Annotated in this window: 47 protein-coding genes and 3 tRNA genes; 19 read left to right on the top strand and 31 right to left on the bottom strand. The window is 44.9% G+C overall.

Translation table 11 applies throughout. The features are described 5' to 3' along the window. Positions 1–507: 507 nt before the first annotated feature. The 14 genes from R8269_RS19495 to R8269_RS19560 form a co-directional block, all read right to left on the bottom strand. Positions 508–1,662: a flagellin gene (locus R8269_RS19495; protein WP_005382038.1), complete on the bottom strand. Its 1,155-nt coding sequence runs from the start codon at positions 1,660–1,662 to the stop codon at positions 508–510. Between the two features lie 427 nt (positions 1,663–2,089). Next, positions 2,090–3,283: a flagellar hook-associated protein FlgL gene (flgL, locus tag R8269_RS19500; RefSeq protein WP_005382037.1), complete on the bottom strand. Its 1,194-nt coding sequence runs from the start codon at positions 3,281–3,283 to the stop codon at positions 2,090–2,092. A 13-nt stretch (positions 3,284–3,296) separates the two neighbouring features. Then, positions 3,297–5,237 (bottom strand): flagellar hook-associated protein FlgK, encoded by a 1,941-nt coding sequence (gene flgK, locus R8269_RS19505; protein ID WP_054576688.1) that lies wholly within the window; start codon positions 5,235–5,237, stop codon positions 3,297–3,299. A 160-nt stretch (positions 5,238–5,397) separates the two neighbouring features. Next, positions 5,398–6,324, bottom strand: coding sequence for a flagellar assembly peptidoglycan hydrolase FlgJ (flgJ, locus tag R8269_RS19510; protein ID WP_318222634.1), 927 nt, complete (start codon positions 6,322–6,324; stop codon positions 5,398–5,400). A 16-nt stretch (positions 6,325–6,340) separates the two neighbouring features. Then, positions 6,341–7,432 carry a flagellar basal body P-ring protein FlgI gene (locus R8269_RS19515; protein WP_005393118.1) on the bottom strand — a complete coding sequence of 364 codons (1,092 nt, stop codon included), beginning with the start codon at positions 7,430–7,432 and terminating at the stop codon, positions 6,341–6,343. A gap of 43 nt (positions 7,433–7,475) precedes the next feature. After that, positions 7,476–8,255, bottom strand: coding sequence for a flagellar basal body L-ring protein FlgH (gene flgH, locus R8269_RS19520; RefSeq protein ID WP_017634834.1), 780 nt, complete (start codon positions 8,253–8,255; stop codon positions 7,476–7,478). Between the two features lie 30 nt (positions 8,256–8,285). Further along, positions 8,286–9,074 (bottom strand): flagellar basal-body rod protein FlgG, encoded by a 789-nt coding sequence (gene flgG, locus R8269_RS19525; protein WP_005382032.1) that lies wholly within the window; start codon positions 9,072–9,074, stop codon positions 8,286–8,288. An 18-nt stretch (positions 9,075–9,092) separates the two neighbouring features. Then, a complete protein-coding gene (gene flgF, locus R8269_RS19530) occupies positions 9,093–9,842 on the bottom strand; it encodes a flagellar basal-body rod protein FlgF (RefSeq protein WP_005382031.1) in 750 nt (249 codons plus the stop codon). Between the two features lie 330 nt (positions 9,843–10,172). Beyond that, positions 10,173–11,486, bottom strand: a complete 1,314-nt coding sequence (flgE, locus tag R8269_RS19535; RefSeq protein ID WP_005382030.1) for a flagellar hook protein FlgE — start codon at positions 11,484–11,486, stop codon at positions 10,173–10,175. A 30-nt stretch (positions 11,487–11,516) separates the two neighbouring features. After that, positions 11,517–12,227, bottom strand: coding sequence for a flagellar hook assembly protein FlgD (gene flgD / locus R8269_RS19540; RefSeq protein WP_005382029.1), 711 nt, complete (start codon positions 12,225–12,227; stop codon positions 11,517–11,519). A gap of 17 nt (positions 12,228–12,244) precedes the next feature. Then, complete coding sequence (flgC, locus tag R8269_RS19545; protein WP_005393132.1) at positions 12,245–12,658, bottom strand: flagellar basal body rod protein FlgC; 414 nt, start codon at positions 12,656–12,658, stop codon at positions 12,245–12,247. Positions 12,659–12,663: 5 nt separating this feature from the next. Further along, positions 12,664–13,059, bottom strand: a complete 396-nt coding sequence (gene flgB / locus R8269_RS19550) for a flagellar basal body rod protein FlgB (RefSeq protein WP_005382026.1) — start codon at positions 13,057–13,059, stop codon at positions 12,664–12,666. 302 nt (positions 13,060–13,361) lie between these two features. Then, complete coding sequence (locus tag R8269_RS19555; RefSeq protein WP_005382024.1) at positions 13,362–14,189, bottom strand: CheR family methyltransferase; 828 nt, start codon at positions 14,187–14,189, stop codon at positions 13,362–13,364. An 11-nt stretch (positions 14,190–14,200) separates the two neighbouring features. Beyond that, positions 14,201–15,127: a chemotaxis protein CheV gene (locus R8269_RS19560; RefSeq protein ID WP_005382022.1), complete on the bottom strand. Its 927-nt coding sequence runs from the start codon at positions 15,125–15,127 to the stop codon at positions 14,201–14,203. Positions 15,128–15,203: 76 nt separating this feature from the next. On the opposite strand from R8269_RS19560, the gene flgA reads away from it, so the two are divergent. From flgA to R8269_RS19575, 3 genes are all read left to right on the top strand, one after another. Next, on the top strand, positions 15,204–15,950 hold the full coding sequence (gene flgA, locus R8269_RS19565) for a flagellar basal body P-ring formation chaperone FlgA (protein WP_005382020.1): 747 nt from the start codon (positions 15,204–15,206) through the stop codon (positions 15,948–15,950). Positions 15,951–16,066: 116 nt separating this feature from the next. After that, on the top strand, positions 16,067–16,381 hold the full coding sequence (gene flgM, locus R8269_RS19570) for a flagellar biosynthesis anti-sigma factor FlgM (RefSeq protein WP_005382018.1): 315 nt from the start codon (positions 16,067–16,069) through the stop codon (positions 16,379–16,381). A 27-nt stretch (positions 16,382–16,408) separates the two neighbouring features. After that, complete coding sequence (locus R8269_RS19575; RefSeq protein WP_005382015.1) at positions 16,409–16,834, top strand: flagella synthesis protein FlgN; 426 nt, start codon at positions 16,409–16,411, stop codon at positions 16,832–16,834. A gap of 102 nt (positions 16,835–16,936) precedes the next feature. Here R8269_RS19575 and flgP read toward each other — a convergent pair whose 3' ends face one another. Both flgP and R8269_RS19585 read right to left on the bottom strand, forming a co-directional pair. Next, entirely contained in the window at positions 16,937–17,368 is a 432-nt protein-coding gene (flgP, locus tag R8269_RS19580) for a flagellar assembly lipoprotein FlgP (RefSeq protein WP_005382014.1), read from the bottom strand. Between the two features lie 9 nt (positions 17,369–17,377). Next, entirely contained in the window at positions 17,378–18,016 is a 639-nt protein-coding gene (locus tag R8269_RS19585; RefSeq protein WP_005382013.1) for a FlgO family outer membrane protein, read from the bottom strand. Between the two features lie 169 nt (positions 18,017–18,185). Here R8269_RS19585 and R8269_RS19590 point away from each other — a divergent pair, with 169 nt between their 5' ends. The 3 genes from R8269_RS19590 (at position 18,186) to R8269_RS19600 (ending at position 20,358) form a co-directional block, all read left to right on the top strand. After that, a complete protein-coding gene (locus R8269_RS19590; RefSeq protein WP_005382012.1) occupies positions 18,186–19,319 on the top strand; it encodes a flagellar assembly protein FlgT in 1,134 nt (377 codons plus the stop codon). Positions 19,320–19,495: 176 nt separating this feature from the next. Then, positions 19,496–19,572: transfer RNA gene (locus R8269_RS19595), tRNA-Arg, on the top strand. Positions 19,573–19,851: 279 nt separating this feature from the next. After that, positions 19,852–20,358, top strand: a complete 507-nt coding sequence (locus R8269_RS19600; RefSeq protein ID WP_005382011.1) for a hypothetical protein — start codon at positions 19,852–19,854, stop codon at positions 20,356–20,358. 114 nt (positions 20,359–20,472) lie between these two features. Here R8269_RS19600 and R8269_RS19605 read toward each other — a convergent pair whose 3' ends face one another. The 4 genes from R8269_RS19605 to chiP form a co-directional block, all read right to left on the bottom strand. Further along, positions 20,473–21,435, bottom strand: a complete 963-nt coding sequence (locus R8269_RS19605) for an OmpA family protein (RefSeq protein WP_005382010.1) — start codon at positions 21,433–21,435, stop codon at positions 20,473–20,475. 640 nt (positions 21,436–22,075) lie between these two features. Continuing rightward, complete coding sequence (gene gltX, locus R8269_RS19610; protein ID WP_238972138.1) at positions 22,076–23,503, bottom strand: glutamate--tRNA ligase; 1,428 nt, start codon at positions 23,501–23,503, stop codon at positions 22,076–22,078. 177 nt (positions 23,504–23,680) lie between these two features. Next, positions 23,681–24,277 carry a DUF2057 domain-containing protein gene (locus tag R8269_RS19615; protein ID WP_005382008.1) on the bottom strand — a complete coding sequence of 199 codons (597 nt, stop codon included), beginning with the start codon at positions 24,275–24,277 and terminating at the stop codon, positions 23,681–23,683. Between the two features lie 123 nt (positions 24,278–24,400). Continuing rightward, entirely contained in the window at positions 24,401–25,522 is a 1,122-nt protein-coding gene (gene chiP, locus R8269_RS19620) for a chitoporin (RefSeq protein WP_005382007.1), read from the bottom strand. Between the two features lie 478 nt (positions 25,523–26,000). Here chiP and R8269_RS19625 point away from each other — a divergent pair, with 478 nt between their 5' ends. After that, positions 26,001–28,697, top strand: a complete 2,697-nt coding sequence (locus tag R8269_RS19625; RefSeq protein WP_258476590.1) for a heavy metal translocating P-type ATPase — start codon at positions 26,001–26,003, stop codon at positions 28,695–28,697. 21 nt (positions 28,698–28,718) lie between these two features. Then, complete coding sequence (locus R8269_RS19630) at positions 28,719–29,168, top strand: DUF411 domain-containing protein (RefSeq protein WP_213872113.1); 450 nt, start codon at positions 28,719–28,721, stop codon at positions 29,166–29,168. A gap of 65 nt (positions 29,169–29,233) precedes the next feature. Here R8269_RS19630 and R8269_RS19635 read toward each other — a convergent pair whose 3' ends face one another. Further along, positions 29,234–29,926, bottom strand: a complete 693-nt coding sequence (locus tag R8269_RS19635; protein WP_017819981.1) for an oligogalacturonate-specific porin KdgM family protein — start codon at positions 29,924–29,926, stop codon at positions 29,234–29,236. Positions 29,927–30,365: 439 nt separating this feature from the next. Beyond that, complete coding sequence (locus R8269_RS19640; RefSeq protein WP_318222630.1) at positions 30,366–33,017, bottom strand: beta-N-acetylhexosaminidase; 2,652 nt, start codon at positions 33,015–33,017, stop codon at positions 30,366–30,368. A 494-nt stretch (positions 33,018–33,511) separates the two neighbouring features. Here R8269_RS19640 and R8269_RS19645 point away from each other — a divergent pair, with 494 nt between their 5' ends. Together R8269_RS19645 and R8269_RS19650 are read left to right on the top strand one after the other, a co-directional pair. Next, positions 33,512–34,384, top strand: coding sequence for a TraB/GumN family protein (locus tag R8269_RS19645; RefSeq protein ID WP_005382001.1), 873 nt, complete (start codon positions 33,512–33,514; stop codon positions 34,382–34,384). Between the two features lie 151 nt (positions 34,385–34,535). Beyond that, positions 34,536–34,919 carry a hypothetical protein gene (locus tag R8269_RS19650; protein WP_005384085.1) on the top strand — a complete coding sequence of 128 codons (384 nt, stop codon included), beginning with the start codon at positions 34,536–34,538 and terminating at the stop codon, positions 34,917–34,919. Positions 34,920–35,104: 185 nt separating this feature from the next. Here the strand turns inward: R8269_RS19650 and R8269_RS19655 are convergent. Further along, positions 35,105–35,181 (bottom strand) — tRNA-Pro (locus R8269_RS19655). Positions 35,182–35,440: 259 nt separating this feature from the next. On the opposite strand from R8269_RS19655, the gene R8269_RS19660 reads away from it, so the two are divergent. The 3 genes from R8269_RS19660 to rluF all read left to right on the top strand — a co-directional run bounded on the left by R8269_RS19660 (position 35,441) and on the right by rluF (position 37,547). Then, positions 35,441–35,581, top strand: coding sequence for a DUF3149 domain-containing protein (locus R8269_RS19660; RefSeq protein WP_005382236.1), 141 nt, complete (start codon positions 35,441–35,443; stop codon positions 35,579–35,581). A 132-nt stretch (positions 35,582–35,713) separates the two neighbouring features. Continuing rightward, positions 35,714–36,295 (top strand): DNA endonuclease SmrA, encoded by a 582-nt coding sequence (smrA, locus tag R8269_RS19665; RefSeq protein ID WP_213894378.1) that lies wholly within the window; start codon positions 35,714–35,716, stop codon positions 36,293–36,295. 94 nt (positions 36,296–36,389) lie between these two features. After that, positions 36,390–37,547: a 23S rRNA pseudouridine(2604) synthase RluF gene (gene rluF / locus R8269_RS19670; protein WP_318222631.1), complete on the top strand. Its 1,158-nt coding sequence runs from the start codon at positions 36,390–36,392 to the stop codon at positions 37,545–37,547. Between the two features lie 64 nt (positions 37,548–37,611). Here rluF and ybaK read toward each other — a convergent pair whose 3' ends face one another. The 8 genes from ybaK to hemA form a co-directional block, all read right to left on the bottom strand. Beyond that, positions 37,612–38,085, bottom strand: a complete 474-nt coding sequence (gene ybaK, locus R8269_RS19675; protein WP_005382231.1) for a Cys-tRNA(Pro) deacylase — start codon at positions 38,083–38,085, stop codon at positions 37,612–37,614. A gap of 102 nt (positions 38,086–38,187) precedes the next feature. Continuing rightward, the gene (ushA, locus tag R8269_RS19680; protein WP_213916786.1) at positions 38,188–39,870 is read right to left on the bottom strand and encodes a bifunctional UDP-sugar hydrolase/5'-nucleotidase UshA; all 1,683 of its coding nucleotides are present in this window, start codon (positions 39,868–39,870) and stop codon (positions 38,188–38,190) included. A gap of 220 nt (positions 39,871–40,090) precedes the next feature. After that, positions 40,091–40,942: a 3-deoxy-8-phosphooctulonate synthase gene (kdsA, locus tag R8269_RS19685; RefSeq protein WP_005384095.1), complete on the bottom strand. Its 852-nt coding sequence runs from the start codon at positions 40,940–40,942 to the stop codon at positions 40,091–40,093. Between the two features lie 53 nt (positions 40,943–40,995). Next, positions 40,996–41,805, bottom strand: coding sequence for a SirB1 family protein (locus R8269_RS19690; protein ID WP_005384098.1), 810 nt, complete (start codon positions 41,803–41,805; stop codon positions 40,996–40,998). A 6-nt stretch (positions 41,806–41,811) separates the two neighbouring features. Continuing rightward, complete coding sequence (locus R8269_RS19695) at positions 41,812–42,195, bottom strand: SirB2 family protein (protein ID WP_318222632.1); 384 nt, start codon at positions 42,193–42,195, stop codon at positions 41,812–41,814. A gap of 40 nt (positions 42,196–42,235) precedes the next feature. After that, complete coding sequence (prmC, locus tag R8269_RS19700) at positions 42,236–43,090, bottom strand: peptide chain release factor N(5)-glutamine methyltransferase (RefSeq protein ID WP_318222633.1); 855 nt, start codon at positions 43,088–43,090, stop codon at positions 42,236–42,238. Between the two features lie 3 nt (positions 43,091–43,093). After that, positions 43,094–44,182 (bottom strand): peptide chain release factor 1, encoded by a 1,089-nt coding sequence (gene prfA, locus R8269_RS19705; RefSeq protein WP_005382222.1) that lies wholly within the window; start codon positions 44,180–44,182, stop codon positions 43,094–43,096. Between the two features lie 29 nt (positions 44,183–44,211). Further along, positions 44,212–45,468, bottom strand: a complete 1,257-nt coding sequence (hemA, locus tag R8269_RS19710; RefSeq protein WP_005384104.1) for a glutamyl-tRNA reductase — start codon at positions 45,466–45,468, stop codon at positions 44,212–44,214. A 134-nt stretch (positions 45,469–45,602) separates the two neighbouring features. Here hemA and lolB point away from each other — a divergent pair, with 134 nt between their 5' ends. From lolB to R8269_RS19740, 6 genes are all read left to right on the top strand, one after another. Next, entirely contained in the window at positions 45,603–46,241 is a 639-nt protein-coding gene (gene lolB, locus R8269_RS19715; RefSeq protein WP_086046566.1) for a lipoprotein insertase outer membrane protein LolB, read from the top strand. Beyond that, the gene (gene ispE / locus R8269_RS19720; protein WP_064369040.1) at positions 46,238–47,110 is read left to right on the top strand and encodes a 4-(cytidine 5'-diphospho)-2-C-methyl-D-erythritol kinase; all 873 of its coding nucleotides are present in this window, start codon (positions 46,238–46,240) and stop codon (positions 47,108–47,110) included. Before lolB ends, ispE begins: the two co-directional genes overlap by 4 nt. 27 nt (positions 47,111–47,137) lie before the next feature. Continuing rightward, positions 47,138–48,082, top strand: a complete 945-nt coding sequence (locus tag R8269_RS19725; RefSeq protein ID WP_005393176.1) for a ribose-phosphate pyrophosphokinase — start codon at positions 47,138–47,140, stop codon at positions 48,080–48,082. Between the two features lie 151 nt (positions 48,083–48,233). Continuing rightward, complete coding sequence (gene pth / locus R8269_RS19730; protein ID WP_005384112.1) at positions 48,234–48,824, top strand: aminoacyl-tRNA hydrolase; 591 nt, start codon at positions 48,234–48,236, stop codon at positions 48,822–48,824. Positions 48,825–48,834: 10 nt separating this feature from the next. Then, entirely contained in the window at positions 48,835–49,926 is a 1,092-nt protein-coding gene (gene ychF, locus R8269_RS19735; protein ID WP_005393178.1) for a redox-regulated ATPase YchF, read from the top strand. A gap of 284 nt (positions 49,927–50,210) precedes the next feature. Beyond that, a tRNA-Met gene (locus R8269_RS19740) sits at positions 50,211–50,287 on the top strand. The last annotated feature ends 116 nt before the right edge of the window (positions 50,288–50,403 follow it).

Consider the following 50,403-nt stretch of genomic DNA (forward strand, 5'->3'; position numbering starts at 1 on the left):
TGGTGATTTCTCCAATTGATTTTCCGGTGTAGCGGTTTCCGACGTCTCGGAAAACCAAGTAGTTCTCTCAAAGTTACCTCTATTAACGACACCAAATTCAGAAGCTTTAGAAAAAAGTTTAAAAAAATAACATTGCGAGATTTAGCTAATAAAATTGAAGAAAAGTAAGAAAAAGTGCTCAAGTTTCCACAAATCGAGCCGAGAGGGCTAAATTGTATAGAAAATCAGCAAAAGGAAACAATTAAAGGTAAGTTCGCAGACGATAGACGTGAAGATTAGAAAAGAAAAAGCCCCTTTTCCTTTGAGAGAACTGGGGCTAGGTTGGTCGCCAGAGCCTATGTGGAGATCAAGAGAAATGAACACATTTCCGGCATACCGAGTGCAACTTTACATTGAAAATGATTGGCAGGTGAGAGATGAGAGAGCCGCTCATTCTATTGTAAAGCTGCTTGCCAAAAGCCTGCATTCCCATCCACGTCTGAATGTATTGAGTACAGGCTAAGTAAACTACTGCAATAGTGACATTGCAGAGTTTGGCAACTGTTTCGCTTGAGCAAGAATCGATGTACCTGCTTGTTGCAAAATTTGTGCTTTGGTCATTTGCGTGGTTTCTTTCGCAAAATCTGTATCTTTAATTCGGCTGTTCGATGCGTCAACGTTTTCTTGGATATTCGCCAAGTTGTTGATGCTGTGACTCAAACGGTTTTGCTTCGCACCTAAGTCTGCACGTTGCGAGTCTACGTATTTCAGTGCCGAATCCAGCACAGAAATCGCGTTTTGAGAACCTTGTACCGTGGTCATATCAATATCTTGTACTGACGTTCTGATAGGTTCATCACTCAGGCCAAGCTCAGATGCTAATCCACCAGAAATAGAAATCTCACCCTGAACGTTTGGATGCGCGACAAAAACTTGCAACTTGCCATCTTCACTTACAGACGCATTAATCATATCAGACTGACCATTAATGTAAGTGGCAAGCTCTTCGATGTCGTCGCCCGCTTTGGCATTAATGTTGATTTCTAGATCATCAACATTGCCGTCTTCGTCTTCACCCATACCTGGTAGCGTGATCTTCAAGTCAGATTTAGCTGGGTCAACGCTCCAGTTTTTATCTTTACCGTTCTCAGATAAGAAGGTCACACCGCCCATGCGAGTATCGTCCGCACGAATGCTGGTGAGTCCCATGATCATGGCTTCACCTGAGCTCGCACCAATCTGGAATGCCGCTTCACCGAATGAGCCGTTCAATAGACGACGACCACCAAATGAAGTGGTTTCCGCAATACGGTTTAGCTCGTCAATCAATGCCATTGACTCTTCGTTGATCGCCTGACGCTCAGCTGGAGAGTTAGTACCGTTCGATGATTGAATCGCAAGGTCACGCATTCGTTGCATGACAGAGGTTGCCTCATTCATCGCACCTTCAGCGGTTTGTGCAATCGAGATACCATCGTTCGCGTTACGCATTGCGACATCTAGGCCACGAGACTGTGCAGTTAAGCGGTTAGAGATCTGTAGACCTGCCGCATCATCTTTTGCACTGTTAATCTTATGTCCTGAAGATAAGCGCTCCATCGACGTGTTTAATTCATCAGTCGCTTTGTTTAGGTAACGCTGCGCGGTCATCGCGGAGACGTTAGTACTAACTGTTACAGCCATTTTGCTCTCCTGTTGAGTTCGCAAGCTTTTGCGAAGCGGCCAGCTTTACTCTCATTTGGATAAGCACTGACCGTAAAAGTTACTTGCTAAATCTGCCTTAAACGCAGGGTTTAGAATCTCTAAATCTGTTCTGATATTTTCAATACAATTTGTGTGCCAACTTGCGTAAATTATTTAACTACTTTTAAAAGAATCAAATAAACAATAAGTTAGCTTTATCATTAAGCTATTTCCGGTTTGTCAGCCTCATCTTAGCCCAAGGGTATTGAACGCTGCCCTGTTGCCGCCCGACTTGCCTCCCGCATCATTGCCGCTTTGGGTAAAATCGTGCCGCATGACATCTCAGACTCTCAGGTTACGTCGACTTATCGCGCTTAAGGCTTTGCACATAAGGCATCAAAATCAGACAATGTGTATGAGTGTCATACTAGATGTAGTTAAACAACGTTAGATCTTTGGTCTTACCGAATGCTTGTTGCGATGCCTGTAACGCTCGCGAGTTTTCACTGAACTCGATCACGGCTTTGGAGTAATCCAAGTCCTCAAAGTTGCTCTTCGCTTTTGCCAGAGACAAATTAAAGTCTTCATGATTTTGCTCTTGGATATCCAGCGTACTCAATCGAGCACCGGCATCTGTACGCGCTTTATTCAAATGGATAAAAGCAGCGTGGAATTCTTCTGTCATTTGGTGCAATTTAGCAGTCGCCGACGTATCCGAAACCGATTTGTCTGACCATGCCATTGCATCCTTGAAGGTATCGAAAATGCTGAACTCTGCCCGCTTTTCGATCTCAATGCTGTCACCAGGCGTAATTTGGCCTTTTACGTGCACTTTCAGGCCTTTGTATTCAATCCCTTTCTCTGGTGAAAACTCATCGGCATCCACTACTTTGCCGTTACGCTCTAATTGGTAACCAAATTTGCCGTTATTCATATCGACAAATGTCACGCGATACGCCGCATCATCCTTAGCGTCAACGTTAGTAGCTTTGTTTAGCAACAGCTCAGAGCCGTTTTGTAGATCGTAATTTGGCTGATAGTCGCCAAATGGGTTTGGTATCTCCATAAACAGCTTGCTGCCGGGATCGTTCATTGGCATCTCAAGCATGCTGGAGACTTTCATTTTGCGCTGATAATCGTCCCCAGCGTATTGCACGCTACCATCTTTATCGCGATAAAATGGTTGGCTTTTTGGCTTAGTGCCAGCAAACACGTAGTTACCAGATTCATCTTGCGAGTTCACCAAGTTAAGGAAGTTGTTCGCAATCTCTTCTAGCTCACGCTTCTTTGCTTGTCGGTCTTCAGCAGAAAAGGCACCGTTAATCATCTCCATCGTTAAGCGCTTCGACTCGTCGGCAAAATTCTCCGCATTGGCGATATTAACTTCGTGGTTTTCTAGACGATTACGCACCAACACTATCGAGCTAAGATATTGTTGTAGCTGTTCTTGTTGCTGACTAATGTTTTGGATGTAATGCGCAGCGAGGGGGTCGTCACTAGGTTTCAGTAACTTTTTCCCTGAAGCAAGCTGCTCTTGGTTGTGGTGAACCTTATTCTCTTGACGACGCAGATCATTTTGTACGGACTGATAGTTATGGAAACTAGAAATTCGGGTTAGCACTTATCTCTTCTCCTTACCTCAGTTGTAAAATGGTATTGAAGGTATCGTTCGCCGCTTGCATCACACGTGATGAAGCCATGTACGCTTGTTGAAACTTCATCATGTTGGCCGCTTCTTCATCGAGGTTAACGCCAGAAATAGAAGCAACGCGCTCTTGCGCCGCTTCATGCTCTAAACGAGCGACGGAGGCTAAACGGTTTGCTGTAGAAGACTTCAGTCCAACTTCGGTATTGAGGTTATGATAAACATCGATCAAGGTACTGGATTTTCCATCCATCATCTTGTCTGTTTGGATCTTCTGCATTTTTCTCAAGTTGCCGTTACCACCTTCAGAAGGCACCAAGTTTGCGGTGAATTTATCATTCATCAGTGCGCCTTCGCTCAACTCAAACACGGTTGCATCGCCGTTTTTATACAGCGGATGGCTTTTCGGCACTGATATTTCAATCTTCGGGTTATCTTTATCTAACGGGTATGAGTATTTGTCCGATAGTAAATTACCCTTGTTATCCGTGATCTTTAACCACGGCTTATCATGCTTCTCGTCGGTTGGTTGTACGGTAACCTCAAACTCTTTAACATCCCCCGCCTCACGAATTTTAAACTTGGCGTTACCTTGGGCAAAAGTGGTTGAGGCTTCATAACTTTGTGCGGCAATAGCTTTTGCGTCATTGGTTTCCATCTTTATGATGGCTGCACCACTTCTCGTTGGGCGGAGCAATACGCGCTCACCGGCGGCAAGGCCTTCACCAATTTGCACTTTCATACCATCCAGAACAAATGACGAATCCGAACGGTCGATGTTCAACGACATTTGCTCACCTTTCGGTGTTGTCACGCTGTATTGATCGCCATCATAACGCAGCGAATATTCACCACCTTTGATCGCGGAAATGTCCTCGATGTAAACCGCAACATCAGCTTGGGAGTCAGGCGCAGCAAAAACTCGAGATTTTGCCACCAGCTCAGAGTTCACGTCGGTAAATACGTCTTTACCTATCTTACCGTTGAGATCCAGACCTTGAGATTGCAGCTGATTAATTTTGTAGGAAAAGCCCGTCGCTAAACGGCCCATTTCATCTTGCAGTTGTGGGATGTGTTTGTCGCGCATTTCAAGTAAAGCGCCGATTTTGCCATCCATATCATCAGACTTGATCGCTTTAATGCCATTCCCTTCCACCATTGCTAATCGTCTTTGATGAACATCCGGATAGCCATCGATCATTTTGAGCTGGCTTGCTTCCGTGCCAGAAACAAGAGTGTGTCCATTGCCGATATGAACATTAAACCCTTCCGCATTTTTGCGTGGGGTTACGGTAACTTTGGTGTACTCTGACAGCTCAGTAACCAGCTTTTCATGCTGATCCATCAGGTCATTATGTGGACCGGGAGTACGCATCATCAGTCGATGAATATCGCGAATTTCCAACGCAAGTTGATTAACGCGCTCAATGCCCATATCCAATTTTTTATTGGTGACATCAGATTGCAGTCGCACGGTTTCGTGGAAATCATTTAATGTATCAGAGAAGATTTTCGCCTTTTCCAATACCACTTTTCGTGCCCCTAAATCGTTCGGGGTATCTGCCATGGTTTTTACCGCATCGAACCACTCATTCAGGTTCTCGGGAATTTTCTTCGATGCCACAGAGCTCAACATGCTAGAAAGCATATCAAGATTATCTTGGGTATCCGTTTTGTTGGCATTGTTGGTCGACGACAGGTTCAGTTCATTCACGGCAAACTGATCCCACGAGCGGCGAACATTTTCCACATGCACACCCATGCCGTAGGTAGAACCACCAAACATGCGCGGATCATTCGTGCCTTGGATAACAGACTGACGGCTATAACCCTCTGTATTAACATTAGAAATGTTATGACCAGTGGTGTTTAATTGTCTCTGAGCAGTAAGCACACTTTGAGTACCTACATTCAGAAGATCTGACGCCATACATGCCCCCAAAAACGAAATATAAATCGGCAAAACCGATCACCTAGACACGTTAAAAGCAAAAGATGTGCCAAGTGATAGAAAGGCGTAGATATTCAGATAAAGTGAAGGCTTGCACTATGGCAAGCCTTCGAGAACGTCATAAATTGGCGCAGAGACATTACATACTTTCGATTTTATCCTTCACCTGCAGGACTTTATCTGCGTAGTTCGGATCGGTCGCGTAACCCGCACTGTGGATACCGCGAATAAACGACTCTGAATTCCCGCGTTGCTGCAATGCTGTCTCGTAACGTGGGTTGTCATTCAAAAATCGTACAAAGTCATTAAAGCTGTCTTCGTAACTTGAGTATGAGCGAAACGCTGCCGTCTCTTTCACTGGCGTGTTATCGTGGAACTCTAAAGTTTGAGTCGTCACTTTGTCACCCTGCCAGCTTCGATCTGCTTTGATATTAAATAAGTTGTTGCTGCTGCCACGCGCGTTCTTCACGACCTTTTGCCCCCACCCCGTTTCCAAAGCGGCTTGCGCAAGTAGCAGAGATGGCTCGACTCCTAGGGCTTTCGCAGCTTTCTCCGCGTATGGCTTCATCGAGTTAACAAAGGATTCTGGTGAATCGAATCGAGTGGATTCATTGCTTGGTCGAGATAGTTGACCAGATTCAATCAAGCGCTGTTCAATCTCGCGCGCTTTTTTCGGGTCAACACGACGATATTCCGCAGCATTGTTTGCCGCATCACGCATAGCCGTTTCTTTTTTGTCGTTCCCTTGCCCAGCCGTTAATTGCTTAACAATCATATCGGCCAGTCCCATTGAACCAGACGAACTCAATTCACTCGCCATCTGTTCATCCAACATTTGTCGGTAGAACTTCTCGTTTTGGCTGTTCATCATGTTGGACTCAAAGCCCTCATTGGCTTCACGCATGGATTTCAACATCATGGAGGTGAAGATCGATTCGAACTGACGAGCAGCCGCATGCAATGCTTCTTGCTCGCCATCTTTTCCCTCTTTCACTGCTTTTTGACGCAGAGTATCCAGAGAACTGATGTCATGGATAAAACCAATGTCGTTAGGATTGTTCATTATACCTACCTCCTAACCATTAAATGATGATCAACTGGCCTTCAATGGCACCAGCTTGCTTCAATGCTTGTAAAATTGCCATCAAGTCCGAAGGCGCAGCCCCGACTTGGTTCACGGCACGGACCAAATCATCCAACGTTAAGCCTGGTTCGAACTTAAACATTTTGCCTTGCTCTTCGCTGACTTCGATATCCGAGTCTGGTACGACTACGGTTTGCCCACCAGAAAAGCCGTTAGGTTGGCTAACATTCAGGTTTTCTTTGATCGCAACCGTCATGCCGCCGTGCGTTACTGCTGCTGGTTTAAGACGCACATGCTTACCAACTACGATGGTGCCCGTGCGAGAGTTAACGATGATTTTGGCTGCACCATCTGCTGGGTCAAACTCTAGGTTTTCAATTGCCGATAAGAACGCAACACGCTGGCTGACGTCACGAGGAGCACGCACGCGCACTGATGTCGCGTCAACAGCGCTCGCCATTTGTGGGCCAAGGAAGTTGTTTACAGCATCCGCCATACGTTGAGCCGTTGTGAAGTCTGACTCAAGCAAGTTGAACGTGATGTAATCACCACGACCAAATGGGTTTGGAATTTCTCGCTCTACTGTCGCACCACTAGAGATAAGACCAACGGTTGGATTGTTACCTACGATTTTAGAACCGTCAGCGCCTTCAGCACTGAAGCCGCTCACCACTAAGTTACCTTGAGCAACCGCGTAAACTTGACCGTCGAGACCTTTGAGGAACGTTTGCAGCAAGGTGCCACCACGCAAACTTTTAGCACTTCCGATGGAAGAGACAGTCACGTCCACTTGCTGACCCGGTTTAGAGAAAGGCGGCAATTCTGCCGTAACCATGACTGCGGCAACGTTTTTAATTTTTGGCTTTGTGCCCGGCGGCATCTGAATGCCGAAGTTTTGCAGCATGGCGGCGAAACTTTGCTCTGTAAACGGGTTCGCTTCACCCGTACCAGGTAAGCCTGAAACCAAACCATAACCCACGAGTTGGTTGCTTCGTACACCTGCCACTTGCGCGACGTCTTTGATACGTGCGGCTTGGGCTACGGTAGAAAACAGAGCAACGCTCATCAGTACTAAAAGGAGTTTTTTCATGCTTACTTATCTCTTGCAGTCAAATTGCCGTCAGCACGGCGTGTTATAGCGCTACATTAAAGAATCGTGCCAAGAAGCCTGGCTCTTGCATATCTTGTTGCAAACCAGTGCCAGAGTACTGAATTCTTGCGTTAGAAACGCGATTTGATGCAATGGTGTTGTCGAAATTAATATCATCCGGACGAATAGTGCCACTTAAACGTATGTACTCATCACCCGTATTTAGCGTCATCCACTTCTCACCGCGGATCACGAGGTTGCCGTTTGCCAGTACTTCGATCACCTCAACAGTGATGTAACCACTGATGCTGTTGCTCTGCTTTGCAGAAGAGTCACCTGCAAATGAGTTGGAGTTGTTTAAGTCATAAGAGAAATTATATTTTCCGCCAATTTTCAGCTCTTCTCCGCCCACTTGAAGCGGGTCCATTTGCGCTTCATTGGTTTTCGATAAATCGGCATTTGCGCTTTTCGTCGCACTGGTTGTCTCATCAAGTGTTACGGTAATAATGTCGCCAATACCACGTGGTTTAGAATCGTCGTAGAGATCGGTAATGTGCTCGGCGCTAAACAACGAACCTGTTGCAGCAGCGTAATGCTCAGGTTTGTTTTTCGGATGAATTGGAGCCCAAGCAGGGTCGCCAGCAACCGGATCGCTCCTACCACGTAAAGTATCTACAATACCGCTGCTCTCTTCTTTCGATTTATCACCTTCTACTGCGTCGACCACAGTGGTTGCTTGTGTCACTTCATCCGTTTCAATCGGTTCCAACATGGCACAGCCCGACATCGTAGCAATCAAAGCGAGTAGGCAAATACGTTTCATCGTGAGCTCCTCAAATCTTGCTCTTAATCGTTACAATTGCTGGTTAACGAAGCTCATCATCTTATCGACTGACGAGATCACTTTTGAGTTCATTTCGTAAACGCGCTGGGCTTCGATCATATTGACCAACTCTTCTGTTACATTCACGTTGGACGCTTCCAGCATGGATTGACGAATTTCCCCCAAACCGTCCAAACCAGGAACACCCTCTTGTGGATCGCCACTGGCCCCCGTTGGTAAGTAAAGGTTCTGACCAATTGGCTCTAGGCCACCCGGGTTAACAAAATCTGTAATGGTTAACTGACCAACGACTTGGTTGTCTTGCTGCCCTCGGACGCGAACCGACACTTCACCATCCGTACCGACAGTAATAGAAATCGCATCTTCTGGAATCACAATTTCAGGCTCTACAGGGTAGCCAGAACCCGACGTGACTAACGTGCCTTCACCATTTAGCGTGAACTGACCGTTACGGGTATAACCGATGTTGCCGTCCGGCAATGTCACTTGAAAAAAGCCGTCGCCTTCCACCATCATGTCCAGTGCGTTGGTCGTTGTCTGTGCATTGCCGTGCGTGTGCACTTTTTGCGTCGCAACCACTTTAGAACCCGCACCTAGCATCAAGCCACTTGGCAGTTCCGTGTTCTGAGATGACTGGCCGCCAGGCTGGTTGATGTTCTGATAGAACAGATCTTCGAATACTGCACGGCTCTTTTTGTAGCCGACAGTAGAGGCGTTCGCCAAGTTGTTCGAAATCGTGGCAATGTTGGTTTGTTGGGCGTCTAGACCTGTTTTACTTACCCATAGTGCTGGATGCATAGTGAACCTCTAACTCTGTTAACTCATACGAAGCAGTGAATCTGAAGATTTATCCATTTCTTCAGCTGTGCTCATCATCTTGACTTGCATTTCAAACTGACGTTGTAAGTCAATCAATGCGGTCATTTCACCTACGGCATTCACGTTACTGCCTTCTATCGCTCCCGTCTGGAGGCTAACAGTCGCGTCTGCTTCGTAAGGTTGGTTTGGAGTTTTATGGCGAAATAAGCCATTGGTGTCTTTAAACAAGCTTTGATCATTAGGCTTAACAAGCTTAATGCGATCAACCGCTTGGAATTCTTCTGCCGGGGCACCTTGAGGAAGTACAGAGATGGTGCCATCCCGACCGATTTCAATTTTGGAGAGAGGAATAGGCAAAGTAATCGGCGCGTCGTTTTCACCCAGCACCAAATGACCACTTGCGTTGGTAAGCATGCCATTTTGATCGACTTTTAGGTTGCCGTTACGGGTCAACCCTTCTTTCCCTGTGTGATCGAGTACCGATATCCAACCGCTGCCTTCAATCGTCACATCCAGATCACGCCCTGTTGTAATCACGCTACCTTGAGCAAAGTTATGCCCTGGACGCTCTGTCATGCTGAACACACGTGAAGGATGGCCTTCACCATAAGCCTGCATTGAGCGAGCCTGTGCTAAATCAGCCCGAAATCCGGTCGTGCTTACGTTAGCCAAGTTATTAGCGCGCAATTGTAGTGCCTGCATATTTTGCTTGGCGCCACTCATTGCGAGAAACAGTGCGCGATCCATAAATTACTCCAAAAAATCTCTCTGTACACGGAGTAAAAGCAATAGTTATGCCAAAACAAAAATAGGCTTATCAATCAATACTTTGAATTAACAATCAACAATTAAAAGAGGTCAATAGGGGCAGAAAACTGTAACGAGAGGCAAGGTTTTGATCCATACGGCGGCAACAGCGGCAAATCGTAGATCAAAGCATGCTTAGCCTGAGTGAGGTGTATTCAGGCTAAGCATCAGATGAATGTCATGATGAAAGTGAACAAAGCGGTAATTACTAAGAAGCAATCACACGCCATTGCTTACTCAAGCAGAGTATCGAATGACCCAGCTAGTGCTCTAGCGGATCTGTAAGATATTCTGTTGTAGTTGGTTGTGTACTTCGAGCGAACGTGAGTTTGCTTGGAAGTTACGCTGAGCAGAGATCAGGTCCACCAACTCCTGCGTCATATCAATGTTTGACTGTTCCAGCATACCGTTATTGATGGTGCCGAAAGAGCCTTTATTTGATTCACCCCAGATCTTGTCACCAGAGAACTGCGTTGAATCCCATTGAGTGCCGCCTTTCTTATCCAGACCTTGCTCGTTTGGAACACGTACGAGAGCAACACGACCCAATGTAACGTTTTCACCGTTTGAGTAAGTTCCCAATACGCTGCCGTTTTCATCGAAGTCAACTTTGGTTAGGAAGCCCGTCGTTGCACCGTCTTCGTCAAACTTAGTCAGTTCGAACGGAGCCGCAAACTGTGTTGCTGAGCCTAAGCCGAAGTTAAGCGTCTGCGCAGGATCGGCACCATTCATATCGACTGGTGTCGTGTTCGTCGCCGGATCGCCCAGAGCCACAGAAGTGATTGGCTGACCATTGTTCAAGCTCGCCAACGTACCATCGTTGTTGAACTTCATGGTATGCCCCACATGACCTGTTGGCGTTTGCGCATCACCAGCCGCAACATTTAAAGGCTTTTCACCTTCTTTATCTGTCACGGTGTAGTAAGTGTTCCATGTATTTGGCTGAGTCTGATCTTTCAAGTAATACGTCGTTAGCTTGTAAGACTGACCCATCGAGTCATAAATTGTCGAAGAGGTTGAACGGTTGTATGTATCTGGGTCTGAAAAATCAAACTGCGTTGGATCTTTCAAATCGCCGTTCGCTGGCAAGTTCACACCCACTTCAATGTTTGCTGTTTGTTTTGGCTTACCAAATTCAGCAGGAATATTGATGGGTTGTGGCTCGTATGAAGAAACCTCACCAGAGCTTGGGTCCACTTGGTAACCTAATAAGAACTCGTCGTTCGCGGTCACCATGTAGTTTTCTTTATTTAAGTGAAATGCACCATTACGTGTCAGTTCATTCTGTTGTGGAGTTAGACGCTCTTTCGCTACAGCGAAAAAACCTGTCCCCGAAACACGCAAATCCATTGGGTTGTTGGTGTAAATGCTAGAGCCTTCATGGAACTGCTGTGCCACTTGGCTTGCTTGCGCACCACCACCCGGTGTGGTTTTTGCGTTAGTAAATAAAGAGTTAGAGTAGACATCAGCAAACTCAGCACGGGACTCTTTAAAGCCGTAAGTGTTGGCGTTCGCAATGTTGTTACTGGTGGTATTCAAATCCAGTTGGGCGGCGGACAAACCGCTTAAAGATACATATGACATTCCAAAATCTCCTAATCTAGCGAGCTATGACTACGCTTTGCCGACTTCCAATACTTCTGCAAGTCGAACTGGCGATTCAAAACCAGCCAGATTGAGTAATACGTTTCCGTCACCTTTGCCAAGCAATACGCTGTTTACGTTGGCGTATGTCGATACTGGGAACTCTTGCGACTCCCCTTCAACTAAGCCAGACGCTTTCACTTTGTATTTGCCAGCTGGCAGTGGATTTCCGCTTTCATCTTTACCGTCCCAAAGCACACGCGTGTCGCCGGCTGGTTTCGCCCCTACCTCAAAGGTACGAACCAGTTGGCCAGCTTCATCCTCTACACGAACAAACAGATTATCGATAGATTGTGAAAGCTTAACCATTGCCGCCATTGGTGCGTCGTCCTGCTTCACACCTGCTGCTCCTGGGACCAATACGTCACGCCCTACCAAAGAGGAAGCTTGTAACGCTTGATTTGATGTCATTGACGAATTCAAACTCTCAAACTGAGTGTTCATCTTGCCAATGCCATCAACGGTCGCAAATGAAGCCATTTGCGCAATCATCTGGTCATTACTTACCGGCTTAAAAGGGTCTTGCTGAGACAGTTGCTTCGTGAGCAATGATAAGAAGTCTTCCTGTTTTAGGTCCTGCTTACCCGTGCTCTCTTCCGCTTTCTTGTTACTCTCTTGTAGACTTTTAAGCTGGTCGATATAGGACAAGCCGCTTTGACCAACGTTGTTAATTCCGGCCATACGCTACCCCCTTATCCTTATTGACCCATCTGCAGCGTACGCAGCAGCATTTGTTTACTAGAATCAGCGACCTGTACATTAGTTTGGTATGCACGAGAAGCTGAAATCATGTTTGCCATTTCTTCCATTACATTGACGTTAGGCTTGTAAATGTAGCCTTCTTCGTTTGCAAGGGGATGGTCTGGGTTGTACTCCGCACTCAGCGGTTTATCACTTTCTACAATACCCATCACTTTCACTGGCACCGTATCACCGCCACGCATGGCGTTACTTAACTCTGCACCAAACACTGCATGACGCGCTTTGTAAGTGTCTTTCGCAGAGCTGCTGACACTGTCGGCGTTCGCCAAGTTGCTTGAGGTAGTATTCAGACGAACGGATTCAGCGCTCATTGCGGAACCTGTCACATTGAAAACGTTAAATAAGCTCATCTAAATTATTCCCCTTTGATTGCTTTGGTTAAGTTCTTGAATTTGCTGCCTAGAAAGTCGAGTGATGCTTGGTGTCTGATTTGGTTTTGCATAAACAAGTTACGCTCTAAATCCAAGTCTACCGTGTTGCCATCTCCCGTATCTGGTTGCGTAGGAAGACGATATAACTTGTCCCCAACCAACGTTGTAGTGGCAGGAATATGCCGACCATCTGTGCGACTAAGACCAATGCTTGCCCCAGATGTTGCCGCTTGCAATTCCTTCGCAAAGTCTAAACCTCTTGCTTTGTAACCAGGCGTGTTTGCTTGTGCGATATTGGTGGAAATCACCTCTGCATTGCGCTCACGTACGCCCACCGTGTGCTGGTGGATGCCTAGTGCATTGTCAAAAGATATAGCCATGTTTGCCTCTACAATTAAGAACTGACCGTGATTGATAACCAAAAAGCAATTAGCATGCCAAAACCTAAAGCATTACACCAACCTAGTGGTTACCGTGAATTGAAATAGCAATAAGTGAGCCAAAGTAACTGGAATGTCATGTCGTATCACTTTGCTCACTTAATAAAGATACACCGTGTTGAGGGCACAAGGCAAAAACGCGCTTCAACTAATTGAGTGATACATGAAGCGCTCGGCGCAGAAAGTAACAAACAAAAAAGCCTGACACGAAGTCAGGCTTTTCTATCAATGAAGAGATACCGCTATTTAAGCTTGTAAATGATGCCCGGATTACAGCGCACCATTTCAAATTTATCAGTCAGACCAGTTAGCGACTCTGATGCCCCTAACAGCAAGTAACCACCAGGGTTTAAACTGCTCGCCATTTGGTTAAGCACTTTAGATTTCATTTCTGGAGAAAAGTAAATCAATACGTTACGACAGAAAATGATGTCGAACTTACCCATCAGTGCGTAACTGTCCATCAAGTTTTGTGGACGAAAGTTCACCAAACGCTTGACGTTATCTTTGACTTTCATGCGACCACCGTCCGCATTTTCAAAGAAGGTGCGACGACGTTCTGGTGAAAGCCCGCGACCCAAAGCCAAGTTGTCGTACACCCCTGCACGACACATCTCGAGCATACTTGCCGAAATATCTGTGGCTGTAATGGACACGTTTGGTAACAAGCCCGGCTTGCGCTGTTGCGTTTCCAGGATCGTCATTGCAATAGAATACGGTTCTTGGCCCGATGAACTGGCAGCAGACCAGATCTTAATTGGGCGCTTACTTGCCGCTACTTCTGGCAATAATTTGTCAGCTAAAACCGTGAACGGATAAGTATCTCGAAACCACAAGGTTTCGTTAGTCGTCATCGCATCCACAGCGGCGACTCGTAATTCTCGATTACGCCCTGTAACAACATCACGTAGCAAATCTGATAACGATGCGAGCTTAAACTTCGTCACTAAAGGACTCAGTCGGCTACGCACGAGGTATTGCTTGCTATCACCTAACACGATGCCACATTGCGATTCTAGAAAACGGCTAAAGTCACGATACTCTTGATCACTGATTGTAATAGCAGTCATTAATGTCTCTTTTATTGTGTTAATGCAGATTTAACCGCGTTACCCAACTCATCTGGGTTAAATTTCGCAATGAAGGTGTTGGCACCTACACGCTCAACCATAGCTTGGTTGAATACACCACTTAATGAAGAATGGAGGATAACATAAAGGTCTTTCAAATCGGCATGTCTGCGAATTTCAGCCGTTAAGGTATAGCCGTCCATTTCTGGCATTTCAATATCGGAAATAACCAACGAAATTTGATCGTAGATATTGCCTTCTTGAGCCATTTCAATCAACTTATTGTACGCTTCTTTGCCGTCTTTGACAGATACGACCTCAAAACCGATGGATGTAATCGCACGCTCTACCTGTTTACGCGCGACCGTCGAGTCATCAGCAATCAGTATGCGGCGTACAATAGGCTTTTCTTGCTCTGCTTGTGCGATTTCTTCGCCAATAGCGGAATCCATCGTTTCATCAACTGGCGCAATTTCTGCCAGGATTTTTTCAACGTCAAGGATTTCAACCAGCTCATTGTCAATGTTTGTCACGGCAGTCAAATAGTGCGCTTTACCTGCGCCGTCTGGCGGTGGCAAAATCGCTTCCCAATGCATATTGATAATACGCTCAACCGATGATACCAAAAATGCTTGGATCGTACGGTTAAATTCTGCAATAACAACAAAACATTTATCTAAATCAGTGGTTGGGCGGCCACCAATTGCCAGGCTCAAATCAATAACGGACACGGTATGGCCGCGGATATGAGCGATACCTTTAACCAGAGGGTGTAGATTTGGCATTGAAGTCAGCTTAGGGCACTGTAGTACTTCTTTCACTTTGAATACGTTAATGCCGTAGCGCTGTCGGCCCATCAGTCGAAAGGTCAATAATTCCAATCGGTTCTGACCGACGAGTTGCGTACGCTGATTCACCGAGTCAAGAATCCCCGTCATATGCTCATCTCCATCTCAAACTTTTTGTTTTTAAATGATACTCTACCACTGGCAAGCACGATACCAGGGAGACAGTATGGCGTATTTCACTTTCACTTCGACACCATTGACTATGACAATATGTAGAGCGCTAATTACAAAGTACGCTAAGTCTATCGGCATTTTGCTCAGTATGTTTAGCTTTTTTGTTCATTCAGCTTCAGATAATCAGATCGAGCAAATAAAAACAGCAGCAGAACAACATATTCTTGCTACGGTTGATCAGCCTGATGGTGGCGAGCTATCTGTTAATGCGGCAGAGATCGACTCGAGAATAAAAGCAACGGATTGCCCTGTTCCGTTAGATACATCTGCCTCTTCCACCAGCAGCACGAGAAGTAACATCAATGTGTTAGTGGAATGCCAACCGGATGACTGGAAAGTCTATGTCCCTGTGAGGATCTCGGTATCAGTACCAATGATCGTCGCGACACGAACACTAGGGAGAGGAGAAATCGTCAGCGCATCGGATGTTACCACTTCCATGATCGAGCTACAGCGCTTTCGTAAAGATGGATTTTCTAGCTACGATCAAGTGGTTGGGGCAAAGCTAAAGCGTAATGTTCGCTTAGGCGATGTCGTAGAGAGAAATGATGTTTGTGTGGTATGCCGAAATGAAAAGGTCATTATCAAAGCGGTGAATTCTGGCATGACGATCACAACGCAAGGCACAGCATTGCAGGATGGTTCAGCTGGCGATCAAGTAAGAGTGAAAAATGATAAGTCACAACGTATAATAGAAGGCATAGTGACTGACATTGCGGAAATCACTGTTAATTTTTAATACCCACTGGTAGCGTGTTTAAACTGATCAATAAAAATGCAAAAAATGACTAAAGTTATTTTTGCGCTGGTCGATAGTCTGGATACCAGTATTACGATACAAGGCAAAGGTTAAACATGGCAGGTATAGATAATATACGTTCAGGGCAAATGATGACGACAACAAGTCGCGCACCTGCACGTAACGATTCCAATGCTACCAGCACGACAGAATCAAAAAAGGCGCCAGCGCAACAAGACGCAGTATCACTCAGCCAGCAAAGTAAAGCCGTCAGTAAACTCCAGAAGGATATGGCAGCTTCTCCGGCATATGACAGCGCCAAAGTTGCAGCAATCAAAGAAGCTATCACAAACGGTTCATACAAAGTCGATCCTGAAAAATTGGCTGACAACATGATTAAGTTTGAAAACGAATTGCAAGGCAAAAGCTAACTGACTTAGGCCGAAGGTAAGTATTTTATGGCAGCATTAGTCGATCTCGTTAATTTCCAGCTAGAAAATGCTAAGGCACTTTCCGCTGTTTTACGCCAAGAAACACAAGCAATAACGGCGCGTGTCTCTACCGAGATTGAGAACATTGCCAAACAGAAGATGACGCTCATTGATCAGCTCAGAACAACTGATCAGCGAATCGCCTCTCACCCGCACGTCAATCAACTTACTGAAGATGAGCACCTAAGTCAGGTTGTTGCTCAAATCCAATCGATTGTCCTCGACTGTCAACAAGTTAACCAAGTAAATGGCGAATCGCTTAGTCGCGCACAGCTGAGCTTCAATAAACTCAACAACATGCTCCAGCGAACTCATGGCAAAGTTGGCATGACCTACAATGCGGGCGGAAAAACCCACACCATCTCGACGCTTGGCACCAATATAAAAGCTTAAACGTCACTCCTACCCTCAATTCCCGCGCTCACGTAGATATAAAAAAGCGACTCATTGTTACCAATCAGCCGCTCAAAAAGATTATCTGTCTAGTGAAATGGTTTAAAACAAGGTTTGTTGACGCTTCTCAGGCACCTGTTGAACTTCTCCGTAATCACGTAGCTTATCCATTTTACGGATATCCAGACGCAGCTCAGTCACATAACTGTCTTCAACAAGATAACTACGCACAACTTCTGCACCACGAATTACACCATCGACGGCACCAGTGGTGCTTTCAATACCCAAACGCTGGTCTTGCAGCTCTGCACGTCCACTAACACGCATGCCATAAACTTGCTCTGCTAGCTCACGATAAGCATCAATTTTTGATGCGCGCATTGCTCGTACACGCTTTTCTTCTACTGTGCGGCCTGTTTGCTCACTGACGCTAGCGTAGCCCACCGCCACTAAGATTTCATCTTGACGCATCTGTTGTAATGGCTGACACCCAACCAATATCAGTGTGGCAACAATAAATAATAACTTCTTCATGCTTCTATCCTATGGACGGAGAATCACAGTGTACGGCTGACGAATGGTAGGGTCAGAACGAATCAACACACCATCTTGTGTGCGGATGCTATTTAACGTATCTAAGTCACGCCCAATACGGTCAGCCGGAAGGAAACCTTGCGCTGTCGCTACAACTACACGGCTTTGCATGCCAACCACGCGTGCATTGACAAGCACTCCGCCCTCTTGGCGCAGCATTGTTCCGGTCAGTACATACTGAATTTGCTGCTCTTGAGCTAAATCTTGCCAATCACGACTTAAAGCAAAATCGCCCTGCTGCGTCACTTGAATAGAGCCCGTAGTTTTGAAATCAACCACTTTAAACCCTCGGCGCTGAAACTGATGGATAAAACCTTCAGAGACCGAGTTACCTAACCAGTTTGTTGCATCCATATTTTGTAGATCAACAAACGAGGTAATCGCAATCGGTGTCCGCGCTGATACTGCCACATTAGAAACCATCAGGTCTTCTGTCATGCTCTCAATGAAAAAGTCCATCGTATGACGCGGACTATCCATCAGCATGAACTGGCTTCCCGAGTACGGTTCTTTACCATTGTAAATCGGTGAGTACGCGCACGATGTCAGAAGCGTCATCATCGATGCGGCGACAAGCCACTTTTTCATGGTTTGATTCTCCAGATAATCTTAGGTGATACCGTTCTTTATTAATTCCTTTCCAAGAAAGTGAATATTGGAACAGTCTTTGCTTTTCTTTGTTTGCCTAACGAAGAAAAACCCACCAAACTTCACTGAATTTGTTAAAGCAATATTTATACCCGAACGGTTGTAACCAATGAAAAAAATATTAAACAGTCTGTTTTCAATCACTTTAGTGATGCTTGTGCCTTTTAAGGTAATGGCATCTTGGTATGAAGTCACAGGCGTTGCCACCATCGTTTCCTCAGAAGAGACGGCAAGGCTCCATGCGTTGGAAGACGCGCTGTTCAAAGCCGTCAATTTTTCGGGCGCAGATATTGGCAGTATTAGCAACTTGATGCCGCTATTAGAAGAAAGCCGCAACGAATACCAGTTTACCAATCATGAAGTCCGTTACATTTTGGTCGAATCTGAACGCAAACGTCGCGGTAAAGTCGAGGTAAAAATCCGCGTTGATATTTATCCATCGGCAACGGGTTGCCACACCGATCAATACAAAAAGACAATGCTGGTCGGCAATATTGAGGTCGCATCACCACAACAAGCAGTGATGGGACAAATTTATCAAGTTGGTGACGATTTTAGCCACGTAGTGAACCGTCAACTTGATCAAACCTCACGCAGCTTTGTGTCTGTTGGTACAACGGACTACTCAATAAGCAGCAACTATCCTGCTCGCACTCAAATGATCGCGCAAGACAATGGCGCACAATACATCATTGGAGGGGTCATTACCGATCTCACTGCAACGGTCGAATCTCAACTATTGCAAGATGACATCATCAATCGTCAGTTTGCGTTAGAAATGAAAGTATTTGATGGTAAAACTGGCCATGAAATCTTCAACAAAGCCTACCGTGAGGTCGCGCGTTGGCCATTTGCTAAGACGAGTCAAGTGGACACTCGTAGTGCACGTTTTTGGGCATCGACCTATGGCGAGATGATGCTTCGCGTTAGTCGCAATATTATGTTGGATCTGGAGTCGGAGCTGTCTTGCAAAATTACATTGCCAGAGGTTGTGGCAGTCTTCGGTAATACCGTAACGATGGATCTCGGCCGTATGCACGGCGTAAAAGAGGGAGACAAATTGCAGCTTTGGCACACCGCGTCGTTTATCGACCAAAATGGATTGCCAAGAAACAAAGTCTCGCAAAGCGAAATTACATTAACGGTATCACGCATATACGAACACGAAGCGGAACTGACGATTGATCAGCCAAATTTAGCGTCTAGCGTTCAAATTGGCGACGTAATGAACAAGATCCTATAAAAGCAAACATTAAGTCTTGAGATATGCTCACTTTTGAATATTATAGGCAGCGCATCTTATTTGATTATACCAATGACCGTAGCGAATCGTTCAACGTGATGCTGATACAGATCTAAGTAGATTGCTAGATTTGAACTCAGTAAAACAGTGCAATGAACTGCAACTATTGGTATTACGCCCCCATGGCACAGCTGGATAGCGCAGTCCCCTCCTAAGGGACAGGTCGTAGGTTCGAATCCTACTGGGGGCGCCATATCATAGCCTTAGCTCCCACTTGAGCTAAGGCTTTTTTGTATCTTCAATTTCAAGCCTCGCACTGCTCCCCCTAGTACACCGTGTTAGATAATCTTCCCAGTAATCAATATGATCGGATCGGGTGTTTCGGTTACGGGATAAAGCCTTCTACTGATCTGACTTCTTCCCCTTGAAATCATTTCAACAAGCACTATTTACAGTTTTGTATTTTATTACTTTAATTATCTATGAGTTTTGCTTACCCTTTTAGCTATTAATAAAATTATTAGTTAGCACTATGTCTAAGAGCAATTTAATAACTAACACTGGACACCGCTTTATTTCTAAAGGCAAGACAGCCTTTAAGATACATATCCATACCCCCGAGGATACGGTACTACACCGCTCGGTAGGATTTGTTCGTATTGGAGAAAAGAAAGGCTTACAAAAAGCCATTAAGCTGAGAAACGAGTTAGGCCGGCAAATGTGGGGCAAATTCTGGCGACGTCTTTTGAAAGACCCTTACCTAATGACTAGGCTTCCACATAGCGTTGAGCCTAAAATCGTTCACAAGCCTAACCCTACTCTTGAAAACCCTGACAACCGAGATACGTGTTACATCGCCAAGTGGCGAGAGTTCAATGATGACGGTGAGTATAAATATAAAACGGTGGTTCGCTCTATTAGTAAGTACGGCAAACTTGCCGCCTACATGCAAACCAAAAAAGCGTTGTTAGAAGCACATAAAGATAACTTGGAGATCCTGACATTCATGGGGCGTTTAAACAGCATTGATCTTAAGTAATACCTAGCCACTTTGAACATTTCAGTCAGTTTTTAAAGAGAAATAAAAAGCCCCAAAGAGCGAACTCTTTGGGGCTTTCAGCTTCAGTCTTCTATACTACGGTCGAATAGGAGCTTATTGCTGAACTTGGTATTCAAATTCTGGAACAACGACTTCTACGCGACGGTTTTGTTGACGACCTTCACGAGTGTCGTTTGAAGCGATTGGGTTATTTTCACCTTCGCCACGAGCTTGGATACGTGATGAATCAATACCTTTTTCAACGAGTGCGTTAGCAACAGACTCAGCACGTTTTTCAGAAACCTTTAGGTTGTAAGCTGCTGGACCAGACGTATCTGTGTAACCTACAACTTCAACGTTCGCTTGTGGGTGCTCGTTTAGGAAAGCAACTAGGTTATCAAGTTTTGCAGCGCTCTCTGGTTTTAGAGTTGTGCTGTTTAGATCGAAGCTACCTGTGCCAATTGTTTGAGTTTCGAATGTTTTCGTAACTACAACTGGCTCTTCTACCACTTCTTCTACAACCACTTCTTCAACAACAACTGGCTCTTCTACGATTACTGGCTCATCGTTGCCGCCGAATTTGAAAGAAACACCTAGTGTTGCAGTGTTACCTGTCGCACGAGTTACATCGTTGCTGATGTCAGTCAGTGTTTGGTATTCCGCACGAGCTGTTACGTTTTGGCTTAGGTTGAATTCAAGACCAGCTGCGCCTAGGTAAGAGTAATCATCTTTGCCATCAAACATTACGTAAGCGCCACCCACTTTACCGTAAAGTGCGATGTCTTCAGTGATTGGTAGGCTAAATTTAGGAGCAAGAGTGATTGCTTCTACGTGGCCACCGAAAGAAGTTTGGTTAAAATCACCGATGTTGTCGAAACCCGCTTCTACTGCGAAGTATTTATTCATTTCGTAACCAACAAAAGCGCCAAGAGTAGAATCGTCTTTGTCACAAGCCTGGCCCGCTACACACGCGTCTTCCATCCATGACTTACCCATCTTACCACCAACGTATACTTCTGCTTGTGCTGCTGAAGCCATAAGTAGAGACGCTGAAATTACCGCTGCTAATTTTTTCATTATTGATTCCTCTAAAGAAGTTCTTTTGTTAGATGCCGAAATGCGCCGTCTGACTGACGTTGTATTTCAATTCTTTTTATTCATTCCTTGAGTGAGATACTTAGTCAGCTTCTTTTTATGCACATGCATTTTTTTTATGGAAGCAACTTACGTACATTTCCTGTTCAGAGATACATATCGCCATCTCGGTATCGCTGACGGGATGAACTATAACGCTAAGAAATCGCGAGAAAAATCCCAATTCTGTCAATTTATTGTCATCAAAAATCTCGACAACATGTGATCTTAAGCAAAAAAACCCCCACGCAACCACTACGCAAACGTTTGCTTTAATTTTTGGAACAACATAGCTAAAGCAAAGATTTTTCTTAAAAATGAGACAAATAAAATGGAACTTTAAGGAACATGGATAAAAATCAATCAGATATTTGATATGTAATCGCTCATTTTTTATTCATGCCAACGATATTTGGATTAAAAAATCTTATCCATATTGAGGTAAATTACAGGTGAAACCATCTCTTCATTCACCAATATGAGAGAAAGTTTCTCGTTATCTAAATTGAAGATACAAAAAAGCCGCGGTTGCTCACCGCGGCTTTGTGACTATTTATTCAAAAGAACGTTCAGTTCAAAGCAATTATGCGTTTGCTTCACGCTCAGCAATGAACTCAAGCGCCATCTTAATGCGAGCAATACAACGCTCTTTTCCAACCAGCTCCATTACTGCATCGACAGAAGGAGACTGACCCCCGCCTGTTACAGCAACACGTAATGGCATACCGATTTTGCCCATGCCGATTTCCAACTCTTCACATACTGCTGCGATAACGCCATCTTTGATGTTCGCTGTCGTCCATTCAGTTAGTGCTTCCACTTTCGCTAATGCAAGTTCTAGAGGCTCTTTAGCCACGCCACGCAGGTGTTTCTTCGCTGCGCCCGCTTCAAACTCAGAGAAATCTTCATAGAAGTAACGGATTTGCTCAGCTAGCTCAACTAGTGTGTTGCAACGCTCACCCACCAGCTTGATCACGTCAGTAATAGCAGGACCATTCGTTACGTCTAGTTTTTGTTGGTCTAGATGCCATTGTAGATGCTCAGCAACGTACGCAGGATCTGAGTTCTTGATGTAGTGGTTGTTCAACCATTGCAGTTTGTCAGTGTTAAAAGCAGACGCTGACTTAGATACTGCGTTTAGGCTAAATAGATTGATCATCTCTTCTTGAGAGAAGATTTCTTGGTCCCCATGAGACCAACCAAGGCGCACTAGGTAGTTGTTTAGTGCCGCAGGCAGGTAGCCCATATCGCGGTATTGCATGACTGATACAGCGCCGTGACGTTTAGACAGTTTCGCGCCGTCATCACCCAGGATCATTGCACAGTGTGCAAATGTAGGTACTGGCGCACCTAGTGCTTCGTAGATGTTGATTTGACGAGGCGTGTTGTTGATGTGGTCTTCGCCACGAACAACGTGAGTGATACCCATGTCCCAGTCATCCACTACTACACAGAAGTTGTAAGTAGGTGCACCGTCTGTACGACGAATGATTAGGTCATCCATTTGATCGTTGCGGATTTCAATGCGACCACGGATTTGATCATCAAATACTACGCTGCCTTCTTTCGGGTTACGGAAACGGATAACACATGGATCGCCATCTTTTGCCGCTTCGTTTGCTGCTTTGATTTTTGGATGGTTAGCATCGTAGCGAGGCATTTCTTTATTTGCTTCTTGCTCTGCACGGATTTCATCTAGCAGCTCTTTAGACGCGTAACATTTGTAAGCTTTGTCTTCAGCAAGAAGCTTATCAACCATTTCGTTGTAACGGTCAAAACGTTGAGTTTGGTAGTAAGGACCTTCATCCCACTCCAAGCCTAGCCATTCCATGCCTTCAAGAATTGCATCAACCGCTTCCTGAGAGTTACGCTCAAGGTCTGTATCTTCGATACGTAGAACGAATTCACCACCTTGGTTTTTAGCGTATAGCCAAGAGTAAAGTGCAGTACGCGCACCACCAACGTGTAGATAGCCAGTTGGGCTAGGAGCAAAACGAGTTTTAACCGTCATTTGAGTTCCTTAGGGGTAATGAGCAACGAGAGATCTCTCGTTGTAATGTCAAGGATAAAAGTGGCGACATTTTACCACCGTAAGTCAATTCTACAATCGGTTTGACAACAGAAATAAAAACAGGGCAGAACCAAAAAGGCACAGCCCTGCTATTTACTGTTAAAGCACGAGACGAAATTACTTCAGGTTACGCATTGCCCATTGCATAAATTCTTGCTGCTCTTCACGGCTCAATTCATTAAACGATGCTTTGATTGTTTTGGTTTCCGCTGGAGAAGACGCAATGCTTGCCTTAGTCGATTCTTTATTCATTGCGTTATTATAGTCGGCAACTTCTCGTTCATAATCACGAAAACCTTGCAAACCACCTTTACGAAGTTGAACCATAGAGAATGCCACTTCTTTTCCGTTTTTGTCTTTCAATACCACTTTAGGATCGAGTTCGAAGGCTCTCGCCTCTTCAATAGTACGGAATGTTTGATAAGTCAGAGAAAGCTCGGTGTCTTTTTCTGCATCAAACTCTAATACCAGCGGCTGCGAATCGAATTTACGGCGCTTTCCATCTTCAAATACGATTTGTCCAACCGTTACCGCCAATTGGTTTTCCCCATCCTTTAACTCGATGCTGTTGTTCTTGGATATCCACTCAGGGTAGACGAACTCGCCGTTGAGAACGCGAGGAACTAATTCAGATTGCAGAGTGAGTTGAGCAGCAAAAGCTGGCGCCGAAAGCATTGCGCAAAGTCCGAGAAGTGTCGTTGTTTTTTTCATCATGGTTTCTCACTTTATACCAATTTAGATAAGCCTCTAAAATTTACAGGCCAGTCATTTCAAAGGCTTATTTGAATAAGTATCAAGATAAAAAGGGCGTTTCCGCCCTTTTAGCTGCTTCTTTAGTTAGAAGTAGTATTCAACACCTACAGAGAACTCGTCGTAGTCAGCAGACTTCCAACGTGCTTCTGTTGGTTTATCTAATTGAGACGCACCGTCGCCAAAGTCTAGAGTACGAGCACGTACGTACAGCACTGCCGATGGGTCTACGAAATACATAACTTGTGCTGATAACACATCGTCCGCTGTATCGTTAATTTTCTTACCATCACGCTCGAGATCAAAGTTAGCGGCGTAAGCCAGTTTGTATTGCCAATCACCCGTGGTGTACATGATAGCGGCAGACATTGCATCTTGCTTTTCACTCACACCATTGCTTGCGTCCGCTTCCATATATTTGTATTGCGCGAAGAAAGAAATACCGTTATCAAACCAGCCTTGTGCCCCTACCAAGTACGTGTTGTTTTCCCACGTTTGGCTTTCCATCTTGATATTACGGTTACCTTCATATGCCGCATCTAACTGGATAGGACCAATTTTGTAGTGTGCTGCGATACCACCCCAGTAGTCATCCCCTTCACCTAGACCTGCTTTATCACCTGCACCAGCTGCGATATCTAGGGAAAATTTGTCAGCAAACATTGGAGAATCCCAGCGGATAGTGTTTGATTGACGGTCTTGGTACTTGGCGCCACCAATAGCACCACCCCAGTCGTATACATCGCCCAGGCCAGGGTTAGATGCTGGCCAGTCAACCAATTCGTACATAGGTGTCAAAACGCGACCCAGGCGAATTTGCCCCCAAGATGCACTTTCAAAACCGACGAATGTGTCACGTTCACCAAGACCTGCGCCCTCGCCACCAAAGCTAGGGTCTACATAACCGCCTTCGATTTGCCAAATAAAAGTAGGGTCGAAGTTAGCAAATTGTTTTTTACCACGGAAACCGATACGAGATTCGTTGTTTAGCTGCATGCCACCCAAGTCATCGTCCGTTGCTTTGCTGCCAGAATCGTAATCGCGGTACGCGGCCTGCATCGCGATGATTCCGTAAACTTCATAAGAAAATGAATCTTTGGTTAGAAACTCTTTTGCTGCGTCACTGTTTGCACCATCAGCAAATGCAGCACCACTGAACATCATGCCGGTAATTGCCGTGGCAAGTAGGCTTTTCTTTAGGTAAGACATTATAAACCCCTATATTTTTAGTTTTTTCCATTTTCAAATTCACTAACTAGGACATGGCAGGAACTTGAAACAGTGTTTGGACGGGGCAAATATGACAAACTTTTTTCGCACTAAAAAACTTTCCCTACAGCAATCTGAGCGACTTCAAAATGAGAAGATCAAAAATAAAATAAATCAATAAAAAACAATCATTTAACATCAAATATAAAAAATAAAAAACGTTAAAAGTACGTTTTAACACTGAACTGACATTGAGAGTATCTAAAAAACGTGAGCGACTTCATTCATCTTTTAGGTGTTTTAACGGAACTTTATATTCAAAGAGAAAAAACCTTGAGATCACTCGCAAGTAAAATGACCGTGCACTTGTGGGATTCGAGAGATTTTGACGAAATTGTTGTGAGTAGCAAATGGGTATTGACCTTACCCTTGCAGGAAGGTTTAAGCTCATAGCATCACTACTATTGAGGTGCAGATTATGTATCAGTTAGTTATACCTTTATCAGGGCTCAACTGCATGGGCTGTGCGAGAAAAGTTGAGAATGCTTTACATGCGAATCACGATGTGGAGATCCTCAACTTGTCCCCGACGCAAGTAGAGGTCAAAACCGAGTCTTCTCTTAAAGAGCTCGTCTCGTCGATTGAATCTCTTGGTTACCAAGCAGGAAATCACTACGAGCTAAACCTTTCAGGCTTAAGCTGTGGCGGCTGCGTCAAAAAACTTTCATCTTTATTAGAATCTAATCAAGACGTTATTTCTTTTGAGGCTTCAACAACGCACTTAGAGATTCGTACCCTCCTCTCCGAGCAACAAGTGATCGACTTAATAGCAACACTCGGCTATACCGCCAACCTTGATTCTGTTGAAGTAGAGAACGAAAGCTCACCAGAGACCGAACAGGTAGAAAAGCAAAGCAATATTAAAGATACGCAGGTGCCACCAGCGAGTATTCAATTGCAAATGCTGATTCAAGGCATGACGTGTGCGAGTTGCGTCTCTTCAGTAGAGAAAGCACTTACTAACGTAGAAGGCGTTGAGAAAGCACAGGTCAACCTCGCAGAACAAAGCGCACTAGTATTCGCAAGCCAAGACTCTGATGACCTCCTTAACGCAATTGTTGAATCGGTAAAACAAGCCGGTTACCAAGCAGAGATCCTACAAGACGCCGCAACCCAGCAAGAAAAGCAAGCACAGCAACAACGTCAGCAACAAAAATGCTTTAAGCTGGATGCTATTGCTGGCCTTGTCGTCGGTACCCCTTTAATGATTTGGGGCGTTGCTGGCGGCAATATGATGATTCGCAACACCAACGACCAATTAGCTTGGGGCGCGATCGGTATCGTATGTTTACTCCTTCTTGCCACAGCAGGGAAACACTTCTTCAGTAACGCTTGGTTAGCGGCTACTCACAAGCGAGCCACCATGGACACGTTAGTCGCGCTCGGTACTGGCGCAGCGTGGTTCTATTCGATGCTTGTGGTGATTTTCCCAGACTGGTTCCCTCTTGCTTCACGCCACGTGTACTTTGAAGCGAGTGCAATGATCATCGGCTTAATTTCTCTTGGTCACTATATAGAAGCAAAAGCCAAAGCAAACACAACACGTTCCTTACAAGCGTTGATTAACCTGCAACCTCAGCAAGCTACGGTAATTACGGAACAAGGCGATCAACAAATCGCGGTTGAGCAAATCACGCTAGGCATGAAACTGCGTATCAAACCAGGCGAGAAAGTGCCTGTTGATGGTGTTGTGATTCAAGGTGAATCATACATTGATGAGTCGATGCTCACTGGTGAACCAGTACCAGTGTTAAAAGCGCAAGAGGCTCAAGTGTCTGCTGGGACATTAAATACCGATGGTGGATTAGTCATTGAGGCAACGGGCATTGGCGCAAATACCATGCTGGCTCGTATCATCCGCATGGTGCGCACAGCGCAAAGCAGTAAGCCAGCCATCGCGAAACTGGCAGACCAGATTTCATCGGTGTTTGTCCCTGTCGTTGTTGGCATAGCAATACTGGCCGCGCTCGTTTGGTTTGCCGTTGGCCCAGAGCCAAAAGCGAGTTATATGCTGGTGGTCACCACAACCGTCCTGATCATCGCATGCCCTTGCGCTCTAGGCTTAGCAACCCCACTTTCTGTCACGGTGGGAGTGGGTAAAGCCGCAGAGCTCGGCATTCTGATCAAAGACGCCGACGCCCTGCAATTGGCAAGCAAAGTCGACACGGTTGTGTTCGACAAAACTGGCACGCTTACCCAAGGTAAACCTAGCGTTCAGCAAGTGTTTACTCACGCCACCAGCCAAGAAGATCTATTGGCTTTAGCGTATGCGGCAGAGCGTCAGTCTGAGCACCCACTGGCAAAAGCGGTATGTGATTACGCCAAACGACACGACGCAAAAGACGTCTCATTAGACAAGTTTGAGAACGTTCGCGGGCGCGGCATTTTGGCGACGTATCAAGATAAACCGCTGCTCATTGGTTCGCTTCAATTTATGCAAGCAGAGAACGTCGAGACTAGCGCACTAAAACCTGCCATCGATGAATGCGCAAAAAATGCGTGGACTCCGGTAGCTGTGGCATTGAACGGCGAACTGATCGGTCTGATCGCCATTGCCGACCCGATCAAATCAGATGCGAAACAAGCGCTCTCTGCATTAAAATCGCAAGGCATCAAAACGGTAATGCTGACGGGCGATAACCAACACGTTGCCAATGCTATCGGCCAAGAACTTGGTATTGATGAAGTGATTGCCCAAGTAATGCCAGATGAGAAAGCTCAGCACATTGAGCAACTTCAATCTCAAGGACATGTCGTGGCAATGGTGGGGGATGGCATTAACGACGCCCCTGCTCTTGCCTTAGCCAACCTTGGTATTGCCATGGGTAGCGGCAGTGATGTCGCCATTGAAAGTTCGCAAATGACCATCCTGAACACGTCACCAATGGCGGTAGTACATGCGATTGAACTCTCTCGCGCTACACTTAAGAACATGAAGCAAAACCTATTTGGTGCCTTTGTTTACAACTCGTTGGGTATTCCAGTTGCCGCAGGTGTGCTTTACCCAGCGTTTGGATTTTTGCTCAGTCCTGTTGTCGCAGGAGCGGCAATGGCACTGTCTTCAATTACTGTCGTTAGTAATGCAAATCGACTACGACTGTTTTCAGTAAAGTAACCACTTCTTTTTGAGGGTATTATGAAGTTGAAACTATTGATCTTTGCAATGCTTGCGACCGTGTCCGCCAACGTATTGGCAGCCGATGTCATTAACCACAAATCGCCATACTGTGGCTGTTGTGGAGAATGGACAAAACACATGGAAGAGAACGGCTTTACGGTCGAAGAAAAATTGCACGATGATATGAACGCCATCAAACGCGAGCTAGGCATCAAGAACGAACAGCTTTACTCTTGCCACACGGCAGAGATCAACGGCTATCTGTTCGAAGGTCACATTCCAGCCGAAGACATTAAAGCGTTTTTGAAAAATCCACCACGTAACGCAAAAGGCCTATCAGTACCGGGCATGCCAATGGGCTCCCCTGGTATGGAATATGGCGACAAAAAAGACAGCTACACCGTTTACGCCTTTAACGAAAAAGGCCAAGTGTTCGAATATAGCCACCACGAAGGCAACGACCAATAAAAACAAAGCCCAGCGAGATAAACCGCTGGGCTTTTTCTTAATGGACAGTTAAGACAAATATAAAATTAGAAGCCGTAAGAGGCACCAAATACAAAAGCGTTATTCACTAGGCTGTCACCACTCGCGTTTTCTGCACCGTGTGCTTGACTACGGAACTCAAAGTAAGGTTGAACACCTTTACGAGTCCACGTTGCACGAAGCTCGTGGTCCATGGTTTCCGCTTCAATCATGTAGACGTTGTTGTAGCTTAGCGTCACATCCTCATTCATCACGTAACCGATGCGGTTGTCCATGCGGTAATCTGTATCCGCATCTGCGTCTGTCGCATCAATGTGCGCACGAGTACGGTTACTTAAGGAGATGCCGTTATCGAAGTTGTAACCGATCTTAACCAATGGACGGTACTGTACATTCTCGCCAGCAGAGAACAGGTGTTGGTAACCAGCGGCAACCCATAAATGATCGGTAATATTAAATGACTGCTCACCACCCACAGTGATTGCTGGTGTTGTGTTACCTGCGCCACCGTTTTCTGTTTCCAGTTTACCCAACTGAATACCATCAAATTCGGTATAAACCGTAAAGCCGCCGAATTGGTTATCAAAAGTATGACCAGCTTCCAGTGTAGACGTAACGTCCGAACCATGAATTCGACCATCATCGTGGAATTGAACATTACCTGTTACGTAAGAAGAACCAGCAAAAGCATTAGAAGCGAAAGCGAGAGAAAGAGCACTCAGTGCAAAAATATTTTTCATAATTACTGCCTTTATTTATTCACGTTATGCGATAGTTTTAGAGGGCATCTCTTCCCTTTTATCGCAAACTTTGGAATGTGCCTCCTTGGCGTTCGCAATATTGTTTTAATTAATTCGCGATGGAAAATAAAACATTTTAAAAAGTGATCTTGTTCAAACCGAAGCTCAACAACCCTGATAAAAACATGGAAAATACAGGCACTTATCGTATTTTTATAAAATTATTCAAAAAATAGAAGTGTGATCGTAAACAGATAATTTATTGATATTTAGCAGATTAAGTCGATCAAGTTCACAATAACCTTGACCATTACAACCAAAAACTTATTTATCAATGAAAAATAATTAGACATCGATCACGCTTAATTTCCTCAAAAAATAAAGAAAGCCCCAACATGATGTTGAGGCTTTGCCAAAAAATTAACTTACAAGAATCGAGTTATTTCACGCTGGTCACTCGACTTGCTTTCTCACCGCTTGCTGACACAGAACGGATAAACACTTCACCTTTCACATTTGGACGAGCATTATCTACGTAAGTTAGCCAGTTCTTGCCGTCTAGAGAGTATTGAAGCTTCACACCCGGGAACTGAACGTTCATTGCCAGTTTACCCTCTTCAACTTTCGCGCCTAGTACAGGTAGGCGGTAGTCGATACCCGCTTTTTCTAGCTTAGCCAGTTCGCGTTGGCCAAGTACGTTCGCAAAGCGGTTGTAGTCTTGGTTTAGCGCAGCTTTGTTTACTAGGTTAGAGTTTTGCGAGTATTCAACACCCACTTTGTAGTCGTTTTCCCAATCAGCACGGTGCCATGCACGTTCAGCGGCTGCCAGTACGCGAGGGAATACCATGTACTCGTATTGCTCGTCGTTACGTACTGTCTCAGACCACAGCTGTGCTGATAGACCATAGAAAGGTTTCGCTTTGATTTCACCTTTACCAGTGAAGCCGTTACCATCGCGGTCTACAGAGGTTTCTGCGTTCTGAGGCATGTTCTCTGGTGCAAAACCAAACATCTTACGAGTATCTGTTGCACGCGTCGCCCAGTAGTAACCACGTTCTTTCGGGTCAACTTCGTACGGCATGTCCATGTATACGTAGTCTGGGTTAGAAACGATAACGTCGTAACCTTTCTTAGACCATTCGTACACTGATGATGTGCCACCCCAGTAAAGAACGTCCCAGAAGTTAACACGCGTGTTTTCTGTTGCGAACGCTTTCTCACCTTCACTGTACTTAAGGCCATCTTGCCAAGCTTGGAAGTTTGGAATGCCTTTCTCTGCCACCATCTTCGACACTTCTTCTGCAAAGTGGCTTGGTAGATGAGCAAAATCGCTTACCGTACCGTCTGCAATTAGCGTCTGACATTGTGGTGACTGTGCGAATGGCTTGTCTTGCTTAGACAAATCAATGTTACCCTTCCAGCTTACTTTGTCTTCTGCGTTGATGTCTTGCAGACCAGCGCCTAGCTTGATGTTCTTCGCTTCGTCACCACCAAAGTGCCATGTTGTTAGCGGCGTGCCCGCTTCTTGGTGCATTGCTGCTACTTCTGAAATCACTTTATCAACAAAGCGAGTTGAAGATTCCATACATGGGTTGATGAAGCTTTGCTTATTGTAGAACTGAACCGTCGTTACGTTCGATGTATCTTGAGGATCCATCAGGCGGTACTCGTTCGCTTCTGCTTCTTTACCTTCTTCCATTAGACGGTCGTAACGTGCTTCCATTGATACCACTGCTGCACGAGCGTGTGCTGGCATATCGATTTCAGGAATCACTTCGATGTTACGCGCTTTCGCGTACTTCAAGATGTCCACGTAGTCTGCTTTGTTGAAGAAGCCAGAACCAAAGTTGTCTGTCGTTGCACCTGAGCCAAGCTGAGGCAGTAAACAGCTTTTCTCTTCCAAGTCGAAACAACGGTTAGCACCCACTTCAGTCAGCTCAGGCAGACCCGGGATTTCTAAACGCCAGCCTTCATCATCCGTTAGGTGAAGGTGTAGTTTGTTCATCTTGTACGCGGCCATTTGGTCAAGCGTTGCAAGAATCGCGTCTTTAGAGTGGAAGTTACGAGCCACGTCCACCATCACACCACGGTAATCAAAACGCGGCGCATCTTTAATAGACAGTTGTGGTAGAGAATCAGCATTTTGGCTATCTACCAGGCCAAAGATAGATTGTACTGCGTAGAAAGCACCTGCTTGGTCAAACGCTTTAATCGCAATACCGTCGCCTTTGATGCTCATTTCGTAAGCACCAGATTTTGCCAATTCACCGGTGAAGTCTGCAGGAACAACAGTGATGCTTACAGGAAGATCACCACGAACATCCACACCTACCACTTCTGCACGACCTTGAATTGCTGCGTATTGAGCCGCATCGAATGCGTCTTTAGGCAGCGCAATACCCGCCGCGATATCTACCGTACCTTTACCTGCTTCAACAGACATTGGCGTTGGTAGTAACGTGGTTGATACGTCTTGTTTTGCTAGATCTTCGTTCTTCTCGAAACGAGACACAGCGCTCGCAAATACGTTGTTGTCATCTGGCGTACGTTTTAGGTTGTTACCCTCAAGGCCAGTCACGAAAGATGCAACGTCTTCTGTGTTAAGAGAAGCGATCATCTTAGGCTCTGCATTTGGTGCAGCAACGAAAGCGCCTGGCATGAAGTCAGTTTCAAATAACTGCCAGTATTCAGCAACAAGAGGAAGCACAACCTCTTCACCCGCAGCAAAACCATCAAACTTATCTGTTGGTTCTAGTTTGTGTAGATCACCCGTTACGCGAGAGATTTTAAACTGTTCGTTTTCAACATCCAGAATCAGACGAATGCTATGGAAGTAAATAGCCCAATCTTTTGAGTCAACCGCTTCACCTTGGTTAACCAGCGTCATGTTTACCTTGTTACAAGACGCCCACTCAGCCCCTAAGTCCTGACAAGCAAGACCTTCGTTTGCACCGTGGTTAGTCAACACTTGGTATTGAATATCAAGATTATTAGCCAACGAATTTACAACTTGTTGTTCAGAGCTTTGCAGCGCAGAGCAACCTGCTAATGTAGTGATAACAGAAACAGCAATCAGACTAGGTTTAAACATCTTACTTCCCCAAAAAAGTCAGTGGTTCAAAACGACAATGATAAAAATCTCGGCCCCTCAAATGCGAGGTACCTAACCGTTACATTCAACATACAACCTGTTATTTCTAAGCGTAAAATAAATAGAAATAGGAAGTGATCCAGCTCAAAAAATGACACTCAGCAAAAACAATAAAAATCTAATTTTCATGGAGTTACAATACACGTCAAAATCGAACAACTTGTTTTGACGAGTTTGCTGCGATCTAGGTCACTTATATTCATGAGTTACGACTGATTTTGTAAGATTTGGATCACGCCTAATTATTTTGTGAACCATTAGTAAGCGAATTACCTATTTACCTTTCGTGAAGTGACTCTCATTTATTCGTCGTCAAAACTCGTCAATATTTTTAGAAATGACGATTTTGTCGAATACCCCACTGGAGAAATTGCACTTAACCTCACGCTATTTTGCGTATAAAGTTTAAAGGTATCTTATCTGAGGACCATTCTATGTTTCGTCTCTTGACGCTCATATCATCTCTACTTGTTACTTTGACTCCTTTTTCCTCTTATGCAGAGCCACAGCATTGGTTAGCGAAAAAAGGGGAAACCGAACTTATGATTATTGGCTCGGTACATGTGGGGGATAAAACGATGTACCCACTCCCTAGAACGGTCATCCAGCATTTAAGCCAAAGCGCAGGGTTGATTATTGAAGCAGACGTCAGGAATTCTGAAGGCTTGGTTTACCCACAAACAACCATTCTTTCTAAAGATGTTTTAGACAGAGCTCAACGTCGCCACTTAATTGAAATTGCCCAAGATTTAGGTTTGCCAGAAACTCAACTCCTAAATTCCCCACCTTGGATGGCAGCATTCACCATCCAACTCGCTTTAGTCAACAAACTGGGGTATGTCTCTGATAAAGGGGTCGACATGCACTTAATAGGACTCGCTGATAAAAAGCAAATCCCGGTCATTCCACTGGAGTCCGTGCAATTCCAAATCGATTTAATCGCAGGTCAATCAGAAGGCGGTAAAGAGATACTTCTCTCATCAATTGAAGAATATGATGGCGGAGAAGAGTTGGTTCAATGCTTGATAGAGAGTTGGAAGAGTGGTGATGGTAGCATGTTGGTCGAAGCCTCTTTGACCGATCATACAACAGAAGAGTTTAACCAAGCCTTTTTATACGAGCGTAATCGAGATTGGGCTAAAAAACTCGACACTGGCAGTGTTCTACCTCAGCAATCGGGTCGTTACACCGTTGTTGTTGGTGGCTTGCATTTAGTAGGTAAAGATAACCTGATTGAACTGCTTAAAAATCGGGGATTTAACATCAAACCACTGGGTAAGACGCGCCAAGCAAATTGTGATATCTAGTGATTGTTTGAAAAATGCCATTTAAATACAATTATTTAAATACAACCATTTAAAATTCATTCAAACTTTCTTATAAAACGCCGTTAAGCTAAGTGGATACAAAACAACTCATATGAAATTTAAATATTTATTCCTATACACGATTGGAATTATGCTCACTTCTTCGCTGTCTTATGCTAAACCGCCATGCAACGTAGAAGCTTTTCAAGCTATTGATATAACTCCGGAAGTAAAAGGCGGTGTTTTAGATAAAGAGAGTGGTCAATTTCTTATTACCGAAAAACCAATGATGCGTTGCGCGAACATCACGTTTTCAACAGCCCACACTCGAAATCGCGTTGCACATATGATGAACCAAGGCTTTGAAGCGGTTTACTATGATGGAAATACAAGCAAATCTCACTCAGTAACGTTTGATGAAGACGATTTAAAAGCGGGTTACGTCAAGATTGGGCCAAATCACCCAAAGACCGCTTATGTCTGTTTCACTACTTCTGAAACTCCTATCAATACTATCTCGTGTGACATCAAGTAATAAATTTACTCGCTCTAAAAAATGAAAAGGCCCTACATTTCTGTAGAGCCTTCCTCTCAATACGTGTCGGTGAAGAGCCATGTTCTAACTTCAAGCGAACCCCATTTGGTTCGATACTATTGAAGTCTAAAATTACTAGCACTAAAAACGACGAAAGCCTGCTCATTGAGCAGGCTTTCTAAAAGTGGTCGGTGAAGAGGGATTCGAACCCCCGACCCTCTGGTCCCAAACCAGATGCGCTACCAAGCTGCGCTATTCACCGAGATGTTTAACTGAGGAATTGTCCCCGTCAACGAATGCGTATATTACGGATTCTGAACTGTGGCGCAAGTGCTTTTTACAAAAAAACCTTAGGTCTTAATTCGTTTGATGAATAACTGAACACTAGCACGTAAAATGTGACTGATAACTCACAACAAAATACAGTTTATTAACCTTAGCAACATAATTGATCCAGATCAGTGTGCAACAAGACACCGCCATTTAGTTTATTCCTGTCGGGAACATCTTGGAGGAAACGTATGGACTTTTGGCTTGATCTCCTATTTGGTAATGCAGTGGGTCTATCGTCAATGATAGTAATTTTTGGGGCAATTGGTCTGATGTTATTTTACGGCGGTTTCTTCATATACAAGATCATGAACGACAAATCTCCTCACTAGATCTCGCTTAGCTCTAGAAACGCTTTGCACCGGAGTCGGTTACTTGCCTACTCCGGTTTTTTATTTGATCTCAATGCACCACTCATTGATATAATCCTATTATTCTTCCCTGTTCTTAATGAGATTACTGCTATGTCTCACGACGACGATTTTGATCTATTTCAACAGATGATGGGCGATGTAAAGCCAATCACTCAAGACACCACCGAACACAAAAAAGTACACCAAGTAACAGAAGCACAGCTCGCAAAACGCGAAGCAGCAATCTGGTTAACGGAAGATGACCCAGAATACCTATCACTTGATCACGCTGAAATGCTCAAGCCAGAGGACTTTGTTGAGTTCAAACGTGATGGTGTACAGGACGGGGTTTACCGCAAACTTCGCCTTGGTAAGTATCCAATCCAAGCTCGCTTGGATTTGCACCGTAAAACATTGAAAGAAGCACGTGATGAAGTCGTAAAGTTTTTAAAACAGTGCCTATCAATGGACATACGAACGGTCGTTATTGTCCACGGCCGAGGAGAACGCTCAAATCCACCTGCAATGATGAAAAGCTTTGTTAGCAGTTGGCTACGACAAATAAAGGAAGTCCAATGCATCCATAGTGCGCAACGCTTTCACGGTGGAACTGGAGCCGTTTACGTCCTACTTAGAAAAAGTGCGGAAAAGAAATTAGAAACCCGCGAACGTCACCAAAAACGGTTAGGCTAAATTTCACCCTAATGCTAGAATGCCCGCCCTTATTCTTCCTTCCCCTTAGAGGAAGGGAGCTTCATTCGCCGTTGTGAAACGTTAGGAGACAAAAATGTCACAAGACAACGCTAAACGATTAAATAAATTCATCAGTGAAACGGGGTTTTGCTCACGCCGTGAAGCAGACAGACTGATTGAGCAAGGCCGTGTCACCATTAATGGCAACAAACCTGAAATGGGGACAAAAGTGCTACCTGGTGATAATGTTTGTGTGGATGGTAAGCCAGTGGCAGCAAAAGAGAAGCCGATTTATATCGCTCTCAATAAACCAACAGGCATCACCTGTACAACTGAGAGAGACGTCCCTGGAAACATCGTTGATTTCATCGGCCACCAAAAACGTATCTTTCCGATCGGCCGCTTAGACAAACCCTCTGATGGTCTGATCTTTTTGACCAACGATGGCGACATCGTGAACAAAATCCTTCGCGCAGGCAACAACCACGAAAAAGAGTACGTCGTACGCGTGGACAAGCCAATTACAGGAGAGTTTCTCAAACAGATGTCGAGTGGCGTTAAGATTCTCGACACAGTCACCCTACCTTGTAAGGTAACGAAAGAAACTAAATTCTCTTTCCGTATTGTGCTCACTCAAGGACTTAACCGTCAGATCCGTCGCATGTGTGAAGCGCTGGGCTATGAAGTATTCAAGCTGCGTCGCGTACGCATCATGAATATCTCTCTTGATGGTATTCCGAATGGAAAATGGCGTTATCTAAGTGACGAAGAAGTGGCAGAGATCCTAGCAATGTGTGAAGGCTCGGTAGGTACAGAAGAAGCATCAAAAACAGACTCTAGAGGTCGCAACATTCGTAAAGCGACCGACGCGAAGCTGTTTGATAGCCGTGAAGAAAACCAAGATTCTACTGCTCGTCGTAACCAGAAGACACGAACTTTCCGTGGTAACAATGCTGATGAATTCCGTCATGCACCAAACTCGAAAAAAGGTCAACAAAAGCGTCGTCAGCGTGATGATGAAGGCGGACGTCCAGCTAAAGAACATTACAAAGCGAAACCACAAGGTGAACGCAGCAGACCGCAAGGCGAGCATGGTAAATCACACCGTAAACCAGATGCATCGAGCAATACGCATTCAGCAAACAAGCCTCAATCACCGAGTAAGCCCAAGCAGCATTACATGAACCCAAATGCCGCGAAACCAAGTAAACCAGCTAAACGCACTGGTGGTACATTGAGTCTGAAGAAGTAACGCTTCACTGACAGGCAAGATCAAAAAAGGACGCTCATGAGCGTCCTTTTTATTTGTCATGAGTTTACAAACAAAGAGGTGCAAACTGACCGCGAGTTAAGCTCAGCAAATCTCTCGGGGCTAACTCAATTTCTAAACCACGTTTACCAGCACTCACACAGATTGTGTCTTGCTCTGCTGCGCTTTCGTGCAAAAAAGTAGGTAAGGCTTTCTTCTGCCCTAGTGGGCTAATTCCACCAACGACATAACCTGTGGTCTTTTGCGCGATTTCCGGATCAGCCATATCGGCCTTTTTGCCCTTCGCTGCTTTCGCTGCCAGTTTTAGGTTCAGCTTTTGATCAACAGGGATAATCGCAACCGCAAGGTTCTTTGGCTCCCCGTTCAAGCAGAACAACAAGGTTTTAAATACTGTTTTCGGATCCTGTCCTAGCACTTCAGCAGCTTCTAAACCATAACTATCGGCTCTAGGATCGTGCTCATATTGATGGATGGTGTGTGGAATTTTTTTCTTTTTCGCAAGATTAATGGCCGGAGTCATCAAGATTCTCCTCATAAAAACAAAAAGCGCAGACTGAATTGGATCTGCGCTTTTAGTTAATGATATCAGCGAGTTTGAGTCAATCGCTTTTTCTCTGTTGGGTTACTGATCAATCGCCGTATCAACTAAATACGTGATTTCACCTGAAGGGGCATACTCATTAACATCAATAGGGCTGTGTGTTTCTAAATAATCCTTCAAAACTTCAGCATCGGTAAAACCTGTATTTACATACCCTGGATGATCGTCGATTTTAGGGTAACCATCACCACCAGCAGCATTGTAGCTTGGTACGGTAAAGCGGTAATTACCATCTAAGCGAAGTTGCTTATTACCAATAAACACATTGGTTACCTCACCATTATTGATACTCATCGCAATGCCGGCAAACTGTGCATAAGCACCAGAGTCAACAGGCTTAGTTGCAACGACATTTAGATAATCTAATACCTCTTTACCCGTCATATCAACATAAGAAACCATATTGCCAAATGGCTGAACAGTGAGCACGTCTTTATAAGTAATATCACCCGCAGCAATCGAATCTCGAACACCACCAGAATTCATTACGGCGAAATCTGCTTTCGCACGTTCCATGTGAGCCGTTGCAATTAATCGACCTAAGTTTGTTTGCTGGTAACGAACCACATTGCGGTCACCCTCAAGCTTACCGTTAGATTCTGCAATCTTCACGTTTAGTTTGCCCTGACCTTTTTCTTGATAAGGACGAAGAAACTCAAGCATCGCTTCGTCTTGTTTAATCTCTTCTTGGATCAAGACTCGTTGCGACTGACCATCAACTTTAACTTTCTTTTTCAAGTTTACTGGGATCAGATCGTAGCTCACCATCGAGAGTTCGCCATTACGAAACTCGTAATCGGCGCGTCCCACATATTTCCCCCACTCATGTGCCTGAACAATAAAGGTACCATTTTGTTTATCGGGCTGACATTCATCACCTGGTTTAAAGTTCTTTTTGATAACGTTTGGCCCTTCCATACAAACAGGCTCTTGTGAGTGTCCTCCAACGATCATGTCGAGATCGCCGTCATTCAAATAACGAGCTAACGCCACATCGCCAGGAGCATTGATGCCTCTATTACCATTTTCATAGTGTCCCATATGCGTGACAGCAAAAATCAGATCTGGATACTCTGTTTCTTTCAGTTCTGCAATCAGCTTCTTGGCTTCTTCTTTTGGGTCACGGAAGTCAATTTGTTCAATGAATTCAGGGTTGCCAAGTTTCGCTGTGTCTTCGGTTGTAAGGCCAATGACCGCAATTTTAATGCCCTGCTTTTTAAACATCGCGTATGGTTGGAATAAACGCTTGCCAGTATTTTTATCGTAAATATTGGCAGACAACATCGGAAAGTTTGCCCACTCTTGCTGCTTGAATAGCACGTCCAATGGATTATCAAACTCATGATTACCTAGAGCCATCGCATCGTAACCAATTTTGCTCATGCCTTTAAAATCCGGCTCGGCATCTTGTAAATCAGACTCAGGTACTCCTGTGTTGATGTCACCACCAGAAAGCAATAACACGCTACCCCCCTCAGCCTGTATTTCTTCGCGCAAATCATCGATTAACGTTTTACGCGCCGCCATGCCATATTCACCGTATCGATTTTGCCAAAAGCGACCATGATGGTCGTTAGTGTGCAATACGGTCAATTTATAGGTTGTATCGGCATTCCATTCTGGTGCAGGTTGCGTAGCACACCCAGCTAACGAGGCCAAGATAGCGGCACTCAAAACAGTTTTGATCATCAGACGCTGATTCATTTATTTACCTTTTTCTTATTGGGATTACTGACGCACATTTTAAGCATTCGATCTATTTGAAAACCACATGCACCCTAACACATTGATTTAATAATTATGATGCATTGTTTAGCAATAACAAATTCATTAGTAACAAGTTTGAGAATTTACAGTTTTTCAGATAAAAAAATAGCCAACACTCGGTTGGCTATAGTATTTGTTACCACCAGTCATCTGGCGTTTACTTAATATCGATATCTGCAAAGCTCTTGATTAGATCATCAAGCGATTTCATTTGTGCTAAGAATGGCTCTAACTTGTCTAGAGGCAGTGCAGATGGGCCATCACAACGCGCTTGGTCTGGGTTTGGGTGCGCTTCGATAAATAGACCTGCGATGCCTGTCGCTAGACCCGCTTTAGCAAGCTCAACTGTCTGCTCACGACGACCGCCAGATGCTGCGCCTGATGGGTCACGCATTTGTAGTGAGTGCGTTACGTCAAAGATGATTGGGCTACCTTTCGAAGCATTTTTCATCACACCAAAACCAAGCATGTCTACAACTAGGTTATCGTAACCGTGGCAAGAACCGCGCTCACATAGGATGATCTTGTCGTTACCGCATTCTGCGAACTTCTCAACGATGTTACCCACTTGACCAGGGCTCATAAATTGAGGTTTCTTCACGTTGATAACCGCACCTGTTTTAGCCATAGCTTCAACAAGGTCAGTTTGACGAGCTAGGAATGCAGGAAGCTGAATAACGTCTACCACGTCAGCGACAGGTTGAGCTTGCGCTTCAGTGTGAACGTCCGTGATGATCTTTACACCAAAAGTGTCTTTCAGCTCCTGAAAGATTTTCATACCTTCTTCCAGACCTGGACCACGGTATGAATGAACAGAACTGCGGTTTGCTTTGTCAAACGACGCCTTAAATACGTAAGGAATACCAAGTTTTTCCGTTACTTTTACGTAGTGCTCACAGATCTGCATCGCAAGATCACGAGACTCAAGAACGTTCATACCTGCAAATAGGGTGAATGGCTTGTCGTTAGCAACCTGAATGTCGCCGATATTAACGATTTTCTGTTCCATTTTGATTCTCTTTTTCTGTCCACGATACGCCACAGTTCGGCACATCGATAAAATTAGTGAAGTGTGACGTGCGTTTCACTCATCACATTAACTTGTGATTTTAGTAGCTCGGAAGCCGGATCGTCAGGGCATTGGTCAATAAAGTACTGAAAATCTGATACCGCTACTTGAGGGCACTCTAGCTGTTGGAAAATAAAACCACGGTCACGAATTTCGTATGGATCATCTGGCACAAACGTTAAAGCAAGATTCGTACAACGTAATGCCAACGTATAATGCTCTTCACGCAACATCGCACTTTTAATCAATGCCAACCAGCGACCAATAATTGTTGGGTTGTCAGCTTCCTCAAAATGTTCAGGCTTTAGCTGAGCTAGCGGTCCTTCCTGGCCAATAAGCCAAGCTTGAAGAATCCTTTCACCTACATACTCACCATTAAATGGATTGATGTAGTCTGGCTTCTTATGCATCCAGTCGACTTTTAACAAGAACTGAGTAGGGAAAGTAACTCCCTTCAGCGGGAAACCCAGCTTTTTGCCTAGGTATAACAAAATCGAACCTAAGCTCACAGGAATACCTTTTCTGCGCTCCAACACTTTATCGATGAAGCTGTTGTCCGAAATAAAGTATTCCTGCTCGTCGCCTTTGAATCCCCACTCGTGGAAAAACAGTCGTAGGAATGCATCAAATCGTTGCTCTTCATCGGTTTCATGAACAAGCGTGGCTTCTGCATCTTTGTAAAGACGCTCTAACTCTTGTTTCGCCCAATGTACTTTGGTTTCTGGGTTAATCGCTTTGTTTAGCTCAAGCGCACCTTCCACCAACGGTATATTGTCAAAATCTTCGTCAAAAAACTCTAACATGACGTCTTATCCAAATAACGTAGGGCTCTTAGACACAGCAATGTTTGCAGCCATGACCAACCAACCTAATGCGCCGAAAAAGCCAAATATCTTCAGTAGGTTGTTTTTCGCAAGTTTCAATGAGAAGAATCCAAGCGCAATGTACGCCAGTACGCAGGTGATTTTGTTTGTTAACCACGGTGCGGCATCGGTAAACGGGATGAAACCAGTAATGAAAATAAGCGCGATACCTGACACTAGCAATGCAGTATCAACGATGTGGGGAAACACTTTCAAAAAGCGATTATTTCGCTTCAGTGAGTTCATCATCATTAACACGAATCGGATCGATAGTAGCGTCGCGCTGAGAGCGATCGTCACTAAGTGTATGTGTTTTAGAGCTACGTACATTTTTCTTCTCTTTTTAGTTAGTGTTTGCTGACTTCCATGATTAATTGACCAGACAACCAAGCGTTACTCGATCGTTACCGCCATAATCTTTTTCCGTAGCGACCTGTTGGTAACCAAAGCCACGCATTATCTCACGCACCGCCTCACCTTGATCATAACCATGTTCAAATGCCAGCCAACCGCCCACTTCAAGATACTGACGAGCAAGATCCGAGATATGACGAATATCAGCTAAGCCATTCTCTTTAGCAACTAATGCAGATTTTGGCTCAAAGCGCACATCACCTTGGGATAAATGTGGATCTTTTTCATCAATATATGGCGGGTTGGAGACAATTAAAGCAAACTTCGTACCTTCTGTAATAGGCTCAAACCAACTGCCTTGAGCAAAGGTCACATTTTTGATGTTTAGCTGCTCTGCATTGTACTCTGCAAGTGCTCTCGCTTCTTGCTTAAGGTCTACGCCCATCACTTGACGCTTTGGCATTTCAGATGCAAGCGCGATGGCGATAGCTCCCGTCCCCGTTCCAAGATCTAAAATAGGCCCAGTTTGCTCGTAGGTCTTATCGAGTGCAACTTCGACCAAACGTTCTGTATCCGGTCTAGGTATCAGGGTAGAAGGAGAAACTTTAAACGGTAAAGACCAAAACTCTCGCTCACCAATAATATAAGCGACGGGTTCACCAGTTAAACGTCGTTCAAGTAGAGCATCAAACTGAGATTTTTGCTCTGCTTCTAACGCTTTTTCTGGCCAGGTCAGCAGGTAAGTTCGTGGTTTGCCAAGGACATGGCAAAGGAGTACAGCTGCATCGAGAGAAGGCGACTCTTTGCCGCCTTCTGCCAGTTTCGCCGTCGCACTTTTCAGTGCTTGCTCAATCGATTGAACTTGGCTCATCGATTAGCCGTTCTCTGCGAGCGCCGCAAGTTGGTCTGCTTGGTGCTCTTGAATCACAGGATCAATCAAGCTCTGCAGGTCACCTTCCATCACTTCGTTCAAACGATAGATGGTCAGGTTGATACGGTGATCAGACACACGACCTTGTGGGTAGTTGTATGTACGAATACGGTCACTACGGTCACCAGAACCTAGAAGGTTACGACGTGTATCAGACACTTCTGCGGCACGACGCTCTTCTTCCGCTTGAACGATACGAGCAGCAAGAACCGCCATTGCTTTCGCTTTGTTCTTGTGCTGTGAACGCTCATCCTGACACTCTACTACCGTACCCGTTGGTAAGTGGGTAATACGGATTGCAGAATCCGTGGTGTTAACGTGCTGACCACCCGCGCCAGATGCACGGAACGTATCGATTTTCAGGTCTGCTGCTTTGATTTCTGGCAGATCCGCTTCTGGGATTTCCGCCATTACTGCTACTGTACAAGCAGAAGTATGCACACGGCCTTGAGACTCTGTTGCTGGAACACGCTGTACACGGTGACCGCCTGACTCAAATTTCAACACGCCGTATGCACCGTCGCCGCTTACTTTCGCGATCATCTCTTTGTAACCACCGTGCTCAGCCTCGTTTGAAGACATGACTTCGATGCGCCAGCCACGCTTTTCTGCGTACTTGCTGTACATACGGAATAGATCACCCGCGAAGATACCCGCTTCGTCGCCACCCGCACCTGCACGAATTTCTAGGAAACAGTTACGATCATCGTTCGGATCTTTTGGCAGAAGAAGGATCTGTAACTCATCAGTAAGACGCTCAATCGTCGCTTTCGCTTCTTTGATTTCTTCTTGCGCCATTTCACGCATTTCTTCGTCGTCTTCGTTTGCCATCTCTTCAGCGGCGACAAGATCTTCTTGTGCTTGTTGATAAGCTTGGAAGCACTTGGTTACTTCTTCTAGCTGAGAGTACTCTCTTGATAGAGCACGGAATTTGTCCTGATTTCCAATTACATCAGGATCACCAAGAAGATGTTGAACTTCTTCGTAACGTTCTACTAGCGTTTCTAGCTTAGTCAGAATAGAGGCTTTCATAGTGTCGTTTTCTTAATAAAAAGCGTGAGTTATAGATCATCCAAGCCAAGTGTTTGGCGGATAATCGTTAATTTTGCTGGTTCGCCTTGCTCTGCTGCACTTTGCAATGCGCGAGTTGGAGCGTGAATCAGTTTGTTGGTGAGTTTATTACTCAGCTCGCGCAGCACTTTCTCCGGATCTGCGCCTGCCGCTAAAGATTGCAAACTTTTGCTTAGTAACTCTTCACGAATTTCGTTGGCTGATTTGCGATAGTCGCGAATACTATCGACGGCTTGCAGTGAACGCAACCATGTCATGAATGCAGCGCTTTCTTCACTAACAATCGCTTCAGCTTGAATCGCTTCGACTTTACGCTGCTCAATGTTGCTGTCGATGATAGATTGCAAGTCATCAACAGAATACAGATATGCGTCGTTCAGTTCACCGACTTCCGACTCTACATCTCGCGGCACCGCAATATCGACTAACAAGATAGGTTGATGTCGGCGCTGCTTTAGAGCCGTTTCGACCATACCTTTGCCAATAATAGGCAATGGGCTCGCCGTTGAGCTAATCACAATATCCGCTTTCGCCAAATGTTCAGGAATTTCGTTCAAACTGATCACTTCTGCGCCAAATTGGTCCGCTAAGCCTTGCGCGCGCTCTTTAGTGCGGTTCGCGACAATCATTTTTGTGCAACCGTTGGACGCTAAATGCTTCGCGACCAATTCAATCGTCTCGCCCGCACCAACTAAAAGCACGGTTGAATCTGATAACGACTCAAAAATATGTTTTGCCAATGTACATGCCGCATAAGCCACGGACACGGCATTACCACCAATATCTGTCTCTGTTCTCACCCGTTTGGCGACTGAGAACGTCTTTTGAAACAATTTATCAATCGAGGCATCGACGGCTTGATGATCTCGCGAGTCAGAAAATGCTTGCTTTACCTGCCCCAAAATTTGAGGCTCACCCAACACCAGAGAGTCAAGACCGCACGATACGCGCATCAAATGCTTTATTGCAGCTTGTTCTTCATGAACATACAAACTCGGCATTAAATCTTCGCGGCTCACTTGATGAAATTGAGCAAGCCAATCGATCAGCTTGTTTCGCGCTCCTTGCTTAACATCGCAGTACAACTCTGTTCGGTTACAGGTTGAAACAATCACACTGCCGTTAACCGCTTCGTGCTCTCTAAGTTGCTCGAGTGCAGGGCCGAGTTTATCCGGACCAAACGCCACCTTCTCTCGCAAGTCGACAGACGCTGTATTGTGATTAATTCCAATAGCAAGCAAGGACATCTAACGTGGTATCTCTGGGATAGGTTATAAAATAGGTCCAGAATTTTACTGTAAGCACGCATTTATTGAAAGGGTAAGCCGGATTTGTTTTCCTAAGTGCGACTTTTCAATGCTATAGTTGTGAGCGATTCCCGATGAAACAGATTAATAAGCCATCAAACATGACGTTACGCTCCTTTATTCTTTTTTTCTTGTCGAGCTTACTGCTCGCTGGTTGTTCGTCCGTTCCAGAAAGTGTTACCAGCGTTGAATGGCAAGCTCATGAGCAGCGACTCGAAACCATCCAAGATTTTCAAGCAACGGGGAAACTTGGTTATATTGGCCCAGACCAAAGACAAAATTTAAACTTCTACTGGAAACATTCTTCAGCACTAAGCCAGTTGCGTTTAACAACGATTCTCGGACAAACGGCATTAAAGCTCACCATCACCCCACAAGGCGCCACAGTAGAAACTTACGACGATCAGGTCCTTTCTTCTCGCAGTGCTAACCAGCTGATTTACCGTCTTACAGGGTTGATGATGCCCGTCGAACACATGCCTGACTGGCTATTAGGTCTACCGACCGATGCCGACAAATTCCAACTGTCTCCAACCAATACACTGCAAGCGTTAAACAAACAAATTGGTTTAAATGATTGGAGTATTGCTTATCAACGATATGGCGACGTTCAATGGCATGAACAGTCTCTCCCTCTGCCAAATAAGCTGAAACTCACCACAGCTGATGTCAAAATAAATCTAGTGATCACAAAATGGAACATCACCCAATGATTGAACTTTCAACACGCTGGCCATCACCAGCGAAATTGAATCTCTTTCTATATATCAACGGCCGTACAGAGAATGGCTACCACGAGTTACAAACCTTATTCCAATTCGTCGATCACGGCGATGAGCTCACCATTCAAGCGAACCATTCTGGTGATATTACGATTTCTCCAGACATAGAAGGTGTGCCCCTTCAAGACAATTTAATTTGGAAAGCAGCAACCGCGCTTCAAACTTACTCAAACTGCCCTTTTGGCGCGCATATTGAGCTACAGAAAGTGCTGCCTATGGGTGGAGGCATTGGTGGGGGCTCATCGAATGCAGCTACAGCATTAGTGGCACTGAATTACTTATGGCAACTGAATCTAACTGACGACGAACTGGCTGAAATAGGTTTAAAACTAGGCGCAGACGTGCCCGTATTTGTGCGCGGATTTGCAGCTTTTGCTGAAGGTGTTGGTGAAAAACTCTCTCCTGCTTATCCCGAAGAAAAGTGGTATTTAGTCGTCAGACCGAATGTATCTATCGCAACCGTCGACGTTTTTTGTCATCCAGATCTGACGCGAAACACCCCAAAACGAGATCTAGAAACACTTTTAAATACGCCAAGCGTAAACGATTGCGAAAAAATTGTACGAATGCTCTACCCAGAGGTTGATAAGCAACTTTCTTGGCTGCTACAATACGCGCCGTCAAGATTGACGGGGACAGGATCTTGCGTTTTTGCTGAATTTTCGAGCAAATCTGAAGCAGAAACTATCCTTGCACAACTCTCTGATAAAGTCTCGGCATTTATCGCTCAAGGGCGCAATATTTCGCCATTAAAAGAGACTTTGGCTGAATACCAATCAGCCTCACACCGACCTATTTAAACTGGACGCAAACCCGAGGTTTCCACCGTGCCTGATATGAAGCTATTTGCTGGTAACGCAACACCTGAACTAGCCCAACGTATTGCTGATCGTCTTTACATCTCTCTTGGTGATGCATCTGTTTCTCGCTTTTCTGATGGCGAAGTTGCAGTTCAAATCAATGAGAATGTTCGTGGTAGCGATGTTTTCATCATTCAATCCACTTGTGCACCGACTAACGACAACCTAATGGAATTGGTTGTTATGATTGATGCAATGCGCCGTGCTTCAGCAGGCCGTATCACTGCAGTTATCCCTTACTTCGGCTACGCTCGCCAAGACCGTCGTGTACGTTCTGCGCGTGTGCCAATTACTGCAAAAGTTGTTGCTGATTTCCTATCTAACGTTGGTGTTGACCGCGTTCTAACTATCGACCTACACGCAGAGCAAATTCAAGGCTTCTTCGATGTACCTGTAGACAACATCTTCGGCACGCCAGTGCTACTTGAAGATATGCAGGCTCGCGGTCTAGATAACCCTGTAGTGGTATCTCCTGACCTAGGTGGCGTTGTTCGTGCTCGTGCAACAGCAAAAGCACTAGGCGACATCGACATCGCAATCGTAGATAAGCGTCGTCCACGTGCAAACGTTTCTGAAGTAATGAACCTAATCGGTGATGTTGAAGGTCGTGACTGTGTGATCGTTGATGACATGATCGACACAGGTGGCACACTATGTAAAGCAGCTGAAGCACTAAAAGAGCGCGGTGCTAAGCGTGTATTCGCTTACGCTACTCACGCAGTATTCTCAGGCAACGCTGCGGATAACATCAAGAACTCAGTTCTTGACCAAGTTATCGTAACTGACTCTATCTCTCTGTCTAAAGAGATGGCTGCAACAGGTAAAGTGACAACACTAAGCCTATCTCGCATGCTGGCTGAAGCGATTCGTCGTATCAGCAACGAAGAGTCAATCTCTGCAATGTTCAACTAATACGAACATTTCAGTTACACTGATTTCAAAAGCACCCCTCTTTGGGGTGTTTTTTTATTTGTACTGATAACTAGAAAATCCCTTGGTCGCCCACCGCGAGTTTTCTGTGCTATCATACTGCGCTTTTTGAGATTCCAGAGAGATCCTAACCTTGAGTCAACAAATCAAACTTCTTGTTGGTCTTGCTAATCCAGGACCAGAATACGCCAGAACTCGTCACAATGCGGGCGCTTGGGTTGTAGAAGAATTAGCACGCGTTCACAACGTTACACTGAAGAACGAACCAAAGTTTTTTGGTCTAACAGGACGCATTATGGTCAATGGCCAGGATCTCCGTTTGCTTATCCCAACCACCTTCATGAATCTATCAGGTAAATCGATCGCAGCGCTTGCGAAATTTTATCAAATTAAACCTGAAGAGATCATGGTTGCTCATGACGAGCTAGACTTACCGCCAGGTGTCGCTAAGTTTAAAAAAGGTGGGGGTCACGGTGGACACAACGGTCTGCGTGACACCATTAGCAAACTGGGCAATAACAAAGATTTTTATCGTCTTCGTATTGGCATTGGTCATCCGGGACACAAAGATAAAGTGGCGGGTTTTGTATTAGGTAAAGCGCCAGCTAAAGAGCAAGAGCTTTTAGATGCAGCAGCTGATGAGGCTGTTCGTTGTCTAGATATCCTGATTAAGGATGGCCTATCTAAAGCACAAAATCGCCTCCACACGTTCAAAGCTGAATAAGGTTACTATCATGGGTTTTAAATGTGGCATCGTTGGTCTACCTAACGTAGGTAAATCAACTCTGTTCAACGCACTAACTAAAGCGGGTATCGAAGCAGCAAACTTCCCGTTCTGTACCATTGAACCAAACACTGGTGTGGTTCCTGTGCCAGATCTACGTCTAGACGCACTAGCTAAGATCGTTAACCCACAGAGAGTTCTTCCAACGACGATGGAGTTCGTGGACATCGCTGGTCTTGTTGCTGGTGCATCACGTGGTGAAGGTTTAGGTAACAAATTCCTAGCTAACATCCGTGAAACAGACGCGATTGGCCACGTTGTACGCTGTTTTGAAAACGAAAACATTGTTCACGTTTCAGGTAAAGTTTCACCTATCGAAGATATCGAAGTGATCAACCTTGAACTTGCAATGGCTGACCTTGATTCTTGTGAGCGAGCGATTCAACGTAACGCGAAGAAGGCAAAAGGCGGCGATAAAGACGCAAAATTTGAACTAACCGTACTAGAAAAACTGTTACCAGTACTAACTGAAGGCGGCATGGCACGCACAGTTGAGCTATCTAAAGAAGAGTTAGCAGCAATCGGCTACCTAAACTTCCTAACACTGAAGCCAACTATGTACATTGCAAACGTAAACGAAGATGGCTTCGAAAATAACCCATATCTAGATGCGGTTCGTGAGTTCGCAGAAAAAGAAAACAATGTCGTTGTACCTGTATGTGCAGCTATCGAATCTGAACTATCTGAACTAGAAGATGAAGATCGCGAAGAATTCCTAGCAGATATGGGGATCGAAGAGCCGGGCCTGAACCGTGTAATTCGCTCTGGTTACGAACTACTGACTCTACACACCTACTTCACAGCAGGTGTTAAAGAAGTACGTGCTTGGACAATCCCTGTTGGTGCAACTGCGCCTCAGGCGGCAGGTAAGATCCACACTGACTTCGAGAAAGGCTTTATTCGTGCAGAAGTAGTTGGTTACGACGATTTCATCCAATTCAATGGTGAAAATGGCGCAAAAGACGCAGGTAAATGGCGTCTAGAAGGTAAAGACTACATCGTAAAAGATGGCGATGTTGTACACTTCCGCTTCAATGTTTAATTAAATGAATGAATTCTAAACACTTCATTTACACTAAAAGCCAGCTGTTAAGCTGGCTTTTTTAATACCTTAAGTAAATGAACAAAAATAAATTACGCAACTGCAAGCTAATTTATTTCCAGTTTTAGATCATAAACACGCCTCTTTGTTTAAAAAGGAAGCGAACGAGGTTTTTTCCGAAATTTATTAAAAAAAACTGTTGACGGATCTCACTCAACTTCGCATAATGCGCGCCGTTCCCAACGACAAGGCAACAAAGCGTTGAGAACAAAAAATATGGTTTTGGCTACGTAGCTCAGCTGGTTAGAGCACATCACTCATAATGATGGGGTCACAGGTTCGAATCCCGTCGTAGCCACCATTCCTAAATGTTCTTTTTATCAGAGCAGTTAGGAATAGATGCGGAAGTGGCGGAATTGGTAGACGCACCAGATTTAGGTTCTGGCGCCGCAAGGTGTGAGAGTTCAAGTCTCTCCT

It is taken from the genome of Vibrio sp. Vb0667, from assembly GCF_033391095.1.

What these genes read in the sequence shown, in the direction of transcription:
- R8269_RS19495 (WP_005382038.1), bottom strand. Translation starts at nt 1,662, where the DNA reads ATGGCTGTAACAGTTAGTACTAACGTCTCCGCGATGACCGCGCAGCGT.
- flgK (WP_054576688.1), bottom strand. Translation starts at nt 5,237, where the DNA reads ATGGCGTCAGATCTTCTGAATGTAGGTACTCAAAGTGTGCTTACTGCT.
- R8269_RS19515 (WP_005393118.1), bottom strand. Translation starts at nt 7,432, where the DNA reads ATGAAAAAACTCCTTTTAGTACTGATGAGCGTTGCTCTGTTTTCTACC.
- flgH (WP_017634834.1), bottom strand. Translation starts at nt 8,255, where the DNA reads ATGAAACGTATTTGCCTACTCGCTTTGATTGCTACGATGTCGGGCTGT.
- flgG (WP_005382032.1), bottom strand. Translation starts at nt 9,074, where the DNA reads ATGCATCCAGCACTATGGGTAAGTAAAACAGGTCTAGACGCCCAACAA.
- flgF (WP_005382031.1), bottom strand. Translation starts at nt 9,842, where the DNA reads ATGGATCGCGCACTGTTTCTCGCAATGAGTGGCGCCAAGCAAAATATG.
- flgE (WP_005382030.1), bottom strand. Translation starts at nt 11,486, where the DNA reads ATGTCATATGTATCTTTAAGCGGTTTGTCCGCCGCCCAACTGGATTTG.
- flgD (WP_005382029.1), bottom strand. Translation starts at nt 12,227, where the DNA reads ATGGCCGGAATTAACAACGTTGGTCAAAGCGGCTTGTCCTATATCGAC.
- flgC (WP_005393132.1), bottom strand. Translation starts at nt 12,658, where the DNA reads ATGAGCTTATTTAACGTTTTCAATGTGACAGGTTCCGCAATGAGCGCT.
- flgB (WP_005382026.1), bottom strand. Translation starts at nt 13,059, where the DNA reads ATGGCTATATCTTTTGACAATGCACTAGGCATCCACCAGCACACGGTG.
- R8269_RS19555 (WP_005382024.1), bottom strand. Translation starts at nt 14,189, where the DNA reads ATGACTGCTATTACAATCAGTGATCAAGAGTATCGTGACTTTAGCCGT.
- R8269_RS19560 (WP_005382022.1), bottom strand. Translation starts at nt 15,127, where the DNA reads ATGACGGGGATTCTTGACTCGGTGAATCAGCGTACGCAACTCGTCGGT.
- flgA (WP_005382020.1), top strand. Translation starts at nt 15,204, where the DNA reads ATGGCGTATTTCACTTTCACTTCGACACCATTGACTATGACAATATGT.
- flgM (WP_005382018.1), top strand. Translation starts at nt 16,067, where the DNA reads ATGGCAGGTATAGATAATATACGTTCAGGGCAAATGATGACGACAACA.
- R8269_RS19575 (WP_005382015.1), top strand. Translation starts at nt 16,409, where the DNA reads ATGGCAGCATTAGTCGATCTCGTTAATTTCCAGCTAGAAAATGCTAAG.
- flgP (WP_005382014.1), bottom strand. Translation starts at nt 17,368, where the DNA reads ATGAAGAAGTTATTATTTATTGTTGCCACACTGATATTGGTTGGGTGT.
- R8269_RS19585 (WP_005382013.1), bottom strand. Translation starts at nt 18,016, where the DNA reads ATGAAAAAGTGGCTTGTCGCCGCATCGATGATGACGCTTCTGACATCG.
- R8269_RS19590 (WP_005382012.1), top strand. Translation starts at nt 18,186, where the DNA reads ATGAAAAAAATATTAAACAGTCTGTTTTCAATCACTTTAGTGATGCTT.
- R8269_RS19600 (WP_005382011.1), top strand. Translation starts at nt 19,852, where the DNA reads ATGTCTAAGAGCAATTTAATAACTAACACTGGACACCGCTTTATTTCT.
- R8269_RS19605 (WP_005382010.1), bottom strand. Translation starts at nt 21,435, where the DNA reads ATGAAAAAATTAGCAGCGGTAATTTCAGCGTCTCTACTTATGGCTTCA.
- gltX (WP_238972138.1), bottom strand. Translation starts at nt 23,503, where the DNA reads ATGACGGTTAAAACTCGTTTTGCTCCTAGCCCAACTGGCTATCTACAC.
- R8269_RS19615 (WP_005382008.1), bottom strand. Translation starts at nt 24,277, where the DNA reads ATGATGAAAAAAACAACGACACTTCTCGGACTTTGCGCAATGCTTTCG.
- chiP (WP_005382007.1), bottom strand. Translation starts at nt 25,522, where the DNA reads ATGTCTTACCTAAAGAAAAGCCTACTTGCCACGGCAATTACCGGCATG.
- R8269_RS19625 (WP_258476590.1), top strand. Translation starts at nt 26,001, where the DNA reads ATGTATCAGTTAGTTATACCTTTATCAGGGCTCAACTGCATGGGCTGT.
- R8269_RS19630 (WP_213872113.1), top strand. Translation starts at nt 28,719, where the DNA reads ATGAAGTTGAAACTATTGATCTTTGCAATGCTTGCGACCGTGTCCGCC.
- R8269_RS19635 (WP_017819981.1), bottom strand. Translation starts at nt 29,926, where the DNA reads ATGAAAAATATTTTTGCACTGAGTGCTCTTTCTCTCGCTTTCGCTTCT.
- R8269_RS19640 (WP_318222630.1), bottom strand. Translation starts at nt 33,017, where the DNA reads ATGTTTAAACCTAGTCTGATTGCTGTTTCTGTTATCACTACATTAGCA.
- R8269_RS19645 (WP_005382001.1), top strand. Translation starts at nt 33,512, where the DNA reads ATGTTTCGTCTCTTGACGCTCATATCATCTCTACTTGTTACTTTGACT.
- R8269_RS19650 (WP_005384085.1), top strand. Translation starts at nt 34,536, where the DNA reads ATGCTCACTTCTTCGCTGTCTTATGCTAAACCGCCATGCAACGTAGAA.
- R8269_RS19660 (WP_005382236.1), top strand. Translation starts at nt 35,441, where the DNA reads ATGGACTTTTGGCTTGATCTCCTATTTGGTAATGCAGTGGGTCTATCG.
- smrA (WP_213894378.1), top strand. Translation starts at nt 35,714, where the DNA reads ATGTCTCACGACGACGATTTTGATCTATTTCAACAGATGATGGGCGAT.
- rluF (WP_318222631.1), top strand. Translation starts at nt 36,390, where the DNA reads ATGTCACAAGACAACGCTAAACGATTAAATAAATTCATCAGTGAAACG.
- ybaK (WP_005382231.1), bottom strand. Translation starts at nt 38,085, where the DNA reads ATGACTCCGGCCATTAATCTTGCGAAAAAGAAAAAAATTCCACACACC.
- ushA (WP_213916786.1), bottom strand. Translation starts at nt 39,870, where the DNA reads ATGAATCAGCGTCTGATGATCAAAACTGTTTTGAGTGCCGCTATCTTG.
- kdsA (WP_005384095.1), bottom strand. Translation starts at nt 40,942, where the DNA reads ATGGAACAGAAAATCGTTAATATCGGCGACATTCAGGTTGCTAACGAC.
- R8269_RS19690 (WP_005384098.1), bottom strand. Translation starts at nt 41,805, where the DNA reads ATGTTAGAGTTTTTTGACGAAGATTTTGACAATATACCGTTGGTGGAA.
- R8269_RS19695 (WP_318222632.1), bottom strand. Translation starts at nt 42,195, where the DNA reads ATGTACGTAGCTCTAAAACACATACACTTAGTGACGATCGCTCTCAGC.
- prmC (WP_318222633.1), bottom strand. Translation starts at nt 43,090, where the DNA reads ATGAGCCAAGTTCAATCGATTGAGCAAGCACTGAAAAGTGCGACGGCG.
- prfA (WP_005382222.1), bottom strand. Translation starts at nt 44,182, where the DNA reads ATGAAAGCCTCTATTCTGACTAAGCTAGAAACGCTAGTAGAACGTTAC.
- hemA (WP_005384104.1), bottom strand. Translation starts at nt 45,468, where the DNA reads ATGTCCTTGCTTGCTATTGGAATTAATCACAATACAGCGTCTGTCGAC.
- lolB (WP_086046566.1), top strand. Translation starts at nt 45,603, where the DNA reads ATGAAACAGATTAATAAGCCATCAAACATGACGTTACGCTCCTTTATT.
- ispE (WP_064369040.1), top strand. Translation starts at nt 46,238, where the DNA reads ATGATTGAACTTTCAACACGCTGGCCATCACCAGCGAAATTGAATCTC.
- ychF (WP_005393178.1), top strand. Translation starts at nt 48,835, where the DNA reads ATGGGTTTTAAATGTGGCATCGTTGGTCTACCTAACGTAGGTAAATCA.